We start from the raw sequence: 57,671 nt of genomic DNA on the forward strand, positions 1-57,671 counted from the left end.
TCGGCCACAAAGAAACGGGCAAAGCGCACGGCGGCGGCAAGCTTCAACCGCTTGGCGGCGTTATTAAGCCCAAATTATGTACATCCGCGGCCCGGGGTTACCTTTGTAGTTGGGCCTTTCGTTGGCAGTGCTTTTTTGCCAGCAAGCGGCCGGTACCCCCTCATTACCTCACCTAACACCCGTTTTTTCAGTGGATATTTTCGACCGGATTTCGGCCAACCGCGGCCCGCTGGGTTCGCATTCGCACTACGCCCACGGCTATTTTGCCTTTCCCAAGCTCGAAGGCCAGATTCAGCCCCGCATGCAGTTTCGGGGCAAAGAAGTGCTGACCTGGAGCCTGAACAACTACCTGGGCCTGGCCAACCACCCCGAAGTGCGGCAGGCCGACATCGACGGCGCCACCGAATACGGCATGGCCTACCCCATGGGCGCCCGCATCATGAGCGGCAACTCGACCCTGCACGAGCAGCTAGAAAACGAGCTGGCCGACTTCGTGCAAAAGCCCGGCGCGCTGCTCCTCAACTTCGGCTACCAGGGCGTGGTGAGCATCATCGACGCGCTGGTGAGCCGCCACGACGCCATCGTGTACGACGCCGAGTCGCACGCCTGCATCATCGACGGCGTGCGCCTGCACCAGGGCAAGCGCTTCGTGTTTTCGCACAACGACATGGCCAGCCTCGAAAAGCAGCTCGAGCGCGCCAAGCGCCTGACCGATGAAACCGGCGGCGGCATTCTCGTGATTACCGAGGGCATGTTCGGCATGTCGGGCAACTTGGGCAAGCTGCGCGAAATCGTGGAATTGAAGAAAAAATTCGACTTCCGCATCTTCGTCGACGATGCTCACGGTTTTGGCACGCTGGGCCCCACCGGGGCCGGCACGGCCGAACATTTGGGCTGCGTGGAGGGCGTGGACCTGATTTTTTACACCTTCGCCAAGAGCATGGCCAGCATCGGCGCGTTCGTGGCCGGGCAAGAAAGCGTGATTGAATATTTGCGATACAACATGCGTAGCCAGATTTTCGCCAAATCGCTGCCCATGCCGCTCGTAATCGGCGCCCTGAAGCGCCTGGAGTTGATTCGCACCCACCCCGAATACCGCGAAAAGCTCTGGACCATCGTGCGGGCCCTGCAGGGCGGGCTGAAGGAAAAAGGCTTCAACATCGGCACCACCGAATCGCCGGTGACGCCCGTGTTTCTGAACGGCGAAATCTCCGACGCCACGGCCCTAACCTTCGATTTACGCGAGAATCACGGCATTTTCTGCTCCATTGTGGTGTATCCGGTGGTGCCCAAGGGCGTGATTATGCTGCGCCTCATCCCCACGGCCATGCACACGCTCGACGACGTGCAGGAAACGATTGTGGCCTTCGAAGCCATGGCCGCCAAGCTCGACAAGGGCCTCTACAGCAAAGCGCCTTCAACGGCCCAAACGGCCTAGAATAGCTGTTGGCAAGCCCCCGCGCCGGCTTCCTGAGAGGGGAGCCGGCGCTTTCGTTTTTGGACATTTCTAAGCTAAGCACTTTAGCCCTACTTGCTGGAATCAGGGTTTTTTTTGGGAAAATCGGCCTCTAAAAGCCGGGGAGGCGGTTTTGAAAAAAAGTTGAAAAACTTGCTTGCATTTGAAATCCCTGTATATTAGGGCCGGCTTAACCGCTTAGAAAGCTCATTTTTCACCCCCAACCCCCAACCCCCAATGAACAATTTCAGCAAACTGAAAGACCTCGTGATGTCGCTCGAAGACGATTTCTCGAAATTCTACGACAAGCAGAACGCTGCCGCCGGCACCCGCGTGCGCAAAGGCATGCAGGAGCTGAAGACGATGGCGCAGGCGTTCCGCACCGAAGTGCAGAACACCAAAAACGCCAGCGCAGGGGCTGCCGCTCCGGCCGCCGGCGCCAAGAAAGCCGCTCCCGCCAAGAAGGCCGCTCCCGCTGCTGCCAAAGCTGCTCCGGCCAAGAAAGCCGCTGCCAAGAAGTAGTCGGAACCACGGCTTCGGCGGAGTTTTCGGATTTCGCGGATGCTGCGGACGATAAAAAGGCCCTGCCGTTTGGCAGGGCCTTTTTGTTTGGGCAATCGGGGGCCGGCGGGCGCGGGACGCCTTACGTCAGCTCGACCAGGAAGTAGTCTTTCTTGCCCTTTTTTATCACCAGGTATTTGCCGTGCAGCAGGGGCAGCTCGGCCACGGGCGTTTCGGGCGAGGTGAGCTTGGCGCCGTTGGCGCTGAGGCCGTTGGACTGCACCAGCTTCCGGGCTTCGCCCCGCGAGGATAGAATTTGCTTGTCGGTGGCGTCGCTCAAGAGCACGGCTACGGGCAGGGCGGCGGTGTCGGCGCGGGGCACGCGCAGGTGCGGCAGCCCCGCGAAGGCGTCGAGCAGGGTCGCTTCGCTCAGGCTGCCGAGGTCGCCGCCTTTGCCAAATAGCACTTCGGAGGCCGCCACGGCCGCTTCGAAGGCCGCTTCGGAGTGCACGCGGATGGTGACGTCTTTGGCCAGCGCCTTTTGCAGGGTTTTGAGGCCGGGGTTGAGGGCGTGCTGGGCTTCGAGGGCTTCGATTTCGGCCTGGGGCAGCAGCGTGAACACGCGAATGAGGCGCGGGGCGTCGGCGTCTTCGGCGCGCAGGAAAAACTGGTAGAACTGGTAGGGCGACGTCAGGGAGGGGTCGAGCCAGACGGTGCCGGTTTCGGACTTGCCGTACTTGGTGCCGTCGGCCTTGGTGATGAGCTGGCCGGTGAGGGCGTAAGCTTTGGCTTCGGTGCCCTCGGCGTTGGCGATGCGGCGGATGAGCTCGGTGCCCGTCGTGATGTTGCCCCACTGGTCGCTGGCGCCCATTTGCAGGGTGCAGCCCAGCGTTTTGTTGAGGTGCACGAAGTCGTAGCCCTGCAGCAGCTGGTAGCTGAATTCGGTGTAGCTGATGCCGCTGCTGTCGGCGTCCTCACCGCCACCGATGCGGCGCTTCACTGAGTCCTTGGCCATCATGTAGTTCACGGTGAGGTGCTTGCCCACTTCGCGCAAAAAGCCCAGAAAGCCGATGTCCTTGAACCAGTCGTAGTTGTTCACCACCAAGGCACCGGTGGGGCCTTCGGTGAAGTCCAGAAACTTCTCCAACTGGGCCCGGATGCCGGCCTGGTTGTGGCGCAGGGTGGCTTCGTCGAGCAGGTTGCGCTCGGCCGATTTGCCGCTGGGGTCGCCAATCATGCCGGTGGCGCCGCCCACCAGGGCCACGGGGCGGTGCCCGGCGCGCTGCAAATGCACCAGCAGCATGATGGTGGCCAGGTTGCCGATGTGCAGCGAAGCCGCCGTAGGGTCGAAGCCGATGTAGCCGGTGATGGGCGCGTGGGCAGCCAGGTGTTCGGCGGTGCCGGGCATGGCGTCGTGAAACATGCCGCGCCAGGTCAGTTCTTCTATCAGGGACATGGGGTCTTGGGGACTTGGGGACGTGGTTTTGGTTCGACTGAAAATGGCCGGGCCGCTAAACCACGCCGGTAATAAAGAAGGGCAAAGGTAGGGCGGGGGGTAGGCAAGGCCTAATTTTGCGGCGGGGCTGCCTCCAAGCCCCTAAGTCCCCCAAACCCCATGTCCCTGATAGAAGCCGACGCCCTTCTCAAGCAGCTGCACCAGCGGCAGTTTCAGCCCGTGTATTTTTTGCAGGGCGAGGAGCCGTACTACATCGACGTGGTGGCCGACCTGATTGAAAAAACGGCCCTGGCCGAGCACGAGCGCAGCTTCAACCAGGTGGTGGTGTACGGCAAGGACATCGACGTAACCGGGATTCTGGGGCAGGCCAAGCGCTTCCCGATGATGGCCGAGCGCAGCGTCGTCATCGTGAAAGAAGCCCAGACCGTGGCCGACCTGGAGCAGGAGCGGAGCTGGCCTTTTCTGGAGGCTTACCTCAAAAACCCGCTGCCGAGCACTGTGCTGGTGTTTTGCTACAAGCACAAGACGCTGGACAGCCGCAAGAAGCTCGGCAAGCTGCTCAGTGGCAAGGACACGCCGGCCGTGCTGATGACCAGCAAGAAGCTTTACGACAGCCAGGTGCCGCAGTGGCTCACGGCCAACGTGCGGGCGCGCGGCCTGCAAATCACGGGGCAGGCCACGGCCATGCTGGCCGAGTATATCGGCGCCGACCTGGGCCGGCTGGCCAACGAAGTGGACAAGCTGGTGCTCAACCTCAAGCCCAACCAACCGATTGACGAGGAGCTGGTGCAGCGCCTGGTGGGCATCAGCAAGGACTACAACATTTTTGAGCTGCAAAAAGCCCTGGTGCAGCGCGACGTGCTCAAGGCCAACCGCATTCTGGGCTATTTCGCGGCCAACCCCAAGGCCAACCCGCTCATCCCGAACCTGACCTTGCTGTTCAACTTTTTTACCAAGCTGCTGGTGCTGCACCAGGCCGGCGCCAACCCGCCCGACGGCGTGTACAAAAGCCTGGGCATCCTGAACAGCTTCGCCCAAAAGGAGTACCAGCAGGCCCTGCGCGCCTACCCCGTGGAGCGCGTAGTGGGCATCATCCACGACATCCGCCGGGCCGACGCGCAGAGCAAGGGCATCGAAAGCGGCTCGATGGACGACGCCGAGATTCTGCGGGAGCTGGTGTGGCTGATTTTGCACGCCGTGCCGGCCGGCGTGCTGGGGTAACGCCGCGGCCGTGGGCGCCGTAGAAGGGAGCGTCTCACCTCAAACCCGATTTCACTCATGAACAATACCCTTGGTGGCATGCTCACCGCCTTATTCGGCGGCCGCAAAAACGAAGACGGCACCCGCGCCGGTGGTTCGACCGGCGGCAGCCTGGTAAAAGGCGCCCTGCTGGCGGCCGGCGCCGCGTACCTCTACAAGCGCTACAAGAACGGTAATTTGAACATCCCCGGCACCACGCCTAAGTTCAAATAGGCGGATGGATTTGCAACTATAATAAGGCCCCGGTAGTGACTGCTGCCGGGGCCTTATTGCGCTGAGCAACGTGGAGCGGAGCTTCAGGTGGTAAAACGCTGGCTGGCCATTCAACGCCCGCGGTAGCTTGTCCGACGGTACCGGGACTCATCCGATGCCCCCGGTAGCTCGTCCAATGGGTCCGGAAGTCATGCGATGGCTCCGGTAGCGCATGCGATGGTTCCGGAAACGCATCCGCTGGCTCCGGAAACGCATCCGCTGGCTCCGGAGCTTCGTCCGATGCCTCCGGTGATGCGTCCGCTGGTGCTGGTAACTTCGCCTCCTCATCAGCCCCTGCACCCCATGCGCGCTCACATTCACTTCCACCACGGCATCCCCCAGAGCGTCAATAATTACCTGGCGATGGACGGCTTCCAGCAGATGGGCTGGGAAATTGTGCCTTATACCGATGATGCGCCGGTGCACGGTAACGCTCCGGATGAGGTAGTGGTGGGCCACATTGCCGCCGTGCGGGCCAGCCTGCGGGCCCTGGGCCGGCCCGTGCCCGCCGAGCTGGGCTACCCCGAGGTGCTGCGGCCGTTTCTGGGGCGGCGCCTGTGGCAAAGCACCATCAACGCCGTGGCGGCCGATGCCCGCCAGTGGCCGGTGTTCGTGAAACCCATCCACGAGGCCAAGAAATTTACCGGCGTGCTGGTGCGCGGCGTGCGCGACCTAGTGGGCTGCGGCGACCAGTACGAGGACACGCCCGTGTGGTGCGCCGAGCCGCTGCAATTCGTGACCGAATGGCGCTGCTTCGTGCGCTACGGCCGCATCCTGGACGCCCGGCCCTACAAAGGCGATTGGCGCGCCCACTTCGACCCGGCCGTGGTGGAGCAGGCGCTGGCGGCCTACCTGCCGGAAGCGCCCGCCGCTTTCTCGCTGGACATCGGCGTCACGGCCGCCGGCCAAACCGTGGTGGTGGAAGTGAATGACGGCCACTCCCTGGGTTCCTACGGCCTGATGCCGCTGGCCTACGCCAAATTTCTCTCGGCCCGCTGGGCCCAGATGACGGACAGCGAGGACTACTGCAATTTTTAGGCGCCGGGCGTGGCCGGGCCGCGCGCTACTACTGCGTGGGTGCCACGGGGTACTTCTCAAACAGGGCCGCCACGGCCGAGTCGATGCGTTTGGCGAGCTTGTCGGCGTTGGGGGTGAGGACGCTTTTGACCGAGCCTTGCCAGATGAGCTCCTGGCGGGCGGCGTCCACGACTTCGACCGTAGCCGTGCCTTCTTCGTAGTGGCCCACCACCACGTCCTGGCTCTGCCAGTGGTAGTTGCGCTGGCCCAGGTAGATGGGGGCGTCGCGCAGGGTGGTTTCGCGGGTTTGCACCTTGTCCTGCGTCATCACGCCGATGTTGACCAGCAAATCGGGCGACGCCGACAGCTGGTAGCCGCGCCGTTCCATTTCCCGGCCAATGGCTTGCTTGAGGGTTTCGATGCCGGTGCCGGGGCCCTGAAAAGCGGCCTCGTTGCGCGCCGTCACGTCCAGAAAATTGTAGGTTTTGTAGGCGCGAAAGTCGACGTTGGACTGCTGCTCGGTGTGCTGCACTTGTTCGGCCGCGCAGCCCGCGAGGGTGAGCAGGAGAAGGATGAGGAGGGATTTCATCAGCCAATGGAAACGGGTGGAAGGAATTTGGTATACGCTCCAGGCGGCTGAGCGGGTATGGCCGGGCTTACCGCGGCCGGGCGCTTGGCCCGCGCAACGGGCAATGAAACCCTGGTTTTCGGCGTTGGCTGGGCAACCTACGGGCTTTTATCGCTACTTTTGGCCAGTTCCCGGGCCCGGTGCGGCCCCTCCACGACAGGTATTTACATGAAGCTATTTCCCCGGCTGGCGCTGGCGGCGGCCCTGAGCGCGGCGGCCCCGCTCGCGGCCCAGGCCCAGCAAACCCAGGTTTTTGCGTCCGACGAACGGCACTTTCAGGAAGGGTTGGAGCTCTTTGACCGCGGCCAGTACGGCGCGGCCCAGGAGGCGTTTCGGCAGTACCTGGCCATTGAGCCGGTACACGCCAGCCAAACCGGCCCCGCCGCCGCCCGCGACCGCACCGCCGACGCCGAGTACTACGTGGCCGTGAGCGGCCTCTACCTCTCGCACCCCGACGCCGAAGGGCTGATTCTTGACTTTGCCGCCCAGCACCCGGCCCACCCGCGCGCCGCGTCGGCCTACTTCGAGCTGGGTAAGTTTTACTTCGACCAGAAAAACTACGAGTCGGCCATCCGCTACTTCACCAAAGTGGCCCCCGACAACCTGAGCAACGACCAGCGCGCCGAGTCCGACTTCAAGCTCGGCTACAGCTACTTTGAGCAGAAGGACTACGAAAAGGCGCGCCTGCTCTTCGACCGCAACAAGCAGGTGCAGAGCCAGTACAAGTACGCCAGCTCCTACTACGCCGGCTACCTGGCCTACCGCGCCGGCGACTACGCCGCCGCCCGCACCGACCTGGGCGTGGCCGAGCAAAACGACGCCTACAAGCCCGTGGTGCCGGCCGTGATGACCCAGATTTATTACCGCGAAGGCAACTACGACGGACTGATAAGCTACGCCACCAAGGCGCTGCAAAACACCCCGCCGCCCCAGAATTCCGACGAAATCCAGCTGCTGCTCGGCGACGCCTACTACCAAAAAGGTCAGTACAAAGAAGCGGCGGAGAATTTCGACAAGTACGCCAGCATTCACAAAGGCCGGATTGAGCCGGCGCTGGAGTACAAAATCGGGTTTGCCAACTACAAGATGGGGGACTACAAGGGCGCCATTGCCAGCCTGCGCAACGTGGCCGTGCGCCGCGACTCACTGGGCCAGAACGCGGCTTACCACCTGGGCCTGAGCTACATCCAGACCAACCAGAAGCCGCAGGCCGTGACGGCTTTTGAGGCCGCCCGGCAATCCACCTTCGACAAGGGCATTGCCGAAAACGCCACCCTCAAGCTGGGCCAGGCGCAGTACGAGCAAGGCAATTTGCCGGAAACCATTGCCGTGCTGCGCGATTTCCGCAAAAAATTCCCACGCTCGAAAAACCAGGCCACGGTGGACGACCTGCTGAGCAATAGCTTTTTGTCCTCCACCGACTACAACCAGGCCCTGACGTACCTGGAAAGCTTGGACGACCGCGGCGCCAAGCTCGACGCCACCTACCAGCGCGTGGCCTACTCACAGGCCGCTACGCTCTACAACAACAGCAACTACTCCGAGGCCCTGCCGCTGCTGGACAAGTCGTTGAAATACCCGTCGGACGATGCCCTGCGGGCGGCAGCCCAGGTGTTGCGCGGCGAGATTTTCAGCGTGGGCCAGCAGTACCCGGACGCCATCACGGCCTACGTGGCGGCGGCCCGCTCGGCCCGGCAGGGCGGCGTGACGCCCGAGGAGAAGGATTTTGAGCAGAAAGCCCGCTACGGCCTGGGCTACGCCTACTACAACACCAAGCAGTACGACCGCGCCCGGCCGCAGTTTCAGGCGTTTCTGAACGACGACGCGGCCAAACCTACTGACCCTAACTATTACGACGCCACGCTGCGCCTGGCCGACACGTATTACGTGTCGAAAAGCTACCAGCAGGCGCTGGATTTGTACGACAAGGTCATCAAGGCCAACGCCACGGACAAAGACTACGCCTATTACCAGAAAGGCCGCACGCTGGGCCTGATGGGCCGCCGCGACGAAGCCAACTCGACCCTGGCCGCGCTGCTGAAAAGCAACCCCAACTCGCGCTACGCTGAGGACGCGGTGTTTCAACAGGCCCAGCTCTCGTTTGAGGCCGGCGAGTACCAGCCGGCCGTGGACGGCTTTTCCAAGCTGATTGCCAACCGACCCAACAGCCCGCTGATGCCGCAGGCGTACCAAAAGCGCGGCGTGTCCTACGCCAACCTGCAGCAGCAGGAAAAAGCGGTGGCCGACTTCCAGAAGGTGCTCTCGGACTTTCCGCGCAGCGAGGCCGCTTCGCAGGCCATCTACAGCTTGCAGGAAAGCCTCACCGCTCTGGGCCGCACCGAGGAGTTTGACGCCGCGCTGGCTTCGTTCAAAATCCAGAACCCCGATAGCAAGGCCACGGAAAGCGTGGAGTTTGAAGCGGCGAAGTCGTTGTATCTGGCTGAGAAATACCAGCCCGCCATCCTGCGCCTGGAGTCGTACTTGAAGCAGTACCCGCAGTCGGCGCTGGGGCCGGACGCCCGGTTTTTCCTGGCCGATTCCTACGTGAAAACCGGCGACCGGCAGCAGGGCCTGGCCCGCCTGCGCGACGTGGTGAGTGAAGGCAAAAGCGAATTTGTGAACCGCGCCGTGGGCCGTCTGGCTGACCTCGAATACGAAAACAAGAACTACGCCGAGGCCGCCAAATACTACGAGCGCCTGCGCGGCGCCAGCACCAACCGCCGCGAAATAGCCAACGCCACGCTGGGCCAGATGCGCAGCCTTTACGAAGCCGGCGACTACCCTGGCACCCGCCGCGCGGCCGAAGACTTGCGCTCCCAGGCCGGCGCCACCGCCAACGCCACCAACGCGGCGCTGCTCTACTTGGGCAAAGCCAGCTACCGCGCCGAGAGCTACGACCAGGCGGCCACCGAGCTGGCCGCTGCCGTGGCCGCCGCCCCCAACGACGTGAACGGCGCCGAAGCCCAGTATTTCCTGGCCCAGACGCTCTTTAAGCAGAAGAAAAACGACGAAGCCATTGCCGCCGCGCTCAAGGTGAACACCAATTTCAGCAGCTACCAGCTGTGGCAGGGCCGCGCCTTTCTGCTCGTGGCCGATGTGTACGCGGCCGAGGGCGACAACTTCCAGGCCCGCGGCACACTGAATTCGCTCATCGACAACAACTTCCCAGTGGCCGAAGTGCTGAAAGCCGCCAAGCAGCGCCTCAAAACCCTCGGCGCCGACCAGGCCGAAGAGCCCGCCGAACCGACCAAAACCGCCCCCAAGGCCCCCGCTAAAACCCCGGCCAAGGCGCCAGCCAAAACCACCACCCCGGCCGGCAAGCCCGCCACTACGCCTGCCCCGGCCAAGGGCAAAACCACGGTGCCGCGCACCAACCTCACCGTTCCGGCCGACTCGGCCACCCAACGCTAAGTCAGCGTATTTTTCATTGAATAACCATTTGCTGATGAAGCGTTTGTCAACCCATCATACTTCGCCGAAAACACGCCGGGCGGCGGGTTGGGCCCTGGCCACGGTGCTGGTAATGGCCGCGGCCCCGGCCGCGCTGGCCCAGCCCACCAAGGGCAAAACCACGGGCAAGATTGAAGAAGCCGAGATTGAAATCGTGAAAGAGCGGGTGAACCAGCTGCCCGAAGCCACGCGCAACTTCAACAAAATTGCCCTCCCGGCGCCGCCCAAAACCGACCGCAAAGTCACCTACACTTTCCCGGATTTCCGCCTGCCCGCCGACCGGCTCAACCCCTCAGTGAAGGTGCTGACGATTCGGGCCGAAGAGCCCACGCCGCTCACCGGCAACCTCGTGAAGCTGGGCATCGGCAACTACGGCACGTTTTACGGCCGCGGCTACTTCCACAGCACCCGCAACACCGACCACGCCTATGGCCTCGACGTGCGCCACGTCAACTCCCTCAACGGGCCCGTGGACGGCAAAAACTCCGGTGTGGCCGAAACCAGCGCCCACCTCATGGGCGAACTGTATCGGGGCACGGCCGCCTTTGGCGCCAACCTGGACCTGGGCCGCGAGCGCTACAACTTCTACGGCTACGAAAAGGCGGCCAACGGCACGCCCGTGGCCACGCCCGAAAACGGCGACATCAAACAGGTATTCAACCGCTTCGGCGTGAAGGCCTACGCCCACAACCGCGACCCCGAACAGGTGCTGCAATACGACGCCAGCCTCGGCTACCAGTACTGGGGCGACGTTTTCTCGGCCAACGAAAACGACGTGCGGCTGAACGCCAAAGTCGGCTACGCGCTGGGCGAGTCGAGCCGCATCACCGTGAACGCCGACGCCTCCTTCATCTCAGAGAAAGACGTGCGGCCCGCCACGGCGCAAGTGCCCGCGCCTAACGAGCAGGTGTCGCGCTCCCGCACGTTCGTGCAAGCCACGCCGGCATACGAGTTCATGCGGAATAACATTGCTTTCTCGGTGGGCGCCACGGTGGGCTACTCCTCCGACACCGCCACCAGCGTCAGCAAGGGCGTGATTTACCCCGCCGTGCGCCTCGGCTACACCATCGAGCCCGAGAAATTCATGGTGTACGCGGGCCTGGGCGGTGCCCTGCAGCGCGTGACGCGCTACGACCTGACCACCGAAAACCCCTGGCTGAACCGCGGCCTCAACGTGGCCGACACCCACCGCGGGCCCACCATCTACGCCGGCTTCACGTCCACGCCGGCCCGCGGGCTGGAATTCAACGCCCGCGCCACCTACGCCCGCGACCGCAACCTGTACTTCTACGCCAACAACCCCGTCGACCCCACCAAATTCGATTTGGTGTACGACCAGAATGCCACCGGCGTCCTCAACATCCACGGCGAGCTGCTGTATAACGCGGCCGAGAAGTTTCGCCTCGGCACCCGGCTTGATTATAATAAGTACGCCCTCAAGAACCTGCCGCAGCCGTTCCACCGGCCCGAGTTTCAGGGCTCCGTGTTCGGCACCTACAACGTGTTCGAGAAGCTGATGCTGGGCGTGGAAGGCTACTTTTACTCCGCCAGCTACGGCCTCAGCTACCGGCCGGCCGTCACGCCCGGCGCCGTCCGGACGGCGGATTTTTACCGGGCCACCGACCCCATCATCGACCTAAACCTGCGGGCCGATTACCGCATTACGCCAAAAATATCCATCTTTGTGATGGGTAATAACCTGGCAAACCGCCAATACCAGCGCTATTACGGCTACCCCGTGAAAGGCATCAACGTCATTGGCGGCGCGAGCTACACCTTCTAAGTTAAGCGTTGAGAGTTAGGAATTGAGAGTTTGTTTGCGTTTAACGCAGTAAGCTTTAGAAACATAGCTCTTACCCTTTAACTCATAACTCTTAACTGATACAATGCACTTAGCCGACCACATCCGCCCCCTGCTCCGTGACCACGACTGCGTGATTATTCCGGATTTTGGGGGCCTCGTGGCCGATGCTTCTTCGGCCCGGGTGCAGCCCGGCCGCCAGGCCCTGAGCCCGCCCACCAAGCTGGTGGCCTTCAACCAGGCCCTGACCCGCAACGACGGCCTGCTCGTCGATGCCCTGAGCCAGCACCTGGGCCTGCCCATCGCGCAGGCCCGCGAAGCCGTGCGCGCCGCCGTGGCCGGCCTCCAGCGGGAACTCGACGAAACCAACCGCACCGAGCTGCCCGGCATCGGCATTTTCCGCCGCGCGGCCGGCCGCGGGCTGGCTTTTGAGTACACGGGCACCGACAATTTGCTGGCGTCCGCGTTTGGCTTGCCCGAACTGGTGGCCCGGCCCGTGCGGGCCGCCGAGGCGCGCAGCAAGCGGCCGCAGCCCGCCCTGCGCGGAGCGGCCGCGCGCCGCACCCGGCTGGCCCGGCTCGTGCCCGGCGGCATCATTGCCGTGGCCGCGGGTCTACTGCTGTTGGCCAATTTTCAGTTCCTGGCCAACCGCGGGCTGGTGTCGGCCCGCTGGCAGGCGCAACTGCCCCGGCTGGAGTGGGCCCGCCCCGCTACGCGCGCCGCGGCCGTGGCCGAGCCGCAACAGGCCACCCTCGGGCAGCGTACCTTCGGCAATAACTCCTTGGCGACTACCGAAGGCATGACCCCGCTGCCGCCGTCGGACGTCGCCGCGTCGGCGGCCCCGGAACTGGCGCCCCGCCCGGCCGCCCCAACTGCGCTCGCCCCCGCCGAAACTGTGGCAACTCCGGCGGCGCCGGCTCCTTCAACTGTGACGGCCGTGGCGGCTACAGACCCCGCCGCAGCCGCTGCCCCGGCGGTACCGGCCGCTGTAGTGACCAAGCCCAAGGCTCCGGCCGCGTCCTCGCCGGTTATAATTAAAAACCGCACGGGGCGTTATTTCGTCATTGCCGGCGCCTACGGCAGTCTGGCCAATGCCGAGAAGGGCCGCAAAGGGCTGGCCCGCAACCACCCCAATGCCCGCATCATCCTGCCGCCGTTTGGGAGCCGCTTGTTCCGCCTCACGGCCGGCGACTATTCCGACCTGGCGTCGGCTCAACGCGAAGCGCAGCGCTTGCGCGTGAGCACGCGCGCCGACTACTATCCTTTGAAATTTTAATTTCCCGCATGTCCGTTTTCTTCCTGCAAGTGGTGCCCGCCGCTGCCGATTCTGTTAACACCGCCGCCCCCATTGCCAGCACCAGCGTCCCGGTGCTCGACCTGCTGCTGCGCGGCGGCTGGATTATGATTCCGCTGGTGGGGCTGTCCATTCTTTCGGTCTACATCATCATCGAGCGTTACTTCACCATCCGGCGGGCCGCCGGCGACCCCGATTCCTTCATGAATGGCATCCGCTCGCTGATGGTGAAAGGCGACCTGGCCGGCGCCAAGCTGCTGTGCGCCCAAACGGCCTCGCCGCTGGCCCGCATGGTGGAGAAAGGCCTGCGCCGCATCGGCCTGCCGCTGAAGGAAATCGAAACCAGCGTGGAAAACGTGGGCAAGATTGAGATTGCGCGCCTCGAAAAGAACATCAGCATCCTGGGCATCATTGCCGGCATCGCGCCCATGATTGGCTTCGTGGGCACCATCATCGGGGTTATCAAGATTTTCTACTCCATTGCCGCCACCAAGGAGTTTGGCATTCCGCAGGTGGCCGACGGCCTGTACGTGAAGCTGGTGACCTCGGCCACGGGCCTCATCGTGGGCATCATCGCCCACGTGGGCTACCACTGGCTCAGCATCCTGGTCGAGCGCATGGTGTTCCGCATGGAAAACTCGGCCATCGAGTTCATGGACATTCTCCAGGACAATTAATTGATTTGCTGATTCTTTAATGTGCTGATGTGCTGAAACTAGGATTCGGCCTTCAGCACATTAATCTATCAATTCATTAGCACATCAACCAATGAATCTATCCCGTCGCCACCGCCTTACGTCGCACGTCGAGACCGGGGCCATGAACGACATCATGTTTTTCCTGATGTTGTTTTTCCTGATTGCCTCCACGCTGGTGAACCCCAACGTCATCAAGCTGCTGCTGCCCAACGCCAAATCGAGCAAGCAGGTAATGAAGCAGCCCATCACCATTTCGGTGGACGCGGCCGGGACTTATTACGTCAATAAAAAGCCGGTCAATCCCGCTTCGGTCGAAACCGAGCTGGTGGCCCTGGTGGGCACCGCGCCCACCGAGGAGCAACCCACCGTGGTGCTGCGCGTTGATAATTCGTTGAACGTTCAGAAGCTGGTTGACATTCTGGAAATCGGCAACCGCCTCAAGCTGAAAATGGTGATGGCCACCCAGGCGCAGCAGGCGGCCGGCAAATAATGGGCTGATTGACTAATTTGCTGATGAGTTGATGAAAGTTGGCACCGCGCTAGCTCTGAACGGCATCACCTGCCATTATGCATTTTTGGTTCGTTCTGCATCAGCATATTAACCCATAAATTAATCAGCACCTCAACAATGGCTATTGACTATCAGGAACCCCACCGCCGCGAAGGCCTGATTGGCACCCTGGTGGTTCACGGGGGGCTCTTGCTGCTGTTCATCTTCATGGTGTTCAAGGGCCCCGACCCGCCGCTGCAACCGCTGGGCGGCGGCGACGGCGTGGAGCTGAACTACGGCCTGGACGCCGCCGGCTCGGGCGATGTGCAAAGCATGGCCACCGCCAACAACTCGCCTAACCGCGAAGACAGCCGCCCGCCCGTGGCCAGCCCCGACCCGCAGCCCCGGCCCGCGGCGGCCGCCACGCCCGACCCCACGCCGCCGGCGCAGGAGAAAATCATCACCAGCGAGGCCGAGGAAAGCCCCGTGTCGGAGGCCCCTGTGGAAACCCCCGCGCCCCCCAAGGAAGAAGTGAAAGTGGCGCCCAAGCCCAAGCGGCAGGTGGCCGTGGTGTTCTCGCCCAAAGGCAGTGCCACCGGCGGCGGCAACGGCGTGAACGGCAGCAGCAACGCGCCCACCGGCAACAACAACGGCGACCGCCCCGGCACCGTGGGCGACCAGGGCGACCCCAACGGCTCGCTCGACGCCAAGGCGCTCTACGGCGCGCCCGGGCGCGGCGGCTCGGGCAGTAGCCCCGGCAGCGGGGGCCTCGAAATGGCCGGTTGGGCGTTTGAGGCGGTGCCGGATATTCCAAAAATAGATGACACGCCGGGCGTGGCCCGATTCAAAATCGTCATTGATGCGAATGGCGACCCTCAATCGGTGACCAAGGTTTCGGGCAGCATCTCGCCCGAACAAACCAATGCCGTGCGCAATGCCTTGATGAAAGCTTCTTTTCGCAATGTGAACGGGAAAGACGGCGGCGCAACGGGATTTTACAACTTTAGGTATTCTGTCCGTTAAGCGTCCCAATTGACGCAAAAGCCCCGCCGTCTGCAAAGCAGGCAGCGGGGCTTTTTGATTACTGCCAACCGGCAAAGCCGTTAATTTGCGTTTTTCCTGCTTGCTCCAACCTTCAACGCCGTGACGTATTCCGAAACGCTAACTTACCTCTACGAGCAGTTGCCCATGTTCCAACGGGTGGGAGCGGCCGGCTTCAAAAAAGGACTGGGCAACACCCTGGCGCTGGCGGAAGCGCTGGGCCACCCGGAGCGCAAGTTTCGTAGCGTGCACGTGGCCGGCACCAACGGCAAAGGCAGCAGCTCGCACCTGCTGGCGGCGGTGCTGCAGGCCGCCGGCTACAAAGTGGGCCTGTACACCTCGCCTCATTTGCGCGAATTCACGGAGCGCATCCGGGTGAACGGACAGGAACTGGCCCCGGAATACCTGGTGGAATGGGTGGCGCAACACCGGCCACTGTTCGAGCAAATTCAGCCCTCGTTCTTCGAGATGTGCGTGGCGCTGGCCTTCGACTACTTTGCTGAACAGCGCGTCGACATTGCCATCATCGAAGTCGGGCTGGGCGGCCGCTTCGATTCCACGAACATCATCACGCCGCTGGTGTCGCTCATCACCAACATCAGCTTCGACCACCAGGCCCTGCTGGGCAACACGCTGCCCGAAATCGCGGGCGAGAAAGCAGGCATCATCAAGCCCGGTGTGCCCGTGGTGGTGAGCCAGACGCAACCCGAAGTGGCGGCCGTGTTTGAGCGCGAAGCCGCGGCCAAGCTGGCCCATCTGGTGGTGGCCGACCAGGTGTACCACGCCACCTTCGCGGGCGAACCGGCCGAGGATACCGGCCTGCGCGCCCTCCACGTCACCCAGCACGGCCGGCCCTACCTGCCCAACGCCGAGCTGGGCCTGCCCGGCGACTACCAGCAGTTCAACCTGCCCGGCGTGCTGGCCACGCTCGACGAGCTGCGCGCCCTGGGCTTCCGCCTCACGGAGGCAGCGCTGCGCACGGGCCTGCGCCAGGTGACGCAGCTCACCGGGCTGCGCGGGCGCTGGAGTATCATCGGGCGGCGCCCGCTGGTGGTGTGCGACACGGGCCACAACCCGGCCGGGCTGCGCCTGGTGATGGCCCAACTGCAGCGCGTGCCGCACCGGGCCCTGCACCTGGTCATCGGCACGGTGAATGATAAGGACGTGGCCGAAATGCTGGCTCTGCTGCCCCGGGAGGCCACGTATTATTTTTGCGCGGCCCAGATTCCGCGGGCCTTGCCGGCGGCAGAGCTGGCACAGCAGGCGGCGGCGCTGGGGCTGGCCGGCGAGGCGTATGAGTCGGTGCCGATGGCTGTGGCCGCGGCCCGCCGGGCGGCCGGGCCCGACGACGTGGTCTTCATCGGGGGCAGCACCTTTGTGGTGGCCGAAGTGGCCGAGTTGTACGCCGCCTGATTGTCTTCTTTTCAATTTTACTTTCTTCGATTTGCCTCGCGTTAAGCTTCAGCGTTTTCACGACAACGCCACCCGTCCCGATATCATTGAGCCGGGCAAGCCCGAATACGAGCAGCTGGGCGGCCGCTGGCGCACCGATTTTTTCCGGGCGCCCCACCCGCTGACCCTGGAAGTGGGCTGTGGCAAAGGCGAGTACACCGTGGGCCTGGCCCAGCGCCACCCCGAACGCAATTTCTTGGGGCTCGACATTAAAGGGGAGCGCATTTGGCGGGGCAGCACCCGCGCCGCCGAGCTGGGCCTGACCAACGTGGGCTTCGTGCGCATGCGGGCCGAAGCGCTGGCCGCGCAGTTTGGCGCCGGCGAGCTGGCCGAAATCTGGATAACGTTTCCAGACCCGCGCCCGCGCGACCGCGACATCAAGCGCCGGCTTACCTCGCCGCGCTTCCTGGCGCTGTACGAGCAGTTGCTGGCGCCCGGCGGCCTGCTGCACCTGAAAACCGACAACGAAGGCCTGTTTGAGTACACGCTGGAAACGCTGGCCGTCCGGCCCGGCGCGCGGGTGGAGCGGTTTACGCGCGACCTGTACGCCGAAGCCGGGCCGGAATTTGCCGAAGCCCAGGCTATTCAAACCAACTTCGAAGGCAAGTACCGGGCCGTGGGCGTGCCCATCAAGTACGTGCAATTTCGCTTGAGCTAGTCGACTTCCAAGGCCTCAAACACGGCTTCCAGCTGGTCAAAATCGCGCAGGCCGGGCTTCACTTCGTCGCCCGACGGGAAAGTGAGCCCGGCCAGCGGCAGCTGCGTGGCGAGGTCGCGGGCCCGCCCTGGGTCGAGGCCGGGGCCCAGCCACAAGGGCCGCTGCTGGCCCAGGCGCTGCAAGGCTTGCGGGCTGATGGCGGTGTTGCCCAGCTCAATAACCCAGCCGATGGGCGAATCCGGCAGGAGGGAGGCCTGCAAGTCGGCTTCGGCAGACAGCTCCACGTACACCGGCGGCGCGATTTCGGCCAGTTCGGCCGCGGTGCGGGGGCGGCGGAGCAGCACGGCGTCGAGGGCGCAGTCGGCGGCCACGGCGTTGATTTCGGGCGCGCTGAGCTGGTCGAATTCCCCGATTAGCTCCACGCCGGCCACCCAGCCGGCCAGCTCTTTCACGGTGCGGGTGTCGAGGGCGCCGGGCAGGGCCGGGTCGAGCACGAAGGTGAGCTTGTCGGCGCCCATGCCGGCGCAGTAGCGCGCGTCAGACAAATTATTGATGCCGCGGATGAGCAGCGGAACGAGGTGAGGCACGGGAAACGGGGAGGAAGCTCGGCCGGTGGGAGCCGGTTGAGGGAGGTTGGGTGATGGGCTGCAAAAGTAGGGCCGCGCGGCCGGCCGCGCGGGGTGCCGGAGCCGCCGCCGGCCGTATCTTCGTGCCCATGACTTCACTTCGCCGCGCCCCGCTGCTGGCCCCGTCGTTTCTGGCCGCCGACCTGGCCAACCTGCAAGCCGAAACCGAGCGCCTAGCGGCCAGCGCCGCCGACTGGCTGCACTTCGACGTGATGGACGGCCGCTTTGTGCCCAACATTTCCTTCGGCCTGCCCGTGCTGCAAGCCGTGGCCCGCTACGCCAAGCAGCCCCTCGACGTGCACCTGATGATTGAGGAGCCTCAGCATTACCTTGCGCAATTTCGCGACGCCGGCGCGGCTGGCCTCACCGTGCACTACGAAGCCTGCACCCACCTGCACCGCGTGGTGCAGCAAATCAAGCAGCTGGGCTGCCGCGCCGGCGTGGCCCTGAACCCGCACACGCCCGTGGCCTTGCTCGAAGACATTGCCGCCGACCTCGACGTGGTGCTGGTGATGTCGGTGAACCCCGGCTTTGGCGGCCAGGCCTTCATTCCCAACACCCTGAAAAAAGTGGCCATGCTGAAGGAATTGCTGGTCGATTGCGGCTCCAGCGCCCTGATTGAGGTGGACGGCGGCGTGAACCTGGCCAACGCCGGGCCTCTGGTGGAAGCCGGGGCCGACGTGCTGGTGGCCGGCAACTTCGTGTTCAGCGCCCACGAGGGGCCGGTGGCCGCGCTGGCCGGCCTGCGCGAGCAACTCAACGCCCTGGAACTGCCGGTGGAGGCCGATGGGGCCCGCCGCAAGCAATAGGGTGCCGGGCCGTGCGTTTTACATTCATGCAATTACTTTTTACTGCCGACTTCCGCTCATGAGGGAATTTCGACGTGCCCGGCTGGCGCCGGTTTCGGCTTGTGGCGTTGTGGCGTTGGTGCTGGCGGGGGCTTCCGTTGCGGAGGCCCAAACGCCGGCGAGCGCGCCCGCAGCGGCGGCTACTTCCACCGTCGTTACCCTGACCGGAACCTTGCGCGACGCCAACGGCCAGCCGCTGGAATTGGCTTCGGTGGGAGTGGAGGGCCAGCCCGGCGGGGCCAACACCACGGCGGAAGGCAATTTTACCCTCCCGGTGCGCGTGCCGGCGGGCGGCAAGACGGTGGTGCTGGTGGTGCGGCGGCTGGGCTACCTGCCGTTGCGCCAGTCCCTGCGCCTGCCGGCGGATGCCGGCAAGCCCCTGGCGCTCACCATGCGGCTGGACACCAAAGCCCTGGGCGGCGTGAAAGTAACCGCGCGCTCCAACCAGTCCGACCCGCGCGAGCAGGTGAGCATCACGCAGCTCGACCCGCGCACGGCCAAGGACATTCCCTCGCCGTTCGGCGATTTCAACGCCATTCTCAAGACGCTGCCGGGCGTCGTGTCCAACAGCGAATTGAGCAGCACTTACAGCGTGCGCGGCGGCAACTACGACGAGAACTTGGTGTACCTCAACGGCTTCGAGATTTACCGGCCGTTTCTGGTGACGTCGGCGCAGCAGGAGGGCCTGAGCTTCATCAACCCCGACCTAGTGAAACAGGTCGAGTTCAGCAGCGGCGGCTGGCAGCCCAAGTACGGCGACAAGCTCTCGTCGGTGCTGAGCGTGGAGTACAAGACGCCGGAGAAGTTCGCCGCCTCGCTCACGGCCAGCCTGGTGGGCGGCGCGGCCCACGCCGAAGCCCGCTCGGCCAACGGCCGGGTGAGCTACCTGGCGGGCGTGCGCTACAAAAATGCCCAGTACGTGCTCAGCTCGCTGAAGCAGGCCCAGGGCGGCTACAACCCCACGTTTTACGACGCGCAGGCCTTCGTCAACATCGGCCTGGGCAAGAAGGATGACGTGCAGCGCACCACGCTGGGCCTGCTGGGCGTGGTGGCCCACAACGACTACCGCTTCTCGCCCGAAACCGGGGAGGCCACCTTTTCCACCGGACCCAACCAGCTTACGCGCGTGTTCATTGCCTACGACGGCCGCGAGCGCATGCAGTTCGACACCTACCAGACCGGGCTGAGTTTGAAGCACGACTTTTCCTCGCGCCTGCAAATGGAGCTGCTGGGGTCGGCGCTGCGCTCGCGCGAGTCGGAGCTGCGCGACGTGGAAGCCGCCTACTCGTTTGCGGCCATCAACCGCGACCCCACCTCGCCGGAGTTCAACGAGCCCGTGCGCCAGCGCGACATCGGCTCGCAGTTCAAGCACTCGCGCAATTTTCTCGACGCGCAGATTTTCACGGCCGAAACCCGCGGCCGCTGGGCCGCCGCGCCCAGCCACACCGTGCGCTGGGGCGCCAAAATCGGCCGCGAAAAAATCAGCGACGTGCTCGACGAGTACAGCTTTGCCGATTCGGCCGACTTTGTGCCCGACGCGCGCCGCCTCCGCCTGCGCTCCGACCTGAGCCTGCTCAGCACCCGCAGCCAGGGCTTCGTGCAGGACACCTGGAACCTGGACACGCTGCGCACCCTCACCTACGGTGCCCGCGTGCACTACTGGACCACCAACGGCCAGCTGGTGGTGAGCCCCCGCGTGCAGTTTTCCCAAATCAGCCGCCGGCACCCCAACCGCTCGTTCAAGGCGGCGGTGGGCGTGTACTACCAGCCGCCGTTTTACCGCGAGCTGCGCGACCAGACCACCATTCAGCAGGGCGTGCAGCAGGCCTACCTCAACCCCGAGCTGCGCGCTCAGAAGTCCTACCACTTCATTGTGGGCAAGGAAATCTCGTTCACGCAGTTTGGGCGGCCGTTCAAGTTCACCGGCGAGGCGTACTACAAGTACCTGACCGACGTGGTGCCCTACGACATCGACAACGTGCGGCTGCGCTACTTCGCCAAAAACAACGCCCGCGCCTACGCCGCCGGCTTCGACACCCGCCTGAGCGGCGAGTTTGTGCAAGGCGCCGAGTCGTGGTTCAGCCTGGGCGTGCTCACCACCCGCGAAAACGTGGACGGCGACTCGGCCAACGTGGTGGACGACAACGGCAAGAAAATCGGCCGCGAGCCCAAAGGCTACATCCGCCGGCCCCAGGACCAGCGCCTGAACCTGGGCATCTTTTTCCAGGACCATTTGCCCAACAACCCCTCCGTGCGCGGCTACGTGAACCTGGTGCTGGGCACGGGCCTGCCGTTCAGTCCGCCCAACGAGCCCGACCTGCGCGGCACCAACGCGCTGACCAATATGTACCGCCGCGTCGATTTGGGCTTCTCCAAAGTCATCGGCCTGAAAAACGTGGGCGCCCCCAAGGCGCACGTCTACAGCTTCGAAAGCCTGTGGCTGGGCCTGGAAATCCTCAACGTCTTCGCTGCCAACAACGTGGCCGGCTACAACTACCTGCAGGACGTGAACGGCGTCACGTATTCGGTGCCCAGCTACCTCTCGCAGCGCCTGGTGAACCTGAAGCTCGTGGCTCGTTTCTGATTATGGGGTTTGGCCGGTAATCAGGTATTGGCAACTTGATGACTTTCAGGGTCAGCAGGTGCAATAATGGGCAGTAATGGCGGTTTTGTTTGCCAGTTTGACAAATTGCTGTACCTTTGCAGTACAATGACTCCCCACGCCACCCCACGTCTCTGTGCCGCGCGGCCCGTAACGGGCGCAGTGGCTGCGGTTGGGGTTCACGGCCATCACCACCATCTGTGGGGGGCCGGGCTGCGCGCCGGGTGCTAGGCTTGCGCTAGCGCCGGCCGCCCGCGCCTCCGCCGCCGCGCACCGGGGCGAGTCCGCGCCGGGCTTTTTCTTCTTTTTCGGGACGTTCTGCATCCAAACCGGTTGTGCCGGAGTAGAACCGCTGCCGCGCCCTTCGCCGGCGCGGGCCCGCCACCCCTTCCTTCATGCTCCGTTTAGCCATTCAAAAGTCCGGTCGCCTGAGCGAGGATTCTCTCGCCCTCATTCGCGAATGCGGCATCAGTTTCGTCAGCAGCTCCTATAAGCTCAAGACCGAAGCCACCAATTTCCCGCTCGAAATCCTGTTTTTGCGCGACGACGACATCCCCGGCTACGTGCAGGACGGCGTGGCCGACCTCGGCATCGTGGGCCAGAACGTGCTGGTGGAAGCTGGCTTTCCCGGCCTCGAAGTCGAAGCCCTCGGCTTCAGCAAGTGCCGGCTGAGCCTGGCCGTGCCCCGCGCCGACGCCTACGCTTCCGTGGAAGCCCTGCAGGGCAAGAACATTGCGACGTCGTACCCCAACATCCTGGGCCGCTACCTGGCCGAGCAGGGCGTGCGGGCCAACCTGCACACCATCAGCGGCTCGGTGGAAATTGCGCCCAGCATCGGACTGGCCGAAGCCATTTGCGACATCGTAAGCAGCGGTTCCACCTTGCTCGGCAACGGCCTGCGCGAGGTCGAAACCGTGTTTCGGTCCGAAGCTGTGCTCATTGCCCAGCCCCACCTCACGCCCGGGCAAACCGATTTGCTGGAGCAGCTGCGCTTCCGCATGCAGGCCGTGCGCCGGGCCCGGCGCAGCAAATACATTTTGCTGAACGCCCCGCTTTCGGCTCTGGAGGAAGTGCGGCGCCTGCTGCCGGGCATCAAGTCGCCCACCGTGACGCCGCTGGCCGAGCCGGGCTGGGTGTCGGTGCAGTCGGTGGTGCAGGAAGACGAGTTCTGGCACATCACCAGCCAGCTTAAGGCCGTCGGGGCCGAGGGCATCCTGGTGTTGCCCATCGAAAAAATGATTGCCTAGTTGCCATGCAGGCTTATTCTTACCCCGACCCCAGCACCTGGGCCGCCCTCTCGCAACGCCCCGCCGCGGCCGAAGCCCCGCAAGTGGCCGCGCGGGTGCGCGCCATTTTCACGCAGGTGCAGCAGCAGGGCGATGCCGCCCTGCTAAGCCTGGCGGCCGAGCTGGACCGCGCCGAGTTGACGCACTTGCTCGTGTCGGAGGCCGAGTTTGCAGCCGCGGTCGCCCAGGTGCCGGCCAAGCTGCAAGCCGCCATTCAGCAAGCCAAAGCCAACATCGAAGCCTTCCACGCCGCCCAGCGCGAGCCCGAATTGCGCGTGGAAACCATGCCCGGCGTGGTGTGCTCGCGGCGGGCCGTGCCGCTGCAGCGGGTGGGGTTGTACGTGCCCGGCGGCACGGCGCCGCTGTTCAGCACCCTGCTGATGCTGGGCGTGCCCGCCCGGCTGGCCGGCTGCCCCGAGGTGGTGGTGTGCTCGCCGCCCCGGCCGGATGGCACCATCAGCCCGGTTATTCTGTACGTGGCGCAGCTGCTCGGCATTCGCACCGTGGTGAAAGCCGGGGGCGCGCAGGCCGTGGCGGCCCTGGCCCTGGGCACCGCCACGGTGCCGGCCGTGGACAAAATCTTTGGCCCCGGCAACCGCTACGTGACCGCCGCCAAGCAGCTGGCGGCGGCCGAGCACGGCGTGGCCATCGACATGCCGGCTGGCCCCTCCGAAGTGTTGGTGATTGCCGACGCCCACGCCAACCCGGCGTTTGTGGCGGCCGATTTGCTGTCGCAGGCCGAGCACGGCCCCGATTCCCAAGTGGTGCTGCTGACCAGCGTGGCCGGGGTCATCGAGCGGGTGCAGGCCGAAGTGAGCCGCCAGCTGGCCGGGCTGCCCCGGCAGGATGTGGCCGCCCAGGCCCTGGCCAACAGCCGGGCGCTGCTGCTGCCCGATGAGCCCGCCCTGCTGGCATTCTCCAATCAATACGCCCCCGAGCACCTCATTCTGGCCACCGACAACGCCGACGCGCTGGCCGCCCACGTCACCAACGCCGGCTCGGTATTTCTGGGCCACCTCACGCCCGAAGCGGCCGGCGACTACGCCTCCGGCACCAACCACACGCTGCCCACCAGCGGCTACGCCCGGCAGTACAGCGGCGTTTCGCTCGATTCGTTCGTGAAGAAAATCACCTTCCAGCGCATTTCGGCCGAAGGCCTGCGCGCGCTGGGTCCGGTGGTGGAAACCATGGCCGCCGCCGAAGGCCTGGCCGCGCACGCCCGGGCCGTTTCGCTGCGCCTGGCTGCCCTACCGAACCCGGCGGCCTCAAGCGGCGCTCCCGCCGAAGACGAGTACGCGGGTTTGATTCGGCCCAACGTGGCGCGCATGCAGCCGTATTCCTCGGCCCGCGACGAGTTTGAGGGAATGGCCCCGGTGATGCTCGACGCCAACGAAAACAGCCTGGGCTCGGTGGGCCCCGAAGATTTCAGCCGCTACCCCGACCCGCACCAGCGGGCCATCAAAGCTGAGCTGGCGCGTTTGAAAGGCTTGGCGCCGGACAATATTTTCCTGGGCAACGGCTCCGATGAAGCCATTGACCTGCTCGTGCGCCTCACCTGCACGCCGGGCCAGGATGCCATTGTGGTGTGCCCGCCCACCTACGGCATGTACGAGGTGGCCGCCAACCTCAACGACGTGCGGGTGGTGCGCCTGCCCCTGACCCCAGACTTCCAGATGCCGGAAACGGCCCCGCAAACCCTGGCCGCGTCCGGGGCCAAGCTGGTGTTCCTGTGCTCGCCCAACAACCCCACCGGCAACCTGCTGCACCGGGCCGCCATCGAGCGCATTCTGGAAACTTTCTCCGGCTTGGTAGTGGTCGACGAAGCGTACGCTGATTTTGCCGATGCACCCAGTTGGACCACCCGGCTGGCTGAATTCCCCCGGCTGGTGGTGCTGCAAACCTTTTCCAAGGCCTGGGGGCTGGCCGGGCTGCGGCTGGGAGTGGCGTACGCCGCGCCTGCCCTCGTCGCCTACCTCAATAAAATCAAGCCGCCCTACAACATCTCGGCCGCCACCCAGCGCCCGGCCCTGGCGGCCCTGGCCGCGGCGCCCAACCTGGCCGTTATGCGGGCCGAACTCCTCGGCGGACGGGCTTTCTTAACCGAACGCCTCCCGCAGCTGCCCATCGTCGGGCACGTTTTTCCTTCCGATGCCAATTTCCTGCTCGTTCGGTTCAATGCCGATGCCACGCGCATCTATGAGCAGCTGCGGGCCCGCGGCATCGTCGTCCGGAACCGCACCACGCAGCCTGGCTGCGCTGGCTGCCTCCGCCTGACGGTGGGCACCGCTTCCGAAAATGCCTTGTTGCTGCAAGCACTGACGGAAATAGGAGCGGACGCGCCCAACCCAACCGACGCGCAGTAAATCCATTCTCTGACTTTCCTTCAAATCCTCAACAACGTTGAAAAAGGCCCTCTTCATTGACCGTGACGGCACCATTCTCGTCGAGCCGCAGCCCAGCCAGCAGGTTGACAGCCTGGAAAAATTTGCCTTCCTGCCCGGTTGCATCAGTGCGTTGGCGCGCATCGCGCGCGAACTGCCGGAATACGAGTTGGTGCTGGTGACCAATCAGGACGGCCTCGGCACCGAAAGCTTCCATGAGGAAACGTTCTGGCCGCCGCACCGCCTGATGCAGGAAATTCTGGCGGGAGAGGGCGTCCGTTTTGCGGCCGAGCACATCGACCGCAGCTTTCCGCACGAGGGCCTGCCCACCCGCAAGCCCGGCACCGCTCTGCTGACCAACTACCTCGACCCGGCCAACGGCTACGACTTGCTGAACTCCTACGTCATCGGCGACCGGCTCACGGACGTGGAGCTGGCCGCCAACCTGGGCTGCCAAGCCATTCTGATAGGAGAGGAGTCCGACGCGCGCGCTGCACTCACCACCACTAGTTGGGAAACTATCTACCATTTTTTGCGCTATCCAGCCCGCGTCGCTGTGCTGGAGCGTAATACTAACGAAACCCAGATTGCTGTGCGCCTTAACCTGGACGGCCGAGGCCAGACCAACATCAAAACCGGCCTCGGCTTTTTCGACCACATGCTGGAACAGTTGGGCCGGCACAGTGGCGTGGATTTGTCTATAAGTGTAAACGGCGATTTGCACATTGACGAGCACCATACCATTGAAGACACAGCTTTGGCCCTGGGGTCGGCCTTCTCACAGGCGTTGGGCGATAAGCGGGGGTTGGCACGCTATGGCTTTTTGCTGCCCATGGACGAAGCGCTGGCCCAGGCGGCCATCGACTTTTCGGGCCGCCCCTGGCTGGTGTGGGATGCAGAATTTCGGCGGGAGTTGGTAGGGGATATGCCCACAGAGCTCTTCTTCCACTTTTTCAAATCATTTACGGACAACGCCAAGGCCACGCTCAACATATCCTGCCGCGGCGAGAATGAGCATCACAAGATAGAATCCATTTTCAAAGCCGTGGCTAAGGCCATCAAAATGGCGTTGCAACGGGATGAGTCAGGCGCCATTCCCAGCACGAAAGGAATTCTGTAGTACTTTTCACAATTGTGATAATTGGAGTTTATGAGCTCTGGGCTAAAACAAATGTGTTAATCTGATTGAAATGGAAATTGCAGTAGTGGATTACAAAGGCGGCAATGTCCAATCGGTGCTGTTTGCACTGGAGCGGCTGGGGGCAGTCGCTACCCTGACTTCTGACCCGGAAATTCTGCGTAAGGCAGATAAGGTGTTGTTTCCCGGCGAAGGCGAAGCCGCGTCGGCCATGGCGGCGCTACGGGCCGCTGGCCTCGACCAAGTCTTGCCCACGCTCACGCAGCCTTTTCTGGGCATTTGCCTGGGCATGCAGCTTCTGGGCGTACACAGCGAAGAAAACGATACGCCCATGCTAGGGCTGCTGCCCTTCCGGGTTAAACGCTTTGCGCCCGATGCGCAGCACAAAGTGCCCCACATGGGCTGGAACAACCTGCAAAGCCTTCAAGGCCCCTTATTCACGGGCTTGTCGGCGGCCGACCACGTGTACTTTGTGCACAGCTATTACGCCCCCGTGGGGCCGTATACCATCGCCGAAGCCGCGCACCCAGGGGCCTTCAGTGCGGCTGTGCAGCACCATAATTTTTACGGGGTTCAATTCCATACCGAGAAAAGCGGCGCTGCAGGAACGCGCATTCTGGCCAACTTTTTGGCGCTTTAACTCTTACCGTCTCTTTTCGATTTTCCCGTGGAAATAATTCCCGCCATTGATTTGCTGAACGGCCAGTGCGTGCGCCTAAGCGCGGGCGACTTTGCGCGCCAGACCGTGTACGACGCCGACCCCGTGGCCGTGGCCCAGCGCTTTGCCGACGCCGGCGTGCAGCGCCTGCACCTCGTTGACCTCGACGGCGCCCGCGCGGGTCACCCGGTGAACCTGGCCGTGCTTGAAGCCATTGCCCGCCGCACCTCGCTGCGCGTGGATGCCGGGGGGGGCATTCAGACCGAAGCTGCCCTGGAGCAGGTGCTGGCGGCCGGCGCGCAGCACGTCACGGCCGGGAGCCTGGCCGTGCGGGACCCCGCGACCGTGAAAGCGTGGCTGACCCGCTTTGGTGCCGACACTATTTTTCTCGGCGCCGACTTCAAAGACCAGCACATCATGATAAACGCCTGGGCCGACCAAAGCACGCTGACGCTGGCAGATTTTATCAGCGGCTACCTACAAGCCGGAGGTCACACCTTTATTTGCACCGACGTGAGCAAAGATGGCCTGTTGCAGGGACCCTCTTTTGCCCGCTACGCGCAGCTGGTACAGGAATTCCCCGGGGCGCGCTTCATCGCCAGCGGCGGCGTCACCACCGTCGAAGACCTGGAAAAGCTGGCCGGGGCCGGCTTGTACGGCGCCATTATTGGCAAAGCCTTGTACGAGGGCACCATCGCCCTGCCCGATTTGCGTCGGTTCTTATAATCACTCTTTGCTGACATGGTAAAAAAACGCCTGATTCCCTGCCTGGACGTCCGCGACGGGCGGACGGTGAAGGGCATCCAATTCGAAGGCCTGCGCGATGCCGGCGACCCCGTGGCGCTGGCCGCCCGCTACGCACGGGAAGGGGCCGACGAGTTGGTTTTTCTCGACATCACGGCCACCAACCAACGCCGCCAGCCCCTGACCGACCTTGTGCGCGACGTGGCCCGGGTGCTCGATATTCCCTTCACCGTGGGCGGCGGCATCAGCACGGTGGCCGATGTGGAAGCCTTGCTGTTGAGCGGGGCCGACAAAGTGTCCATCAATTCGGCGGCCTTGGCCCGGCCGGCGTTCGTGGCGGAACTGGCCCGGCGCTTCGGCTCCCAGTGCATCGTCGTGGCCGTTGATGCCCGCCTGGTGGGCGCGGAGTGGCAGGTAATGACACGCGCGGGCACCGTGGCCACCGGCCGCCAAGCCGTGGCGTGGTGCTGCGAAGCGGCCGACCTGGGGGCCGGCGAATTGCTGCTGACGTCCATGAGCCACGACGGCACCAAAGCCGGTTTCGCCCTTGACCTTACCCGCGCCGTGAGCGACGCGGTGCCCGTGCCCGTTATTGCTTCTGGCGGCGCTGGCCAGCCCGCCGATTTCACGGCTGTTTTCCAGGTCGGTGGCGCCGATGCCGCGCTGGCCGCCAGCATTTTTCATTTCAACGAGACCTCCTTGTCGGTGCTCAAGCACTACCTGCACCAAGCGGGCATACCCATTCGGCTGTAATCAGCCCCTTTCTTAACGCCATGAACAGCCCTTCTTCCGCTGCTCCCGCTCTGCGCTTTGACCCGGTAACCGGGCTGGCGCCTGCCATTATTCAGGACGCCGCAACCGGGCAGGTCCTCATGTTGGGCTACGTGAACGAGCTGGCGTGGGCACGCACGCAGCAGGAGGGCCGGGTAACGTTCTTTTCCCGTTCCAAAAACCGGCTTTGGACCAAAGGGGAAAGCAGCGGCAATTACCTGTCGGTGGTGAGCACCCACGTCGACTGCGACGCCGATACCGTCCTCATCCGGGCCGTGCCGGCCGGCCCTACTTGCCACCGGGGCACCACCAGCTGCTTCGAACAACCCCATCAACACGCTTCTCCCGCGGCCCCGGTGGGTTTTTTAGGCGCTCTGGAGCGCCTGATTACCGAGCGGCACCAATTTCCTGAGCGGGCCCCACAGTCCTACACCGTGTCTCTTTTCCAGAAGGGCATGGCTAAAATCGCCCAAAAAGTAGGAGAGGAGGCCGTGGAAACGGTCATTGACGCCGTGACGGGCCAACGCGAAACCTTAAAGGGCGAAGTGGCCGACCTGCTCTACCATCTGCTTGTGCTGATGGTCGGGGCCGGCGTTTCGATGGAAGACGTGGTGGCGGTGCTGGAGGAACGCCACCGCTTGCCCAACACCCGGCACCTGACCGAAGGCCAGTAGACGGCCATTGCCGGCGGTCGTCGAACTTCAACGACCGCCGGGGCCCATTTTATTTGGCTCTAAACTGGCGTCTAATCTTCTCCAGTAGCGCCATGGCAATGATGATGTCTTCCTCTTCCAAAATGGACAGCACGCTGTTCACGCCGGGCCCGCTCACTTGCAGTTGGTACTGCACGGGGGCTGCGTGGGCCGGCGTGGGGGGCATTGCAGCGTCGTTGAAGTGTGGCGTTGGTGGCTCAGCTTGGCGATGAGTTTCCTGGGTGTTTCCTTGCGCAGCCAAGTGCTCGTGGGGTTCTGTTTCGGGGCCCGCGCTGGTGGGTGTTTCCGGCGTGCTGGGTAACGGCGGCAACAGGCCGAATAAACTGGCGATGGCATCGGAAGCAGGTTGTGGCGCCGTCGTGGGAGCTACGTAGGCAGAAGCTTGGGCCGGGGGCGATTCCATGGCGGGAGTGGCGATGGGAGGCTCCGCGTCGGGCGATGGGCGGAATAGGTTCGCAGCAGGCGTTGGGCTCGCTAATTCTCGCCTGGTTGGTTGTGTCGCGGCCAACGCATCTATATCAGCCACGATGTTGCGTTCGTCGAGCAGTCCAACCATCCGGCAGCCTTCCACAAATGCCTTAGCCACTCCCTGGGCGTTTATTTCTTCGACGCCAAATTCCCGGATGAGCATTACGTCAAGCATCTGCACGGGCAATTCCCGTGAGCGAAACTTGCGGCACAGTTGCGTAAACAGTGGCGGAGTCAGGAAAGCCTCTCGGTGGAAGAGCAGTTCTTCTTTCTTGTCATAAGCGTGTTTTATGCGCTTAAATAAGGTCGTGGTGCTGAGCAGTTCTCGTTTGCTGGTCATGAGGCCAAACTTGACTGCCGAGCCAATAATGGCCTTAAATGACCCGCTGACTTTGCGGTTTAGTTTTCGGGCGGCCGTGTCGATGGCACATTTTCCGCCAGTGTCATCCACAATTTCTGCCAGTTCCCACGCGCCAGCGTATGATGTCCGGGGGTAGTCAATAAGCTTGGGCATTTTAGTTCAAAAGGTTGGGGTATGTACTTTCTTAGGCATACCGATAAAAAGCCGATTAGGATTCAAAGTAAAAAAAAGTTTAAAAAATAATAAGAATTTTGTGCCATTTTGGACTTTATTAGCTCATTGCTGTGTTGGGGTCGAGTGAATGCAACAGGATGCAGTCTAAAGTCTTTAATATGGTATATAAATTTAGCATGTATAATTTGTCTCTGCAAAATGTATTGAAATGCCAATTGGAAAGGTACTTCAGGTAGGAGCGGAGCCTGTAACTTAGATGGCTCAGCTTCCTAAGTTTCGGTTATACTAAACTGAAATTTTTCTGAACTCCACTTGAGAGTAGCAGGTACTAAATAGTATAAATTTTTAACTTAATTTATTGCTTTTTATTACTTGAAAATATTTTCGCCTGGGCAACTGCCCTGGGATTAAGCAAAACACCGCCCCAAGCCAGCTGATGATATTTTTTCCCATCTCCGGGCAATTATTGCCGGTGACCGGTATTTGCGGTAATTGTTCATAAGCGAGCAACAATACTGTAGCACACACGGACCATTGCCGTTGCTAAGCGTAACAACCGCTGTGTTGGCCGGAACTCTGTTTTCGGACACACAAATTGACCTAACGGTTTCTAGCTGGCTAGCGACTTCCGTGGCTGCTAACGCACCTTGGAAATGAAGCCCACCGCTGCCTAATTCCTAAAGCTAGCGCACCTGCCCGCTTTGAAAAGTCTTGTTTGGAGCAACAGCGCCAAGCCTTGAAAACAACCACCAAACAAGGACGAGAACTAGTCTTATAATTTATATTATGTTAAATAAAAAATATTATAATCCGGCACGGGCATGAAAAAGCCCATCCAAATACTGGATGGGCTCTCCTACTCAGATGAAGCTTTAGGGAACTTACTTCCTTAAAGATTGCAGCTTGGCATTCATTTTTTCCGCATCCGCATTACGCCCCACAGTAGTATAAGCTTTCTGCAGCGAACTCAACACCGCCACTTCATTTGGCGACACTTCAAGGGCTTTCTCAAAATACCCTATTGCTTGCTCCACAATTTTTTTGCCGTCGGCTTCCATCTTTTTGCCACCAGAATTCTGATAGGTCTTCAAATCCATTTTCCTGGATTTGTTCACCAATTCAATGCCGCGGTTAAAATCGTGCACTCCCAGGTTGTATTGCGCATCGAAGTTCTTTGGGTCCAGCTCAACCGCCTTGCGGTAGTCGGCCAACGCCAAGTCGGTTTTTTTCTGCTGGTCGTACAGCGAGCCCCGCACCGCGTACAGATTCGAATTACCCGGGTCGGAGGCAATCGATTTGGTAATCTTCTCCAAGGCGTCACCGCCTTTGCCGCTTGCCAGCGTCATGTTCAGGTCTTCGAGCATGAACGTTTTATTGGTTGGGTAAGCCGCCAACGCCTGCTTAAGCACCGCCGCAGCTTCGGCGTCGTTCTTTTCAGACCTGGCCATTTGGAGCAAACGCGAATACAACGTCACCGACTTGTAGTTCATGCCCAACAACTGGTTGTAACTGGCCTTTGCGCCCGCAAAATCCTGCTTGGCTTCGTAGGCATACGCCGAATACAGCACCGCCGTGGTGTCCTGCGGGTTCAGCTGCGACGCCAGTTTGTAGCTAGAAATAGCTTTGTCGTACTCCTTGGCGTTGTAGCTGTTCACCGCATCGTTGAAAGCAAAGCCGTACAGGCCCGACATTTTGGCCACGGCCTGCTTACCAAATTCCCCCGTTTTGGTGTCAAGCTCAACGGTCTTGGCATACGACTCGTAGGCTTTCTGCAGGCCCTCGCCCGGCTGCAGCTGCTTGGAGTAAATGGGGCTCTCCAGCATGCCCTGGTAGATTTCGCCCCGCGTGTACCAGGTTTTGGCTTTCCCGCTGGTCTTTTCGTTCACAATGGCTTTGTCGATGTCCGTTCGGGCTTTGTCGAGCAAGCCCGAGCGCTGATTGAGGATGGCATTGGTCACGGCTGAAGTCTGGGCCGAAACCACCGCCGGCAGCCCGGCAACCAGGGCCACGCCCGTGGCAAGAGTCAAAAAAGTCTTCTTCATAAAAGTTGGGAATGTGCTCGTGGAAAGCGGGAGCCGACATTTTAGGTTAAAAACACCACCCGCCGAGCGAAAAAAATGGAATGAGTGCGTGTGAAAATCCGAGGAAAGCTCAGCCGAAACGCATCTGGCCCTTCTTCGGTTCGCCAAAAATAAACGGGCCGGCCCAAATGGACCGCCCCGCTCCTCTTCCACGACTAGGCTTCGTCGTCGGACTCGTCCGAATCTTCGTCTTCGTCCGCCTCGTCATCGGCGTCTTCCTCTTCGCTCAACTCTTCGTCGAACTCATCGGCGTCTGCCAAGTCAGCAGCCGGCGCGGCGCCGGACGGAGCACCATCGGCAGCAATAGCGCCTTCGGCCAGGGACGCCAGCGTTAGGTTAGCGCTTTCGTCTTCCTTGTCTTCGGCTTCTACTTTGGCCACGGAGGAAATTTCGTCGTTGCCGCTAATCTTAATCAGCCGCACGCCCTGGGTAGCCCGGCCAATGGTGCGTAGGTCGCTCATCCGCAAGCGAATGGTGATGCCCGATTTATTGATAATCATCAAATCGTCGCCGTCGTTCACGTCCTTGATGGCCACCAGATTGCCGGTTTTCTCGGTAATCTTCATGGCCCGCACGCCCTTGCCACCGCGCTTGGTCACGCGGTATTCTTCCAGCTGGCTGCGTTTGCCAAAGCCGTTTTCGCTCACCACCAGCAGTTCCTGCGTGGGGTCGGCCACGCACACCATGCCCACCACGCGGTTGCCCGGCACGTCTTCGAGGCGAATGCCGCGCACGCCAGCGGCCGAGCGGCCCATGGAGCGGGCCTGGCTTTCGTTGAAGCGCACGGCGCGGCCGGTGCGCGAGGCCAGAATCACCTCCGCATTCGGGGCAAGCAGTTGCACGTCCAGAATCCGGTCGCCTTCGTTGATGGTGATGGCGTTGATGCCGGCCGTACGAGGCCGCGAATACGCCTCCAGCGGGGTTTTCTTCACGGTGCCCTGCTCGGTGCAGAACATCAGGTAGGTGTTTTCGAGGTAGTCCGGGTCTTTCAGGCCGCGCACGTTGAGCACGGAGCGCACCTTGTCTTCGCGTGGAATCTCGATGAGGTTCTGAATGGGCAGGCCTTTGGTGGCCTTCCCTCCTTCCGGCACTTCGTACACCTTGAGCCAGAACACGCGGCCCAACTCGGTGAAGAACAGCAGGTACTCGTGCGTAGTGGCCACGAATAAATGCTCCGTAAAGTCGTCCTTTTTCGAGAGCGCCCCGCGCGAGCCGGCTCCTCCCCGACCCTGAGCCCGGTATTCGTCCAAGTTGGTGCGCTTGATGTAGCCCTCGCGGCTGATGGTGATGACCATGGCCTCGTCGGCAATCATGTCCTCGGTCGAGAAATCGCCGCCCTGGTAGTTGATTTCCGTGCGGCGGGCATCGCCGTAGCGTTCCCGGATGTCTTCCAGCTCGGTTTTGATGATGCCGCGCTGCAGCACCTCCGATTCCAGCACCGACTTGAGGTAGTCGATGAGCTTCATCAACTCGTTGTACTCGGCCACGATTTTGTCGCGCTCCAAGCCGGTAAGGCGCTGCAGGCGCATGTCGAGGATGGCGCGGGCCTGCACTTCGCTCAGGGCAAAGCGCTCGATGAGCTGGCCACGGGCCACTTCGGGGTCGCGCGAGCCGCGGATGAGGGCAATGACCTCGTCGAGGTGGTCGAGCGCAATGAGCAGGCCTTCCAGGATGTGGGCGCGCTTCTGAGCTTCGGCCAGCTCGTACTTGGTGCGACGAATGATGATTTCGGCGCGGTGCTCGACAAAGTAGTGGATGAGCTGCTGCAGGTTCAGCGTCATGGGGCGGCCCTTCACAAGGCACACGTTGTTGACGCCGAAGGAGCTTTGCAGCTGCGTTTTCTTGAACAGGTTGTTCAGCACCACGCTGGCCATGGCGTCCTTCTTCAGGTCGAAGACGATGCGCATGCCGTCGCGGTCCGACTCGTCGCGCAGGTCGGAAATGCCTTCCAGCACCTTGTCGTTGACCAGCGCGGCGATTTTCTCAATCATCGCCGCCTTGTTCACCATGTAAGGAATCTCGGTGATGACGATTTGGTCCTTGCCGGTTTTACTGGTTTCAAAGGTGTGCTTGGCCCGCATCACGATGCGGCCGCGGCCGGTTTCGAACGCCTGCTTCACGCCCTCGTAGCCGTAGATGAGGCCGCCGGTGGGAAAGTCAGGCGCCGTGACGTACTGCATGAGCTCGGCCACCGTGATGTCGGGGTTGTCGAGGTAGGCAATGATGCCGTTCACGACTTCCGTCATGTTATGCGGGGCCATGTTGGTGGCCATGCCCACGGCAATGCCCGAGGTGCCGTTCACCAGCAGGTTCGGGAACTTGGCGGGCATCACGCTGGGCTCTTCCAGCGAGTCGTCGAAGTTGGGCTGAAAGTCGACCGTGTCCTTGTCGAGGTCGCCCAGCATTTCGTCGGACAGGCGCTTGAGGCGGGCTTCGGTGTAGCGCATGGCGGCCGGCGAGTCGCCGTCGACGGAGCCAAAGTTGCCCTGGCCGTCCACCAGCGGGTAGCGCAGGCTCCAGTCCTGGGCCATGCGCACCATGGTGTCGTACACGGAGCTGTCGCCGTGCGGGTGGTACTTGCCCAGCACCTCGCCCACGATGCGGGCCGATTTCTTATAGGATTTGTTGTATCCCACGCCCAGCTCGCTCATGCCGTAGAGCACGCGCCGGTGCACGGGCTTGAGGCCGTCGCGCACGTCGGGCAGGGCCCGGGAGATGATAACCGACATCGAATAGTCGATGTAGGCGCCCCGCATCTCGTCTTCGATGTTAATCGGGATGATTTTTTCGCCTTCCGCCATTGAGGTGGTTGATAGGCAGCTGAAAAAATGGCCTTAAAAAGGACTTTTTAGCCGCACGGTGAATGGTTCTTTATACGCACGCGAAGATACGACAAAAAGGCCACAACGGCAAGCGCTGTGGCCTTTTTTGGGGCATTGAGTAGGACTATTTCAACGTCTTGCTCTTGTCCTGCGGATTCTTCCCGCCCTTGGGGTTGTAGGTCTTGATTTTTTGCCCAATGGCCGGGTTCTGCATTTTCCAGAACGGCTGCCCGTGGTACTTCACACCGCTGTGCAGGTGCACCTTGCGGGTGTGGCACGACTCGATGGGGCACGTGCGGCAGCCCACGGCCAGCAGCAACAAACACGGAAATAAGCGGAACAGCAACTTCATAGCGCAAAGGTAGCGGTTGGGAAGGGCGAAGAACGAACGGCCCCGGCAAGGCCTCGCTCAGTCATTGCCCGCCCACTCGGCCAAAAACTGCGCCACAAAGGCCTCCATGTAGGCGTGGCGTTGGGCGGCCACCGCGCGGGCGGCGGGCGTGTGCATGCGCTCTTTCAGGTGCAGCAGCTTCTCGTAGAAGTGGTTGAGCGTGGGCGCCGTGTTTTGCTGGTAGCTGGCGAAGCTCTCGTGGGCCACCGGGGCCACGGCCTCGTCGTGCAGGGGGCGTCCTTTGTGGCCACCGTAGGCAAAGGCCCGGGCGATGCCGATGGCCCCGATGGCATCGAGCCGGTCGGCGTCCTGCACCAGGGCCGCTTCGATGGAGGACACCAGCGTGGCCACACCGAGGCCTTTGAAGGACACTTCCCGGATGATGGTTTCGACGCGGGCAATCAGGGTTTCGGCCGCGCCCTGGCTGCGCAGCCACTCGCGGGCCGCGCGCGGGCCGGCTTCGTAGTCGCCGCCGTGAAATTTCCAGTCGGCAATGTCGTGCAGCAGCGCAGCCAGCTCAGTCACTTCGGGGTCGGCTTCGGGCGAGGCCTGGGCCAGCCGGCGGGCCATGTGCCACACCCGGCGGATGTGCGCCCAATCGTGCCCACTGCCTTCGCCGGCAAACTTATTCTCAATAAATCGGGCCGTGTTTGCAATCAGTTCCACAGGAAAAAAGAATTGTAACGCGTAAATCAATAGCGGACTTTGTGCTTGACGCCTGCCAAACCACCAAGGCAAAAGTACAGGCCCCGACGTACCTCAGCCGCGGGCAAATGCCAACGGACGTTCCTTCTTGGCCCGGGCGGTCCGTAATTCGTGCTTTAAATCCCCATTTAATAGAATTGGCATATGCTTTCCCGCCTTCAGCACCTGCGTATCCTCGCCTTATTCATGCCCTTTGGCCTGCTGGCCCCGCCCCTGGCGGCCCAAACGCCCCAGGCCACGCCTGTGCCAGCCGACACCCTGCACAAATACCAGGACCCGGTCGGCAGCGTGCCGGCGAAAAAACCTTTTCTGAAGAGCAAGGTATTCCGGGCCGCCATTGTGCCGACGGTGCTCATCGGCTACGGCGCCAGCACCATCAACGGGCATGGCTTTTATAGCTCTTACGACGCGAAAAAGGACATTCGGCGCGTGTTTGGAGATTACCGCAACCACATCGACGACTACCTGCAATGGTCGCCTTACCTGGAGGTGGGCGGCGTGCTGCTGGCCGGTGTGGAATCGCGCGATGACCGGGTCAACTTGGCCCTCATTGTGCTGAAAAGCGAGGCCATCATGCTTTCCTCGGTCTACATCATCAAGACCCTGGCGGGCGTGGAACGGCCTGATGGGTCCGACAACCTCTCGTTTCCGTCGGGGCACACGGCGCAAGCGTTTCTGGCGGCCAGCATCGTGCACACCGAGTTCAGAGACAAAAGCCAGTGGTACGGCATCGGGGCCTACACGCTGGCCACCAGCGTGGCGGCTTTCCGCATGATTAACAACAAACACTGGGAGTCCGACGTGGTGGCCGGCGCCGGCGTGGGCATATTGTCGGCGCACGTGGCCTACCTGACCCACCGCAACCGCTGGGGCCGCCAGCCCATCAGGCGCGACGTGAGCGTGATGCCCCTCTGGAGCCCGGCGGGCGGCACCGGCATCAGCCTTACTTGGCGCCCCCACTAGAGGGGGCGGCCGGCACCAGACAGGCCAGCGCTAATCAATGGCCTTTTTTGGATTGCCTGTCACTGGCTAAGTAAAGGAGCCCCAGAGAAATACAATACCCCTGCTGCCTGGTGGGGACGAGGTTACTTGCCGTTACATCCTCCACCCGAGCCAGTCGGCCAGATACAAGCCGCCCGCCACGACAGCCACGCCCACCGCGACGACCGCTGTTGTCACGAGACCTATGCTCACCAACCAGACCCAGGCCGGCACCTTATCAATCCAGTCCTTGGCTCCAAAGAAACGCATGGAGCCAAGGTAGCACACCCATCCGCGTGGGAAGTGGCGGCGGAAGGTTTCACGGCCCAACCGATAAGCAGACCTGGCAACTCACGGTTTTCACAGCAAAGCGGACCTCTTCATTACCGCGATATGAGGTGCACTCATCCTTTGAGAAAGCAGCTACAGGCACACCACGAAAAACCCCCATGCAAACACGTGATTTGCATGGGGGTTAGATTACCTGGAGCCGCCTGTCGGACTCGAACCAACGACCCTCTGATTACAAGTCAGAAGCTCTACCAACTGAGCTAAGGCGGCAAAGTGGTGCCACAAAAGTACGCCCGGCCCAACACTTATGCCAGCGTGGCCCCGCCATTTCCCAGAAAAAAGTGGCCCGGCGCAATTTGCGCCGGGCCACTTTCTGCTTTTGTGCCTTAATCCCAGCCTTTAGCTGCGAATCATTTTCAGCTGCTTTTTAAGGGCTTCGATGCGCTTCTGGCCTTCGGCAATGCGGCCCTGATATTCTTCGCGCAGCTGGTTGGCATTTTTAGAGCGGGCAAAGAAGTCCAGATTGGTTTGCAGGGTGGCGTGGTCGTTTTCCAGCTCGTTGATTTCCTTGCGCAAGGCCATTTCCTTGCGGGTGAGTTGCTGATGCGCCTGCGGGCGGGCTTTGAGGCGGCCCACTTCCACCTGGAACAGCAGGTCGGTGCGGTCAGCGTAGCTCAGGCCGGGCACGTGGTCGAGGTACTTGCCCAACAGGGTGAGCAGTTGCTCTTCGCTGCGGTCCGAGGTGCCGTGGCCGGTCTGGTCTTCGGTGCCATCGAACTCGGCCACCCAGGCAGCCAAGATTTCCCGGAAGCCTTCCAGCGAGCCGGGGGCCTCGGGCGACAGGGCATTCACCTGCTCAGCAATTTTATCGAGGTGCGCCGTTTGCTCTACCGACGACTGCTGCACTTTTTCTTCGCGCTGGCGGGCTTCCTGCTTGGGGCGCTCAAACACGGCGTCGCAGGCGGCGCGGAAGCGGTGCCACAGCTTGTCGGCCAGTTTGTCGGGCACGCGGCCCACGTCCTTCCACTCCTTCTGCACCCGGATGATGGTCTGGCGGGCGGCGTCGTGGTCGGGGTTGTTCTGGGCTTCTTCGGCCTGGTCGATGAGAGCCTGCTTGGCTTTCACGTTCGCCGACTTCTCATTATCCAACGACTTGAAGAAGTCGTTTTTGCGGTTAAAGAACGCCTTGTAGGCGGCCCAGTACTGCTTGTTCAGGGCATCGGCCTGAGCGCGGGGCACCAGGCCCGCCGCTTCCCATTCAGCCTTTATTTCCTGCAACTCGTCGGTTTTGGAGCGCCACAGGTTCACGCGGTCGGTATCAAACGTAGCGAAGGGCAGCACGCGCTCCAGCAGGGCCTGCTTCACCACCAGATTGGCCTTCTCCACCGTCGAGCGCTGGTCCACGAACTCCTTGCGGCGCTGGTGCAGCACGTCGGAGGCGGCAATGAAACGCTGCCACAGCGGCTCGCGCTGGTCGTTCGGCACGGGCCCGATGTTCTTCCAGTCTTCGTGCAGCTTGGTGAGCTCGTCTAGGGCTTTGTTGATGCCGGGGGCCTGCGCCAGCGCCTCGGCCCGCTTAATCAGGGCTTCTTTGGCTTCGAGGTTGCGGCGGCGGTCCAGGTCCTTCATTTCGAGGAAGCGGCCCTGCTTGCTGTAATAAATATCGAGCAAGCCGTGGTAGGTATCCCAAATGGCCTGGCTGTCGGACTGCGGCACGGCGCCGGTGGCTTTCCACTCGGCTTGCAGGGCTTTGAGCTTGGCCGAGCTGTCTTTGGTTTCGGCCGCTTCTACCAGGCCGCGCAACTGGTCGAGCAGCGCACGCTTTTTCACCAGGTTATCGCCGCGGCTGGCGTCTTCGGCCTTGGCGTCTTTGGCGCGGTTTTCCCGGAATTCCTGCAAGGCTTTGTTCAACTCCTGCTGGCCCTCGGGCTGCTGGAAAGCAAAAGCTTCCGCGCCTTCGCCGCCTTCGGCAAACTTCTGGCGGGCGGCGCTGCGGGCCAGGCCCACGTTGGCTTCGTACTGCCGGGTGAGGTCCTGAATCTGCTTGCGGTTGCGGCCGGCGTCGGGCCGGCGGAGCAGGCCCACCAGGTAAGCGGCCTGAGCCGGCAGGTCAAGCGTTGTAAAATCAGGAGCCGGCGTTTCGGCTGCGTCCGACTCCGCTCCTTCCGAGCCGCCAGCCTCGCCGGTGGGCTCTTCGCCCGCGTCGATGGCGTCCACGTCGGCCGGGGCGGCGTTCAGGGGCGTTTCTTCGGAAGTGGGCAGGTGCGCCACGCCTTCGGGGGCCGACTCTAAATCGGCGGCGGTGTGCAGGGCCACGGTGGGCTGCTCGGGCGAAGTGCTTTCTACCGTGGCAGCTTCGCCCGTGCCGGACAAGCTGGTTTCCGGGTCGGCGATGGGGGCCGGGGCCACGCTCGCAATTTGCTCCTGCGCGGGCAGGGCTTCCGGCTCCGGCGTCACGGCCGGGGCTTCGGCCGAGCCGGCAGCCATTTCGGCGCCGTAGTGCGCCACGGCGCGGGCCTGCGGGGCCGACATGTCGTGGCCGTCCGTCGTCACCGCGTCGGCCACGTGCGTGGCGGTTTCCTGGGCGGCGCTGGCTTCAGGGGTGCCGGGTGCGGGGGCGCTGCCCGGGGCGGGTGCAGCCGGGGCTTCGGCAGGCGCCTCAGCCGTGCCGGCACCTTCGGGCTGGCCGGCGGGCACGGCGGGCGGGCCCTGGGCGGGCCGCTCCGACTGGGTTTCGCCCGGGGCCGCATCCGGGGCGCTAGGCTGGCCGGAGCGGCTCTGGATTTCGGCCAGGCGGCGTTGCAAAATCGTCATCCGGTCTTCAGCCGACGCATCGGCGCCGCCGGCTTGCGGGGCAGTGGGGTTTTCTTCAGCAGCCATAAAACTTCGTAAAAGCCAGCCCCACACCGGGGGCCAGAGTAGCGCGCAAAAAAAGGGTGGAATGAATCAAATCTTTAGCCCCGGAAGGCCATTAGTTCAAACGGGGGTCGACGGGATAGTTGGCCAGAACTTTGAACCGGCCGCCTTTTTCCCGCAGAATGTCCCGCCAGAAGGCATCAGATGCCAAAGTAAACACTTTCCCGGCGCTTGCGGGGTGCCGTATCCAACTCTGCCCCTGCATTTCGCCGGCCAGCTGCCCCGCCGACCACCCCGAATAGCCCGCAAACAGGCGCACGTCGTCGCCCGCCACCACGCCGCTGCTCAGCAAACCCAGCAGCAGTTCGAAGTCGCCGCCCCAGTACACGTCCTGCCCCAGGTCGATGGCGCCCGGCAGGTCGGCCCGCCGGTGCAGGTAGTGCAGGGTGTTGGGCTCGACCGGCCCGCCCACGTACAAGGGCAGCTCCGCAACCGTGCTGCCGAACTGCGGGGGCAGGTCGAGCACTTCGCCCAGCGTGAGTTGGGTGAGGCGGTTGAGCACCAGGCCGAAGGTGCCGTCCTCGGGCTCGTCGCGGCAGAGCAGCACCACGCTGCGTTCAAAGTTGGGGTCGCCAAGAAAAGGCTGGGAAATAAGCAGGGTTCCGGGACGCATAACGGGCTGATTTTAGGGAGGTGGGCGCGGCGTGAAGCCAGTGCGGCCGGGTAAACCGGCGCCGGCCGGCGCGCCTGCTTTTAAGACGGTTGTAACTTGCGGCGCCAGCGTCGTCCTGCCGCCGCCGTACGGGTTAAGTAAGACTGCCGCCGCGCCAAAAATGTTCCTTTTTGGCTTGTACGTAACCAACCGCCGAATGCTCCGCCTGGCGGGGCCCGCCCACTGTTTTGCCGAATGACTGATTCCCAACTGGCCGACCTTCGCCAAACCTACGCCCAGCGCACGCTCTCGGAAGCCGACGTGCTCCCCGACGCCGTGGCCCAGTTTCGGGTGTGGCTCGACGAAGCCCTGGCCGCCCGGCTCGACGAGCCCACCGCCCTGACCCTGAGCACCGTCGGCGCCAATGGGCAGCCGTCGTCGCGCGTGGTGCTGCTCAAAGGGCTGCCCGACAACGCGGGGTTCCTGTTTTACACCAACTACGACTCGCGCAAGGGCCAGGAGCTGGGCGCCCACCCGCTGGCCGCGCTCAACTTTTTCTGGCCCGGGCTGGAGCGGCAGGTGCGCGTGGAAGGGCGCGTCGAAAAGGCTCCGGAGGCGCTTTCTACCGAATACTTCCAGAGCCGGCCGCGCAGCAGCCAGGTGGGCGCCTGGGCTTCGCCCCAAAGCCAGGTAATCGGCAGCCGCGAAGAGTTGGAAGCGCGCGAAACGGCCATTGCCGAGCGGTTTGCCGCGCAGGACCCGCTGCCGCGCCCGCCGCACTGGGGGGGCTTTATTTTGCGGCCCGAGCGCATCGAGTTCTGGCAGGGCCGTCCCAGCCGCCTGCACGACCGCATTGTGTATGAGAAAGCCGGCCGAGACTGGCAGCGCAGCCGGCTGGCGTCGTGAGGTTTTATGTAACAATAAGCATTTAACCAGTTAATAATTGGCAATTGAGCTAACGTACCTGTTAAATGATAAATGTTAGTTGTTAAATGAATGATTGTTTACTGTTACACGACACGTTTTGGCTGAAATTCAACCCTTGCGCGGCTGGCGCTACAACCCGAGCCTGAGTGCCGACATCGACGCCTACGTTTCGCCTTTGTTCGACGTGGTGTCGCCCAAGCAGCGCGAGGCCCTGTACCAGAACCCGCTGAATTCGATTCACTTATCGGTGCCGCGCGGGGATGACGCAGCCGAAAGTGCGGCGCGGCGTCTGCGGGAATGGAAGGCCCGTGGGGTGCTGCGGCAGGACGAACTGCCGGGCATTTACGCCTACTACCAATACTTCCGGCTGCCGGGCAGCCCGCGCGAATATTGCCGGAAGGGCTTCATGTGCCACATCCGGGCCTACGACTGGGATGAGGACGTGGTGCTGCGCCACGAAAACACCCTGCCCGCCTCCGTGAACGACCGGGCCGAGCTGCTGGCCCGCACCCAGTTCCAAACCAGCGCCACGCACGGCCTGTACCGCGACGACGATTTTGAGCTGGAACAGTACCTGGACGAAGCCATGCGCGCGCCACTGTACGAAACCGTGGAGGACTACCAGGGCGCCCGCGACGTGCTGGCCGTGATTCAGGACGCGGCCATCGTCCGGCGGTTTCAGCAGGTACTCGCCCACCGGGAAGTCATCCTGGCCGACGGCCACCACCGCTACGAAGGCTCATTGGCCTACCGGCAGGCGCGGGAAGTGGCCGCTGGGGGCACAGCCACCGGCCACGAGCCGTGGAACTACCACCTCATGTACCTCACCAATTCGGCCGCCGACGACCTGCGCATTCTGCCTACGCACCGGCTGCTGCTCGACCTTCCAACGGGCGAAACCATGGCGGCGCTGCTGCCGAAGCTGGCGGAGTACTTCGTGGTGACGGCCAAGGAAGACGCCAACGACCTGCCCGAAATAATTGCCGGCAAGCCCTGGGCCTTCGGCCTCTACGCCAGCGGGCAGGCCTACAAGCTGCGCCTGCGGCCCGAGGTGCACGCCCGGCTGGACTGGCCCACCACGCCACAGGTGAAAGCCCTGGACCTGACGGTGCTGCACTTCTTTGTGCTTCAGCAGGTGCTGGGCGTCGTCGGGCCGGATGCGCAGCGGGCGTGGCCGGGCGTGGCCTACGTGCGCAACTTTGCCGAATGCCTGCAGCGCGTGGACCGCGGCGAGGCAGCGGCCGCTTTCATCGTGAACGAAGTGAGCATGGCCGAAGTGGAAGCCGTGTGTCATTCGGGCGCGGTGATGCCGCCCAAATCCACGTTTTTTTACCCCAAAACCATTGGCGGCTTCCTCTTCAGCAGCATTGCCGACGAAGAAGCCCGCAACGAATTCGTTCCTTTTTTCCACGCTTCTCCCCTGCCCTCGTGAACCTGATTTTAGCTTCCAACTCGCCCCGCCGGCGCCAGCTGCTAACGGACCTGGGCTTGGCTTACGAAGTCCGTCTGGTGGAAGTGGACGAGGACTTTCCGGCCCACCTGCGCCGGGCCGAGGTGGCCGAATACCTGGCCGCCCGCAAAGCCGCGGCCTACGTGGCCGGCCTGGCCCCCGACGAAGTGGTGCTGACGGCCGACACCATCGTGTGCCTCGACGAGGACGTGCTCAACAAGCCCGCCGACGTGGCCGAGGCCACGGCCATGCTCACCCGCCTGCAGGGACGGGCGCACGACGTGTTTACGGGGGTATGCCTGCGCTGCGGCGACGGCCGCGAAATCATTTTTTCGGACCAGACCACGGTGCATTTCCGGCCCCTCAACTCAGCCGAAATCGCCCACTACATTGCCACGGCCCGGCCCTTCGACAAGGCCGGGGCCTACGGCGCGCAGGACTGGATTGGCATGGTGGGCGTCACGCGCCTGGAGGGGTCGTACTTCAACGTGATGGGCCTGCCGGTGCACCGCGTGTGGGCCGAGCTGGAGGCGCTGGGCGCGTTGCCGGCATTGGGCCCCGGCCGTTCTTAACCGGGCTTCGGAATGCGCATCGTACTGCTAGTCGCGGCGCTGGGTGTGCTGGGCACCAGCGCCTTGCTCGTATTGATTTATGGGACGGCTGGCTATGCCGAGATTGCCGCCTTGCGCCAGGTGGCCTACTTTGAGTTTCATGTGGACGGGCCGGTTTATCTGGCGCTGGGAGTTACCCCGGCTGCTTATGCCCAGTTCCGCCTGGGCCTGCTGCTGGTGCTGGGCGGCAGTCTGGCCGGCACGGCATATTTGCTTGGTCGCAGGGCTTTTCGGCTGGAAGGCCGGCGACTTATTCGGGAGCTACGCGGCGCGGTGCTTGCCCTGCGGCGCACGGTGGCGGCCCGCTCAAGGGCGGAATTGGGACTGGCCGGGGGGCTGCTGCTCGCTTTGGGCGGGGTGCAGCTGGCGTGGCTGGGCATTGATTCGCTGAGCCCCGACGAGCTGGTTTCTTACGACGCGTTTGTGCACCAGGGACCGGTGGCCATCACCGGCTACTACCCCATCCCCAACAACCACATGCTCTACAACCTGCTGTGCTGGGGGCTAAAGCTGGCCTTGCCGGGCCAGGTGCAGGCCATCATGCGGCTGCCGTCGTTCCTGATTAGTACCCTAGGCACGGTCCTGAGCTACGCGCTGCTCACTTATTTCCGTTCTTTTCGGGTAGCCACGGTGGTCACGGCCTCGTTCGGATTCAGCGAAATAGCCGTTGGCTACGCCGCGGCCGGGCGGGGCTATTTTCTGCAGTTGGTGTGCCTGCAGTTCGCATTTTTTGCCGTGCTCACGCTGCTGACCCGGCCGCGCGGCCGGCGCCTGGCCTGGACGGTGTTCATTGGCAGCTGCAACGCGGGGCTTTATGCCGTCCCCACGTTTGCGGTGCCGGCACTGGCCCTGGGGCTGGTGTTGCTCGGGGCCGGGGCCACGTTCACCGGTCGGCGAAGGGCCTATTTTCTGGGGCAAGTGCTGGCGACAGGCTTAGCCATTGGGGGCCTTGCGGCGCTGCTGTACTGGCCGGTGGGCAGCATTTCGGGGTGGCCCCGGCTACTGGGCAACCGCTACGTGGCATCCCAATCCCTGGCTGATTTCCTGCTTTTCGGCAAAAATTACCTCTACGATACCGCGGGCCTGCTCTATGGCCAGCCCCGGGCGGCCCTGGTGCTGTGGGGCGCCGTGGTGCTGGGTGCGCCGGTGGTGCTGGCCCGGCCGGGGCAGCTTGCCGCCACCCGTTGGCTGGTAGCGGCAAGCTGGGCGCTGGTGGCAGTGCCGGCCGCTGTCATGGTGATGAAAAGGGTATTCATTCCCGCCCGGGCCCTGCTCTACACCACGTATTTCCTGTACCTGCTCGTGGCGCTGGCCATTGATTACGTCTGGCAGCGCTGGCCGCGGAAGTGGCCCGCCCGGGCTGCGGCGGGGGCCGTAGCGGCAGTGCTGGTGCTGAAGCTGCTGGCCCTGGGCGCGCAACTGCCCGTGTTGTGGCAAAGCCGCGCCCGCGCCGCCACAGCGGTGCAGGCCTACCAGTGGCTGCAGCGGCGGCCGGCTGGCCCGGTGTTCATCGGGGCGCCTTACTACGGGCTGCTGTTCTACCATTTCGGTCTGCTTGATAATCGGCCCTTGCCCATGCGGTACCGGCACCGCCCCGGAGAGTACTTTCGGTACGTGGTGATGCCGCAGGGCCAGCCGCTGCAGCCGTCGGAATGGGCACTAAATCCGGCATTACGGGTCCGGTATCAGGATGAGTTGGTCACCATTTACGGCAACGCCACCCACAAAACCGCGACCCGGAAGGCCATTCCTTAACCCATCCAAACCGGCGCTCTGTTTCCTTTCAACCATTTTGCGGGGTCGCACTTTTATTTCCGAAACGGCCCATTGCCATGTCCCCATTGCTTTTTTCTAATTCCGTGTCCGGCTCCGTACCAGAAGCTCAGGTGCCAAGTGCCGGCCGCGAAGCGCTTTCGCAGCCCGGCGGGCGCTTCTTTTTACTGGTCGGGCTGGGCTTGCTGGCGTTGTGTGCGGGCTACGCGGCGGCCATCCTGCACAGCACGCCGTGGGCCGAAGCGCGCGGGCTCGACGCCATTTTCCCCTTTTATGCCTGGCGCACCCGGCCCTTCACCGCCGGGGCGCTGGCGCGGGCCTGGCAGCTGCTAGGGGGCGCGGCCGCTGCGCTGGGCCTCCTGGCAGCAGGGCTGGCTGCCGGAGCCCCGGGGCGGCAAGAGCTTCGCGCGTTGGCCCGGCAAGGGCGAGCCATGAGGCACTCCTTGGCTCAAACGGCGGCTTCGCTCACGCCCCGGCAACGGCGCTTGGCCTGGTGGGGGTTCGCCGCACTCACGGTTTTGCGCGCGGGCCTCAGCCTGGCCTCGGTCACGCCTGAATACGACGACGCGGCTTCCTACACGCTGTTTGTCAGCCAGGGTTTGTTCGTCACGGCCAGCTACTACCCCATTCCCAACAACCACGTGCTGAGCAATGTCCTGAGCTGGCTCTTCTATCAGGTGAGCCCCAACTTCTGGTGGACCATGCGCCTGCCGGTGCTGCTGACAACTTCGGCGGCCACGGTGTTGTGGTTTGTGGGTTTCCTGCGCTGGCGGGTAAAATTCTGGCCGGCGGCGCTGGCGTTGCTGCTGTTCAGCATTTCCAAGCTGAGCATCTATCATTCCTCGGTGGGCCGCGGCTATTGGCTGCTGACGGCCCTGGCGGGGGTCATGTTTTTCGTAACGCTGGCGTTGGGTGAAAACACCCGGCACCCGCGCGCGGCCTGGGCCTTGTTCATCCTCAGCGGCGTGCTGGGGGCCTACACGGTGCCCACGTTTGCCGTCGTCATTGCTTCGGCCGGCGCGTGGCTGGCCTGGCAGTTTATCCGGCAAAAAGCCTATGCAAATTTGCTTCGGCTGCTGACGGCGGGGCTGCTGACCGTGGCGGCCACGCTGCTGCTGTACTCGCCGCTGCTGTTTGTGTCGGGCCCGGCCATCTTCTTTGGCAACGGCTTCGTGGCCCCGCGCCCACTTCCGGAATTTGTGGCCGGGCTGCCGGCCTACCTGTGGGAAAACGAAGGCTTTTTGGCGGGTCAGATTAAGGCCGGGGCTGTGCTCACCATCCTCGGCCTTGCGCTGGCGGCGGTGCTGTGGCGCCGGGCCCGCCGGGGCCAGTTGCCGGCGGCGCAGGCGGCGCCGTGGCTGGGGCTGGCCCCGGCGGCGCTGTGGTTTTGGGCCTTTCCCTACGCGGTGCTCATGGCTCAGCGCGTGTTTGCGCCCGGCCGCACGCTGCTCTACAAGGCTATCTTCTTCTTTGTGCTGCTCGCCATGGGGGTCGAATGGTTGCTGGAACGCCCAAAATTCCGTCAGTGGCGAGCCCTGCGGCCCGGGCTTGCCGTGGCGGCACTGGTTTGGACCGGCTATCAATTCGAGTCCTTGTGGCGCGACAACCGCATTCCCCACCAGCACAACGCCGATTACCACGCCGCTTTTGCCTGGCTGGCCCGCCAGCCGCGCGGCCCCGTGCTGGTGCCCGAGCCCACCCACAGCATTTTCCTGCGCCTGTACTTCCGCTCCGAGCTGCCGGCCCAGTCCTGGCAGTTGGACGGCCGCCCCGCGCCCGGCCGGGCTTACCCCTACGTGGTGGCCTTTCCCGACAAGCGCGGCTATTTTCAGCCGAAATTCACCTACGCCCCGGCCTACCGAAACCGCGAGGTCGAAATCTACCGGGTGCCGGTGTCAGGGCCGCCGCCCGCCGGCCTGCCGCCTTACTGGTACCTGAACGAAGACCTATAACGGCTGAGCGCTGCCGCCTGATGATGCCCGCTTGGCCCCGTTTTTTTGCCCTGCTGCTTTCCGCCTTACTGGCTTGCTGCGCCGGCTACGCGGCGGCGGTGCTGTACTCCACCGAGTTGGCCGGAATACGGGCGGTGTACCATATTTTTCCGTTCAACAACTGGCACCTTAGCGCGTCTACCACCGCCCTATTGCCGATGGTCCGGCAAGGGCTGGCGGCTGGTTCGCTACTGCTGGCGGGGCTATTTGGTGCTCTGGCGTGGCCGGCGGCAGGCCGTCGCGACGTGGTTGGCTTGCGACTGGAAATCAGCGCTGCTACAACCGGCTTGCTCCGGGGCTGGCGTGAGTTACGCAACCGGCAAAAGGGCCTGGCAACTGCTTTGCTGACCTTGCTGACCATAGTACGGGTGTATTTCAGCTTCGCCAATCCGGAGTACGACGACGCCGTGTCGTACGAGCTATTTGTGAGCAAGGGGCTGGTGGCCACCAGCGCCTATTACCCCCTCCCCAATAACCACGTCCTCTCGAACACCGTCAGCATGCTGTTTTACCAGGTTAGCCCTGGTTTTTGGTGGAGCATGCGGCTGCCGGTGCTGCTGCAGAGCACAGCGGCCACGGTGCTACTGTTTGTGGGTCTGGTGCGCCGCACCCGCTTTCGGGTAGCACTGGTGGCCGTGGGCCTGTTCTGCGGGCTGCAGCTTAGCTTGTACCACGCGGGCGTGGGCCGGGGCTACTGGCTGTTTATTCTGCTGGCCGTGGTGGGGTTTTTCAGCACGCTGGAGTTGGGCCGCCCGGGGGGCCGGCACCGGGCCGCCTGGCTGGGGTTGGTGCTGGCTGGCGTGCTGGGCACCTACACCGTGCCTCCGTTTCTGTACGTGCTGGCCTCGGCGTACTCCTGGCTGGGACTGCGCCTGCTGCGTCGGCGCGCCTGGGCCGAAGCAGGGCCGCTGGTTGTCGCTGGCCTCGGCACCGTGGCCGGCACCGCGCTGCTGTACGCTCCGCTCATGCTGATTTCGGGCGGGAAGGCGTTGGTGGCGACTAACAACGTGGGCCCAATGGGACTAGACGCATTCTGGGCAGGCCTGCCAGGCTATCTGTGGCACACCGAAGGCTTTCTGGCCGGCCAGCGCACCTTGGGCGCCCTGCTAACCCTGCCCGTATTGGCCCTGCTGGCCTGGCTGTGGCGCCACCACCAAACCAACCAACCGGACGAAGACCGGGCGCACGAATTGCGGCAGGTGGGCGGGCCCGCGCTGTGGTTCATGCTGCTGCCCTACGCGGTTATCCTCGTGCAGCGGGTGTTTCCGCCCGAGCGCGTGATGCTCTACAAGGCGGCGTTTTTCTTCCTGCTCACGGGCCTGGTCGTGGACTGGGCCCTGGCCCGCTGGTCGGCCAAGGAACTGCCCTGGCTGCGGCCGGCGCTGGTTGCCCTGGCCGTTCTGTTTGGCACCTACGAAACCTACAGCGTGGTGCGCGTCAATCCGGTGGCGCGCAGCAACGACGCCGCTTATCGCGCCGGCCTGCACTGGCTGGCCGCCCAGCCGCCGGGCGCCGTGCTGGCGCCCGAAGTAACCCACAACCTGTTCCTGCGCTTTTACGCCCACACCGAGGTCCGCGAGCGGGCCTGGCACATCGACCACGACCAGCGGCCCGGCATCCGTTACGCTTACGTGGTGGCTTTTCCCGGTAAGCGCGGCTTTTTCCAACCCCTGTTCCCCTTTCCGCCCGCCTTTCAAAACGCCGAGCTGGAAATCTACCGGGTGCCGGCCACCTACCCGCTCGATTCCAAGTCCTGGCGGCACAACTGAGTCCGGGCAAAGTTGACTGCCCGGCTAGTGCCCGCGCGCCAGCAGGGCAATGCCCGCCACTATCAACACCAGGCCGCCGGCCTGGGGCAGCGTTAGGGTTTCGCGCAGCAGCGCCAGCCCCAGCAGCGCCGTGAGCAGCACCGAGCCGCCCACAATCACGGGCGTGCCCACCGACGACGGCACCCCGCGCTGAAATACCACAAACGTCAGAATTTCGGCCAGCCCCACGCCCAGGCCCGCCACCGCCGCCAGCCCCAGGCCCTTGCCCGTGACGGCCAGCGGCTGGCCCTGCAGCTTCAGTTTCAGCAGCCACGCGGCGCCGAGGGCAGCAGCCACCAACTGCAGCACCACCGCGCCCACGGCCGGCGGCAGGTAGTCAGAAGCCAGTTTAATGAAAAAGTTGTAGAGCGCCAGACACAGGGCCGTGAGCAGGGCGAGTGGAAGCCAATTCATGGGCAGCGCGTGGAGCGTCTTTGTTAATTATCAGAATTTCAAAGCATTATTTATCTGTATCCCAACTGTAATACCGACGAGGATGCCCCTGCGTTTTGTAATGCTTTTGCACCAGATGTTGCAGGCCGTAACCGTATACCAGAAACGTAAGGAAAAGAAAGAAGCCAGGTAGCAGCACCCGCCACGGTGTATTGCTGGTAAGCGAAGCCCGAAGGCAAATGATGGCTAACCCTAGCCAAAGTACTAGCGCAGCACAAGCCATAACCGGAGCCAAACCAGTTATCAGGCTGACGTGAGTGCCCAGCAAGGCCAACAACAGCGCCACCCCAATTGCCGCGCCGGCCAAAAACACCCTCACCGCAGCTTCTCCTTCAAAATCTCCAGTTCCACGGCCGGCGAAATCCGCTCGTACAGGATGTTATACGCCGCTTCGGTGATGGGCATGTTCACTTTCAGCTTCTTGTTGAGCTCGTGAATGGACTTCACGGCGTAGTAGCCCTCGGCCACCATGTTCATTTCGAGCTGGGCCGATTTCACGGAGTAGCCGCGGCCCACCATGCTGCCAAACGTGCGGTTGCGCGAAAACTGCGAATACGCCGTCACCAGCAAATCGCCGAGGTAAGCCGAGGCCGACAAATCGCGCGGCTGCGGGTTGATGGCCTGCAAAAAGCGCCGGATTTCCTGCACCGCGTTGCTCACCAGCACCGCCAGGAAGTTGTCGCCGTAGCCCAGGCCGTGCGCAATGCCGCCGGTGAGGGCGATGATGTTTTTCATCACGGCGCAGTACTCGATGCCGTCGAGGTCGGCGGCCGGGTGGGCGCTCACGAAGCGGTTGCGCAGCAGCTCGCAAAACTCCAGCGCCAGGCCCGCATCAGGCGAGCCGATGGTGAGGTAGCTCTGCTTTTCCAGGGCCACTTCCTCGGCGTGGCAGGGCCCGGCGATGACGCCCAGCTGGTGCCGGCCCAGCCGAAACCGCTCGGCCACGTAATCGGTCACGAGCTGGTTTTTGCCCGGAATCATGCCCTTGATGGCCGACACCACGCGCTTGTGCTTCAGCGCGTCGCGGTCCAGCTTGTCCAGCACCGGCTGCACGAAGGCGGCGGGCACGGCCAGCACCAGCCAGTCGGCCTCTTCGATGGCGTCTTCCAGGTCGGTGGTGGGGTACACGCGGTTCAGGTCGAACTGCACGGCCGAGAGGTAGCGCGGGTTGTGGCGGGTGCGCAGCAGGTGCTGCACGTCGTCCTTCGAGCGCAGCCACCAGTCGAGCCGGGCGCCGTTTTCGCTCAGGATTTTGGTCAGCGCAGTGGCCCAGGAGCCGCCGCCGAGCATGGCAATTTTTTCCAAGTGGGTGGGAGTTGAAGATAGTATTAGGAAAGCCAGAACGTCAGGCAGAGCGAAAGCGAAACATCTTGCCCGCACCAGTAATTAGATTACTTCCGCAGTAAAGATGCTTCGCTTTCGCTCTGCCTGACGTTCTGGGCGGCCAGTCAGCCAGTCGGACCCGGCTTATTTGCCCTCGTCCGCGTCTTCTTTCAGGGCTTCTTTGTTGAGGCTTTTTTCGTCTTTGATGTCCACTGCGGCTTTGTCCTTTAGGGTTTTGGCCACGGCGCGGAAAGGGCCGCTCACCACCTGGTCGCCGGCTTTCACGCCGCTCAAAATCTCGATGTTCTGGAAGTCGCTGATGCCCGTTTTCACCGGCGTCAGCACCGCTTTCCCGTCGCGCACCACGAACACCACTTCCTGAATCTCCGCTTTCGGCGGCGCTTTTTCGTCGGCCGTCACGGCCGCGGCGCGGCCGCGGTCGGCATCCTTCGCCTCGTTCTTGAGGGCCGCGGAATCGGAGCGGGTGGTCACGGCGGCCAGCGGCACGCTCAGCACGCCCCCCTTGCGGTCGGTGATGATGTCGACTGAGGCCGTCATGCCCGGGCGGAACGGCACGATGGTCTGGCCCCGCACGGTGCGCACCAGGTGCTTGTAGCTTTCGGGCAGCAGGCGAATGCGCACCTCAAACTCGGTCACGGCTTCGGCCGTCAGGGCGTCCTTGGCAGTGTTGGCAATGTTGGTCACGAGGCCGCGGAACTTCTCGTCCTTGCTGCTGTAGGCGTCCACTTCCACTTCCACCGAGTCGCCGATGCTCACGTTGTTCACGTCGTTCTCGTTCACGTTCACGCGCACCTCCATGTTGTTGAGGTTGGCAATGCGCATGATTTCGGTGCCCGTCATCTGAACCGTGCCCAGCACCCGCTCGCCTTTCTTCACATTCAGCTTGCTCACCGTGCCGCTCACGGGGGCGTAAATAGTGGTTTTGTCCAGGTTTTTGCGGGCCTCTTCCAGCGAGGCCGACGCCGCGTTGACGGTGCTTTGCGACGCCCGGATTTGCTGGCGGGCGCTGTTGATTTCCTCCTGTGAGGCGTTGTAGGCGGCCTGGCTGGCTTCGTAGTCAGACTGCGAAATCACTTTTTGCTTGTACAGCGAGGCGTTGCGGCGGTAGGTCAGCTCTGTTTGCTTGGCCGAAGCCAGCAGTTGCTGCAGGCGGGCCTGAGCCTGGGCCACGTTGGCGCGCTGGGTGCCCACCTGGGCGCTTTGCATGGCCACCTGGGCCTGGTAGTTATCGGGCCGGATGCGCAGCAGCAATTGTCCTTTGCGCACGGAGTCGCCCTCCTGCACGTACAGTTCGGTGATTTCGCCCGACACGTCCGGCGAGATTTTCACTTCGGTTTCGGGCTGCACCTTGCCCGAGGCGCTGACCTTCTCCACAATGGTGGCGGGCCCGGCCTTCGACACCAGCACTTCCACGCCGGTGGTCTTGCCCACCAGGCCTTTTTTCTTCGCCACGGAGTAGCCCACTAGCAGCAGCACCACCACACCCAGCAGAATGTACAGTAAACGGTTGTTTTTCATGAAAGCGTAATCAGTTCAGTGTAGGTATTTAAATTGCAGAAAGGTGAGGCGCGCCGGGGCCGCCGCGCAGGCGGCCCGGTCCGTTCTTACAGCGCCAGCGGCTTGCCCTGATAAAAATCGAGCACCTTGCGCCGGAAAATGAAGCTGTACTTGGCCTGAATGCGGTTGGACTCGGCAAAATTCAGGTTGTTTTTGGCAATGTTGAACTCCGTACCGTTCAGCAGGCCGTTGTTGAAGCGGATTTCCGAATTGCGCTGCGTGAGGGTGAGCGCGGCCACCTGGCGCTTGGCGGCGGCGTACTGCAACTGCGCGGCGCGGGCGTCGGCGTAGGCCTGCTCGATGCTCTGGCGCAGGGTGAGGCGGGCCTGCTCGGCGCGCACCACCTGCGCCTGCTCGTTGATGATGGCCCGCTGCACGCCGGTGCGCACCTGCAAGCCGTTGAGAATCGGAATGTTGAGCTGGAACTGCACCTGCTGGCCCAGGTTCTGGTTCAACTGGTCCCAAAAGCCCTGCGGCAGGTTGACGATGTTGCGCTGGTAAGTGGTCACGCTAAGCGGAACCTGCACGCCGCCGTTGTCCACAAAAAACGTGGTGCGCCGCGCCGTCGAGTCATTGCCAATCGACGTGACCGTGCGCACCGACGAGTAGCCCGAAAACACCTGCCCCGTCAGGGCCAGGCGCGGGTAGTAGCCGCCGCGGGCCAGGTCGGTGCCCCGGCGGGCGCTTTGCACCCGCAGCTCCGCCGCCCGAATCTCGGGCAGGGTGCTGGCCGCCGTTTGGTAGGTGGCGTTCAAATCCAGCGCCAGGGTGCTTTCTTCGTCGGGGTCGGGCAATTGGGGCACGGCAATGGCAAAGCCGCCCGCGTTGGCCGGGTCGATGTTCATGAGCTGCAGCAGCGACAGCCGCGCCAGGTCGGCCTGGTTCTGGGCTGTCACCACGTTCAGCTCGTCGGTGGCCAGCTGCGACTGGCCGTCGAGCAAGGTGCTTTCGGGAATGCTGCCGGCCTTCAGCAGAATCCTGGTGCGGGCAATCTGCTCCTGGTCGCTGGCCACGCGGGTTTGGTTGGCGCGCACCAGCTCCTGGGCCAGCACCAGCTGCAAAAACGCCGACGCCACGTTCAGGCTCAGGTCGTTGCGGGCTTTTTCGATGTCGGCCAGGCTGGCTTTGTAGTCCAGGTCATTACGTTTGATGGTATTGCGCAGCTGAAAGCCCTGAAACAGGGTGAGTTGCGCAACGCCCGCGAAGTTGTTGGCCCGCACGGTATTGCTCTGGAACTCATAGGTGAGCGGGTTCACGCTCGTGCCGTATTGCCACGACTGCGAGCCGCTCAGGTTGGCCGAGGGCAGCAGGGCGGCGCGGCTTTGGCGCAGCACCTGTTGGTTGTTTTGGGCCTGGAGCTCGCTCAGGCGCACGTTCAGGTTGTGGGCCAGGGCGTAGTCCACGGCGCTTTGCAGCGTCCAGGGGCCGGTGGGCAGGGCCTGGGCCGTGCCGCTGGGCGCGGCCGCGGGCGGCGAGCCTGGCACGGCCGGGGTTTGGGCCTGCGCGGCCGGCGCCAGCGCCAGCGCCAAGCCGGCCAGTAGTAGCCGTCGCTTCAGGGAAGCGGAAGTAGTCCGTTGTTTCATCTTGCAGAAAAGTAGTGTCTCGGGAATGGCGGTAGCAGTAAACAGTGACGTAATCGGCAATTCGCAATTTTTATTACTCAGCCGTCCTATTCCAGCGTGGGAATGTAGGTGATGCGCTGCACCCAGCTCAGCTGCCGCAGGTAGGCCAGGGTGATTTCCTTGATGGGGCTGTCCATCTCGATGAACTGCCGGGCCGCGTCGTTGCGCCCCTTGCGGCTCACAAACATGGTGGCGATGTTGCACTGGTCGTGGGCTATGACCGAGGCAATGAAGGCAATGGAGCCGGGCACGTCGTTGGCATCAATGATGAGGGTGTGCAGGGCGCCCGAAAAATCGGCCGGAAAGCCGTCCACCTCCACAATGCGGATGACTCCGCCCCCGCGGCTCTGCCCCACCACTTCCACCCGGTGGCCGGTGGCGCCGTCCAGCAGGTTCAGCTTGATGGTGTTGGGGTGCATGGTGGAGGCATTGCCCACGCTCTGAAACGTGTAGCGCAGGCCGGCCGCCGCGGCATGGTCGAAGGCGGTGCGAATCCGGGTGTCGTCAGGCGCGTAGCCCAGCAGGCCCGCCACAATGGCGCGGTCGGAACCGTGGCCCTCGTAGGTGCGGGCAAAGGAATTGTAGAACGTGATGACGGCCTCGGTGGGCACAGCGCCCAAAATGCGGATGGCCGCGCGCGCAATGCGCACCACGCCAGCCGTGTGCGACGAGCTGGGCCCAATCATCACGGGCCCAATCATATCAAAAATGCTGGATTTCTCGGCCATGGGCAGGTACCGTGCTCAACGGTTGCGCGGTTAAAAGTAGCGGATTGGCCCCAAATCTACCGCCGCGCCGCCCAGTTGGATGCTCTGGGGCGAATGTTTCGGCCAAAACAACGCCCGCGGAGGCCGCCAAACCCACACCGGTGCAGAATGTTCGGCAAGCCGCTTAAATTGGCGGCTTGTAACCTCAGTATTTTAACGATATTTGTCCTGCCTCCACCCAGGCGTTTCCCCTCCCACCTTACCCCTCTTCCTTATGTCCGACCTTCCCACCCCGGACGAATTTTCCCCGGCCGTGCTGGCCCAGCTTCGACGGCTGCAGGATAAATACGTCCCCGACGGCCAAGACTTGGCCGCATACCTTGAAGGCCTCTACCACGCCAAATACATCAACTACTGGGATTATATCGAGCTAGACACCTTACTCTCCCTCCAGCGCCCGCTCACCAACCTGCCCGATGAGCGGATTTTTATCATGTACCACCAGATTTCGGAGCTCTATTTCAAGCTCTGCCTCTGTGAGTACGAGCAGATTGGCGACCTGAAAACGCCCACGCTCGGCGAAGTGGTGCTGCGCCTGGGCCGCATCAACCGCTACTTCGACAACCTCATCGACTCGTTCGACGTGATGGTGGACGGCATGGACAAGCAGCAGTTTCTCGACTTCCGCATGGCCCTCATGCCGGCGTCGGGCTTTCAGAGCGTGCAATACCGCATGATTGAGATTGCCAGCACCGCGCTCGAAAACCTCACCGACCAAGTGAAGCGCCAGACCCTGGGCGAGGCCTCGGCCCACGATTTCGACCAGCTGCTGGGCTGCATCTATTGGAAAGCCGGCGCCACCATCGAAGCCAGCGGCGCCAAGGCCCTCACCCTCATCGAGTTTGAGCGCAAGTACACCGCCGACCTCGTGCGCCACGCCGAAGCCTACCACGACCGCAACGTGTGGGCTGTGGTGCAGCGCCTGCCCGCCGAAGACCGCCAGCACCCCCGCCTGCTGCGCGCCATGCGCCAGCTCGACGTGAGCGTAAACGTGAACTGGCCGCTCATGCACTTCAAATCGGCGGTGCGCTACCTGCACCGCAACCCCACCGACGTGGCCGCCACCGGCGGCACCAATTGGCGCAACTATCTGCCGCCCAAGTTCCAGCGCCGCATTTTCTATCCGCAGCTCTGGAGCGCGCAGGAGTTGGAAGACTGGGGCAAGGGCTGGGTCGAAAGCGTGCTCGAAGAGGGCGTCGGCGTTTAGGCAACTGTCCGAGGATTCAAGCCAGCATACCTGCTAACCCGACCCGCGAAATAGCATAAAGAACGAACACGAACGAGGCCGGTTTCCGTAAGGAACACCGGCCTCATTCATTTCCCCGCTCATGACTCCCGAAGAACAAAAAATCATCGACGCCTCACTCGACCAGGCCCGCCGCCTGCACGACAACCTGCGCGGCATCTGGGACGGCGACACCCTGGCCACCTTTTACTACAGCGTGATTTCGGGCACCATTGCCCGCAACGGGCCGGAAGTGGCCAAAGCTCTCGGCGCCATGCTCACCGAAGTCTACACCAACACCGCCAAGTCGCACGTCGACCTCGGCAAGCTGGCCAACGGCTTCGCGAACGGCAAAACGGAAACCGAAAAACCGGACTAATCTGTTGCAAACCCTTGGACGGGCGAGCCACAAAAGCCCGCCGAAACCTAATCGACCATGCGGCCTTTTTCGGCCTGGGTTTCGCTCATGCGCCAGTATACCAGCAGCGAAATCAGCGCGCAGGCCGTCACGTACCAGTAAAACCACTCCTCCACCCCGCGCTGCTTGGCAAACAAGGCCACGTACTCGGCCGTGCCGCCAAAAATGGCCACGGTGAGCGCAAACGGCAGGCCCACGCCCAGGGCCCGGATTTCGGTGGGGAAAAGCTCGGCCTTCACCACGGCGCTGATGGACGTGTAGCCGCTCACCACGAACAGCGCCGCGATAAGCAGTCCGGCCGCCGCCCAGGCGTCGTGGGTATTGGCCAGCAAGCGCAGCAGCGGCACGGTGCCCAGCGTAGCCCCAATGCCGAACATGAGCAGCACCGGCCGGCGGCCCACCCGGTCGGAAATGGCGCCCAGCAAGGGCTGAAACAGCAGCGCCACCGCCATCACGCCGAAGGAAATCAGCGTGGCTTCCTCTTTTTCAAAACCGGAAGTGTTAACGAGAAACTTTTGGGCGTAGGTGGTATAGGTATAAAACGCCAGAGTGCCGCCCAGCGTCAGCCCCACCACCGTGAGCACCGCCAGCGGGTGCTGCAGCAGCACCCGCATTTGGGAAGGCCGCGCCGTGCCATCCGCATTGGCTGCTACTTGGGCCTGGGTTTGCTGGTGCTGCTCAAAGGCACTGGTTTCGCTCATGTGGGTGCGCAGGTACAGCGC

General features: G+C 63.0%; 47 protein-coding genes, 1 tRNA gene and 1 pseudogene (1 of these 49 only partly in view). 31 read left to right on the forward strand and 18 right to left on the reverse strand.

The window, feature by feature from the left end; all coding sequences use genetic code 11:
* Nucleotides 1–190: 190 nt before the first annotated feature.
* Nucleotides 191–1,438, forward strand: coding sequence for an aminotransferase class I/II-fold pyridoxal phosphate-dependent enzyme (locus tag I2H31_RS04275; protein WP_196291778.1), 1,248 nt, complete (start codon nt 191–193; stop codon nt 1,436–1,438).
* Between the two features lie 255 nt (nt 1,439–1,693).
* Nucleotides 1,694–1,867: pseudogene (locus I2H31_RS25590) on the forward strand (histone H1); the annotation flags it as partial.
* 232 nt (nt 1,868–2,099) lie between these two features.
* Here I2H31_RS25590 and tyrS read toward each other — a convergent pair.
* Nucleotides 2,100–3,413: a tyrosine--tRNA ligase gene (tyrS, locus tag I2H31_RS04285; protein ID WP_196291780.1), complete on the reverse strand. Its 1,314-nt coding sequence runs from the start codon at nt 3,411–3,413 to the stop codon at nt 2,100–2,102.
* 159 nt (nt 3,414–3,572) lie between these two features.
* Between tyrS and holA the strand changes: the two genes are divergently transcribed.
* The 3 genes from holA to I2H31_RS04300 all read left to right on the forward strand — a co-directional run bounded on the left by holA (nt 3,573) and on the right by I2H31_RS04300 (nt 5,963).
* Complete coding sequence (gene holA, locus I2H31_RS04290; protein ID WP_196291781.1) at nt 3,573–4,634, forward strand: DNA polymerase III subunit delta; 1,062 nt, start codon at nt 3,573–3,575, stop codon at nt 4,632–4,634.
* 57 nt (nt 4,635–4,691) lie between these two features.
* A complete protein-coding gene (locus I2H31_RS04295; RefSeq protein ID WP_196291782.1) occupies nt 4,692–4,886 on the forward strand; it encodes a hypothetical protein in 195 nt (64 codons plus the stop codon).
* Nucleotides 4,887–5,228: 342 nt separating this feature from the next.
* Nucleotides 5,229–5,963: an ATP-grasp domain-containing protein gene (locus I2H31_RS04300; protein WP_196291783.1), complete on the forward strand. Its 735-nt coding sequence runs from the start codon at nt 5,229–5,231 to the stop codon at nt 5,961–5,963.
* Nucleotides 5,964–5,991: 28 nt separating this feature from the next.
* Here the strand turns inward: I2H31_RS04300 and I2H31_RS04305 are convergent, their stop codons facing one another.
* Nucleotides 5,992–6,531, reverse strand: a complete 540-nt coding sequence (locus tag I2H31_RS04305) for a DUF4136 domain-containing protein (protein WP_196291784.1) — start codon at nt 6,529–6,531, stop codon at nt 5,992–5,994.
* 207 nt (nt 6,532–6,738) lie between these two features.
* On the opposite strand from I2H31_RS04305, the gene I2H31_RS04310 reads away from it, so the two are divergent.
* From I2H31_RS04310 to trmB, 8 genes are all read left to right on the forward strand, one after another.
* Entirely contained in the window at nt 6,739–9,981 is a 3,243-nt protein-coding gene (locus I2H31_RS04310; RefSeq protein ID WP_196291785.1) for a tetratricopeptide repeat protein, read from the forward strand.
* Nucleotides 9,982–10,015: 34 nt separating this feature from the next.
* On the forward strand, nt 10,016–11,803 hold the full coding sequence (locus tag I2H31_RS04315; protein WP_196291786.1) for a TonB-dependent receptor: 1,788 nt from the start codon (nt 10,016–10,018) through the stop codon (nt 11,801–11,803).
* A gap of 103 nt (nt 11,804–11,906) precedes the next feature.
* Nucleotides 11,907–13,097, forward strand: a complete 1,191-nt coding sequence (locus tag I2H31_RS04320; RefSeq protein WP_196291787.1) for an HU domain-containing protein — start codon at nt 11,907–11,909, stop codon at nt 13,095–13,097.
* A gap of 8 nt (nt 13,098–13,105) precedes the next feature.
* The gene (locus I2H31_RS04325) at nt 13,106–13,792 is read left to right on the forward strand and encodes a MotA/TolQ/ExbB proton channel family protein (RefSeq protein ID WP_196291788.1); all 687 of its coding nucleotides are present in this window, start codon (nt 13,106–13,108) and stop codon (nt 13,790–13,792) included.
* 91 nt (nt 13,793–13,883) lie between these two features.
* Nucleotides 13,884–14,303, forward strand: coding sequence for an ExbD/TolR family protein (locus tag I2H31_RS04330; RefSeq protein WP_196291789.1), 420 nt, complete (start codon nt 13,884–13,886; stop codon nt 14,301–14,303).
* 138 nt (nt 14,304–14,441) lie between these two features.
* A complete protein-coding gene (locus I2H31_RS04335) occupies nt 14,442–15,326 on the forward strand; it encodes a hypothetical protein (protein ID WP_196291790.1) in 885 nt (294 codons plus the stop codon).
* 120 nt (nt 15,327–15,446) lie between these two features.
* Nucleotides 15,447–16,757, forward strand: a complete 1,311-nt coding sequence (locus tag I2H31_RS04340) for a bifunctional folylpolyglutamate synthase/dihydrofolate synthase (RefSeq protein WP_317192175.1) — start codon at nt 15,447–15,449, stop codon at nt 16,755–16,757.
* A 31-nt stretch (nt 16,758–16,788) separates the two neighbouring features.
* Nucleotides 16,789–17,454, forward strand: a complete 666-nt coding sequence (gene trmB / locus I2H31_RS04345; RefSeq protein WP_196291791.1) for a tRNA (guanosine(46)-N7)-methyltransferase TrmB — start codon at nt 16,789–16,791, stop codon at nt 17,452–17,454.
* Here trmB and I2H31_RS04350 read toward each other — a convergent pair.
* Nucleotides 17,451–18,041 (reverse strand): beta/alpha barrel domain-containing protein, encoded by a 591-nt coding sequence (locus tag I2H31_RS04350; protein WP_196291792.1) that lies wholly within the window; start codon nt 18,039–18,041, stop codon nt 17,451–17,453. The two genes, trmB and I2H31_RS04350, sit on opposite strands and share 4 nt — an antisense overlap.
* 128 nt (nt 18,042–18,169) lie before the next feature.
* Between I2H31_RS04350 and rpe the strand changes: the two genes are divergently transcribed.
* From rpe to hisIE, 9 genes are all read left to right on the forward strand, one after another.
* A complete protein-coding gene (gene rpe / locus I2H31_RS04355) occupies nt 18,170–18,889 on the forward strand; it encodes a ribulose-phosphate 3-epimerase (RefSeq protein WP_196291793.1) in 720 nt (239 codons plus the stop codon).
* 58 nt (nt 18,890–18,947) lie between these two features.
* Nucleotides 18,948–21,512: a TonB-dependent receptor gene (locus tag I2H31_RS04360; RefSeq protein WP_196291794.1), complete on the forward strand. Its 2,565-nt coding sequence runs from the start codon at nt 18,948–18,950 to the stop codon at nt 21,510–21,512.
* A 413-nt stretch (nt 21,513–21,925) separates the two neighbouring features.
* Nucleotides 21,926–22,777 carry an ATP phosphoribosyltransferase gene (gene hisG / locus I2H31_RS04365; RefSeq protein ID WP_196291795.1) on the forward strand — a complete coding sequence of 284 codons (852 nt, stop codon included), beginning with the start codon at nt 21,926–21,928 and terminating at the stop codon, nt 22,775–22,777.
* A 5-nt stretch (nt 22,778–22,782) separates the two neighbouring features.
* A complete protein-coding gene (gene hisD, locus I2H31_RS25595) occupies nt 22,783–25,179 on the forward strand; it encodes a histidinol dehydrogenase (RefSeq protein WP_317192176.1) in 2,397 nt (798 codons plus the stop codon).
* Between the two features lie 37 nt (nt 25,180–25,216).
* Complete coding sequence (hisB, locus tag I2H31_RS04375; RefSeq protein WP_196291796.1) at nt 25,217–26,317, forward strand: bifunctional histidinol-phosphatase/imidazoleglycerol-phosphate dehydratase HisB; 1,101 nt, start codon at nt 25,217–25,219, stop codon at nt 26,315–26,317.
* Between the two features lie 70 nt (nt 26,318–26,387).
* Nucleotides 26,388–26,975 carry an imidazole glycerol phosphate synthase subunit HisH gene (gene hisH, locus I2H31_RS04380; RefSeq protein ID WP_196291797.1) on the forward strand — a complete coding sequence of 196 codons (588 nt, stop codon included), beginning with the start codon at nt 26,388–26,390 and terminating at the stop codon, nt 26,973–26,975.
* 27 nt (nt 26,976–27,002) lie between these two features.
* The gene (gene hisA, locus I2H31_RS04385; protein ID WP_196291798.1) at nt 27,003–27,719 is read left to right on the forward strand and encodes a 1-(5-phosphoribosyl)-5-[(5-phosphoribosylamino)methylideneamino]imidazole-4-carboxamide isomerase; all 717 of its coding nucleotides are present in this window, start codon (nt 27,003–27,005) and stop codon (nt 27,717–27,719) included.
* Nucleotides 27,720–27,734: 15 nt separating this feature from the next.
* Nucleotides 27,735–28,490 (forward strand): imidazole glycerol phosphate synthase subunit HisF, encoded by a 756-nt coding sequence (gene hisF, locus I2H31_RS04390; protein ID WP_196291799.1) that lies wholly within the window; start codon nt 27,735–27,737, stop codon nt 28,488–28,490.
* Between the two features lie 20 nt (nt 28,491–28,510).
* Nucleotides 28,511–29,182: a bifunctional phosphoribosyl-AMP cyclohydrolase/phosphoribosyl-ATP diphosphatase HisIE gene (hisIE, locus tag I2H31_RS04395; RefSeq protein ID WP_196291800.1), complete on the forward strand. Its 672-nt coding sequence runs from the start codon at nt 28,511–28,513 to the stop codon at nt 29,180–29,182.
* 49 nt (nt 29,183–29,231) lie between these two features.
* Here the strand turns inward: hisIE and I2H31_RS04400 are convergent, their stop codons facing one another.
* The 5 genes from I2H31_RS04400 to I2H31_RS04420 all read right to left on the reverse strand — a co-directional run bounded on the left by I2H31_RS04400 (nt 29,232) and on the right by I2H31_RS04420 (nt 36,184).
* Complete coding sequence (locus tag I2H31_RS04400; RefSeq protein ID WP_196291801.1) at nt 29,232–30,203, reverse strand: hypothetical protein; 972 nt, start codon at nt 30,201–30,203, stop codon at nt 29,232–29,234.
* Between the two features lie 902 nt (nt 30,204–31,105).
* A complete protein-coding gene (locus I2H31_RS25600; RefSeq protein WP_196291802.1) occupies nt 31,106–32,458 on the reverse strand; it encodes a tetratricopeptide repeat protein in 1,353 nt (450 codons plus the stop codon).
* A gap of 2 nt (nt 32,459–32,460) precedes the next feature.
* The gene (gene gyrA / locus I2H31_RS04410) at nt 32,461–35,106 is read right to left on the reverse strand and encodes a DNA gyrase subunit A (RefSeq protein ID WP_196291803.1); all 2,646 of its coding nucleotides are present in this window, start codon (nt 35,104–35,106) and stop codon (nt 32,461–32,463) included.
* Between the two features lie 145 nt (nt 35,107–35,251).
* On the reverse strand, nt 35,252–35,479 hold the full coding sequence (locus tag I2H31_RS04415; protein WP_196291804.1) for a hypothetical protein: 228 nt from the start codon (nt 35,477–35,479) through the stop codon (nt 35,252–35,254).
* Nucleotides 35,480–35,536: 57 nt separating this feature from the next.
* Nucleotides 35,537–36,184 (reverse strand): HD domain-containing protein, encoded by a 648-nt coding sequence (locus I2H31_RS04420; protein WP_317192177.1) that lies wholly within the window; start codon nt 36,182–36,184, stop codon nt 35,537–35,539.
* Nucleotides 36,185–36,367: 183 nt separating this feature from the next.
* Here I2H31_RS04420 and I2H31_RS04425 point away from each other — a divergent pair, with 183 nt between their 5' ends.
* Nucleotides 36,368–37,186 carry a phosphatase PAP2 family protein gene (locus I2H31_RS04425; protein WP_196291805.1) on the forward strand — a complete coding sequence of 273 codons (819 nt, stop codon included), beginning with the start codon at nt 36,368–36,370 and terminating at the stop codon, nt 37,184–37,186.
* 132 nt (nt 37,187–37,318) lie between these two features.
* Here the strand turns inward: I2H31_RS04425 and I2H31_RS04430 are convergent, their stop codons facing one another.
* The 4 genes from I2H31_RS04430 to I2H31_RS04445 all read right to left on the reverse strand — a co-directional run bounded on the left by I2H31_RS04430 (nt 37,319) and on the right by I2H31_RS04445 (nt 41,024).
* Entirely contained in the window at nt 37,319–37,474 is a 156-nt protein-coding gene (locus tag I2H31_RS04430) for a hypothetical protein (protein ID WP_196291806.1), read from the reverse strand.
* A 215-nt stretch (nt 37,475–37,689) separates the two neighbouring features.
* Nucleotides 37,690–37,765, reverse strand: a tRNA-Thr gene (locus I2H31_RS04435).
* Nucleotides 37,766–37,894: 129 nt separating this feature from the next.
* Nucleotides 37,895–40,375, reverse strand: a complete 2,481-nt coding sequence (locus I2H31_RS04440) for a DUF349 domain-containing protein (protein ID WP_196291807.1) — start codon at nt 40,373–40,375, stop codon at nt 37,895–37,897.
* 91 nt (nt 40,376–40,466) lie between these two features.
* Nucleotides 40,467–41,024, reverse strand: a complete 558-nt coding sequence (locus tag I2H31_RS04445; RefSeq protein WP_196291808.1) for a YqgE/AlgH family protein — start codon at nt 41,022–41,024, stop codon at nt 40,467–40,469.
* Nucleotides 41,025–41,258: 234 nt separating this feature from the next.
* Here I2H31_RS04445 and pdxH point away from each other — a divergent pair, with 234 nt between their 5' ends.
* The 6 genes from pdxH to I2H31_RS04475 all read left to right on the forward strand — a co-directional run bounded on the left by pdxH (nt 41,259) and on the right by I2H31_RS04475 (nt 49,524).
* A complete protein-coding gene (gene pdxH / locus I2H31_RS04450; protein ID WP_196291809.1) occupies nt 41,259–41,909 on the forward strand; it encodes a pyridoxamine 5'-phosphate oxidase in 651 nt (216 codons plus the stop codon).
* A 118-nt stretch (nt 41,910–42,027) separates the two neighbouring features.
* Complete coding sequence (locus tag I2H31_RS04455) at nt 42,028–43,362, forward strand: DUF1015 domain-containing protein (RefSeq protein WP_196291810.1); 1,335 nt, start codon at nt 42,028–42,030, stop codon at nt 43,360–43,362.
* Nucleotides 43,359–43,952, forward strand: coding sequence for a Maf family protein (locus I2H31_RS04460; protein ID WP_196291811.1), 594 nt, complete (start codon nt 43,359–43,361; stop codon nt 43,950–43,952). The genes I2H31_RS04455 and I2H31_RS04460 overlap by 4 nt, the downstream gene beginning before the upstream one ends.
* Before the next feature lie 12 nt (nt 43,953–43,964).
* Nucleotides 43,965–45,746 carry a hypothetical protein gene (locus tag I2H31_RS04465; protein WP_196291812.1) on the forward strand — a complete coding sequence of 594 codons (1,782 nt, stop codon included), beginning with the start codon at nt 43,965–43,967 and terminating at the stop codon, nt 45,744–45,746.
* A 104-nt stretch (nt 45,747–45,850) separates the two neighbouring features.
* Nucleotides 45,851–47,716 (forward strand): hypothetical protein, encoded by a 1,866-nt coding sequence (locus tag I2H31_RS04470; RefSeq protein WP_196291813.1) that lies wholly within the window; start codon nt 45,851–45,853, stop codon nt 47,714–47,716.
* 20 nt (nt 47,717–47,736) lie between these two features.
* On the forward strand, nt 47,737–49,524 hold the full coding sequence (locus tag I2H31_RS04475) for a hypothetical protein (protein ID WP_196291814.1): 1,788 nt from the start codon (nt 47,737–47,739) through the stop codon (nt 49,522–49,524).
* A 24-nt stretch (nt 49,525–49,548) separates the two neighbouring features.
* Here the strand turns inward: I2H31_RS04475 and I2H31_RS04480 are convergent, their stop codons facing one another.
* The 5 genes from I2H31_RS04480 to sdaAB all read right to left on the reverse strand — a co-directional run bounded on the left by I2H31_RS04480 (nt 49,549) and on the right by sdaAB (nt 55,267).
* Nucleotides 49,549–49,977 (reverse strand): EamA family transporter, encoded by a 429-nt coding sequence (locus I2H31_RS04480; protein ID WP_196291815.1) that lies wholly within the window; start codon nt 49,975–49,977, stop codon nt 49,549–49,551.
* A gap of 354 nt (nt 49,978–50,331) precedes the next feature.
* Complete coding sequence (locus I2H31_RS04485; protein WP_230687473.1) at nt 50,332–51,321, reverse strand: NAD(P)H-dependent glycerol-3-phosphate dehydrogenase; 990 nt, start codon at nt 51,319–51,321, stop codon at nt 50,332–50,334.
* Nucleotides 51,322–51,483: 162 nt separating this feature from the next.
* Nucleotides 51,484–52,878: an efflux RND transporter periplasmic adaptor subunit gene (locus I2H31_RS04490; RefSeq protein ID WP_196291816.1), complete on the reverse strand. Its 1,395-nt coding sequence runs from the start codon at nt 52,876–52,878 to the stop codon at nt 51,484–51,486.
* Between the two features lie 86 nt (nt 52,879–52,964).
* Nucleotides 52,965–54,500, reverse strand: coding sequence for a TolC family protein (locus tag I2H31_RS04495; RefSeq protein WP_196291817.1), 1,536 nt, complete (start codon nt 54,498–54,500; stop codon nt 52,965–52,967).
* Nucleotides 54,501–54,586: 86 nt separating this feature from the next.
* Nucleotides 54,587–55,267, reverse strand: a complete 681-nt coding sequence (gene sdaAB / locus I2H31_RS04500) for an L-serine ammonia-lyase, iron-sulfur-dependent subunit beta (RefSeq protein ID WP_196291818.1) — start codon at nt 55,265–55,267, stop codon at nt 54,587–54,589.
* Between the two features lie 253 nt (nt 55,268–55,520).
* Here sdaAB and I2H31_RS04505 point away from each other — a divergent pair, with 253 nt between their 5' ends.
* A complete protein-coding gene (locus I2H31_RS04505; protein WP_196291819.1) occupies nt 55,521–56,513 on the forward strand; it encodes a tryptophan 2,3-dioxygenase family protein in 993 nt (330 codons plus the stop codon).
* 121 nt (nt 56,514–56,634) lie between these two features.
* Nucleotides 56,635–56,910 (forward strand): hypothetical protein, encoded by a 276-nt coding sequence (locus I2H31_RS04510; protein WP_196291820.1) that lies wholly within the window; start codon nt 56,635–56,637, stop codon nt 56,908–56,910.
* Nucleotides 56,911–56,957: 47 nt separating this feature from the next.
* On the opposite strand, the gene I2H31_RS04515 is transcribed toward I2H31_RS04510, so the two are convergent.
* A protein-coding gene (locus I2H31_RS04515) for an MFS transporter (protein ID WP_196291821.1) crosses the window boundary here: on the reverse strand, nt 56,958–57,671 show its 3' portion. The gene runs 606 nt beyond the window's last position; only the last 714 of its 1,320 coding nucleotides appear in the window; its start codon lies off the right edge, out of view — the gene reads right to left on this strand; it ends in the stop codon at nt 56,958–56,960.

Source organism: Hymenobacter ruricola, assembly GCF_015694525.1.
Taxonomy (GTDB): Bacteria; Bacteroidota; Bacteroidia; order Cytophagales; family Hymenobacteraceae; genus Hymenobacter; species Hymenobacter ruricola.

Coding starts and splice junctions, on each gene's coding strand:
- I2H31_RS04400 (WP_196291801.1), bottom strand. CDS start 30,203: ATGCCCAAGCTTATTGACTACCCCCGGACATCATACGCTGGCGCGTGG.
- I2H31_RS04440 (WP_196291807.1), bottom strand. CDS start 40,375: ATGGCTGCTGAAGAAAACCCCACTGCCCCGCAAGCCGGCGGCGCCGAT.
- I2H31_RS04510 (WP_196291820.1), top strand. CDS start 56,635: ATGACTCCCGAAGAACAAAAAATCATCGACGCCTCACTCGACCAGGCC.
- hisF (WP_196291799.1), top strand. CDS start 27,735: ATGGTAAAAAAACGCCTGATTCCCTGCCTGGACGTCCGCGACGGGCGG.
- I2H31_RS04475 (WP_196291814.1), top strand. CDS start 47,737: ATGATGCCCGCTTGGCCCCGTTTTTTTGCCCTGCTGCTTTCCGCCTTA.
- I2H31_RS04305 (WP_196291784.1), bottom strand. CDS start 6,531: ATGAAATCCCTCCTCATCCTTCTCCTGCTCACCCTCGCGGGCTGCGCG.
- I2H31_RS04415 (WP_196291804.1), bottom strand. CDS start 35,479: ATGAAGTTGCTGTTCCGCTTATTTCCGTGTTTGTTGCTGCTGGCCGTG.
- gyrA (WP_196291803.1), bottom strand. CDS start 35,106: ATGGCGGAAGGCGAAAAAATCATCCCGATTAACATCGAAGACGAGATG.
- I2H31_RS04315 (WP_196291786.1), top strand. CDS start 10,016: ATGAAGCGTTTGTCAACCCATCATACTTCGCCGAAAACACGCCGGGCG.
- tyrS (WP_196291780.1), bottom strand. CDS start 3,413: ATGTCCCTGATAGAAGAACTGACCTGGCGCGGCATGTTTCACGACGCC.
- I2H31_RS04310 (WP_196291785.1), top strand. CDS start 6,739: ATGAAGCTATTTCCCCGGCTGGCGCTGGCGGCGGCCCTGAGCGCGGCG.
- I2H31_RS04300 (WP_196291783.1), top strand. CDS start 5,229: ATGCGCGCTCACATTCACTTCCACCACGGCATCCCCCAGAGCGTCAAT.
- I2H31_RS04430 (WP_196291806.1), bottom strand. CDS start 37,474: ATGCGTTTCTTTGGAGCCAAGGACTGGATTGATAAGGTGCCGGCCTGG.
- hisIE (WP_196291800.1), top strand. CDS start 28,511: ATGAACAGCCCTTCTTCCGCTGCTCCCGCTCTGCGCTTTGACCCGGTA.
- I2H31_RS04425 (WP_196291805.1), top strand. CDS start 36,368: ATGCTTTCCCGCCTTCAGCACCTGCGTATCCTCGCCTTATTCATGCCC.
- hisD (WP_317192176.1), top strand. CDS start 22,783: ATGCAGGCTTATTCTTACCCCGACCCCAGCACCTGGGCCGCCCTCTCG.
- I2H31_RS04320 (WP_196291787.1), top strand. CDS start 11,907: ATGCACTTAGCCGACCACATCCGCCCCCTGCTCCGTGACCACGACTGC.
- I2H31_RS04335 (WP_196291790.1), top strand. CDS start 14,442: ATGGCTATTGACTATCAGGAACCCCACCGCCGCGAAGGCCTGATTGGC.
- hisG (WP_196291795.1), top strand. CDS start 21,926: ATGCTCCGTTTAGCCATTCAAAAGTCCGGTCGCCTGAGCGAGGATTCT.
- I2H31_RS04295 (WP_196291782.1), top strand. CDS start 4,692: ATGAACAATACCCTTGGTGGCATGCTCACCGCCTTATTCGGCGGCCGC.
- I2H31_RS04465 (WP_196291812.1), top strand. CDS start 43,965: ATGCGCATCGTACTGCTAGTCGCGGCGCTGGGTGTGCTGGGCACCAGC.
- I2H31_RS04325 (WP_196291788.1), top strand. CDS start 13,106: ATGTCCGTTTTCTTCCTGCAAGTGGTGCCCGCCGCTGCCGATTCTGTT.
- pdxH (WP_196291809.1), top strand. CDS start 41,259: ATGACTGATTCCCAACTGGCCGACCTTCGCCAAACCTACGCCCAGCGC.
- I2H31_RS04360 (WP_196291794.1), top strand. CDS start 18,948: ATGAGGGAATTTCGACGTGCCCGGCTGGCGCCGGTTTCGGCTTGTGGC.
- I2H31_RS04490 (WP_196291816.1), bottom strand. CDS start 52,878: ATGAAAAACAACCGTTTACTGTACATTCTGCTGGGTGTGGTGGTGCTG.
- I2H31_RS04330 (WP_196291789.1), top strand. CDS start 13,884: ATGAATCTATCCCGTCGCCACCGCCTTACGTCGCACGTCGAGACCGGG.
- I2H31_RS04505 (WP_196291819.1), top strand. CDS start 55,521: ATGTCCGACCTTCCCACCCCGGACGAATTTTCCCCGGCCGTGCTGGCC.
- holA (WP_196291781.1), top strand. CDS start 3,573: ATGTCCCTGATAGAAGCCGACGCCCTTCTCAAGCAGCTGCACCAGCGG.
- hisH (WP_196291797.1), top strand. CDS start 26,388: ATGGAAATTGCAGTAGTGGATTACAAAGGCGGCAATGTCCAATCGGTG.
- sdaAB (WP_196291818.1), bottom strand. CDS start 55,267: ATGGCCGAGAAATCCAGCATTTTTGATATGATTGGGCCCGTGATGATT.
- I2H31_RS04480 (WP_196291815.1), bottom strand. CDS start 49,977: ATGAATTGGCTTCCACTCGCCCTGCTCACGGCCCTGTGTCTGGCGCTC.
- I2H31_RS04445 (WP_196291808.1), bottom strand. CDS start 41,024: ATGCGTCCCGGAACCCTGCTTATTTCCCAGCCTTTTCTTGGCGACCCC.
- I2H31_RS04495 (WP_196291817.1), bottom strand. CDS start 54,500: ATGAAACAACGGACTACTTCCGCTTCCCTGAAGCGACGGCTACTACTG.
- rpe (WP_196291793.1), top strand. CDS start 18,170: ATGACTTCACTTCGCCGCGCCCCGCTGCTGGCCCCGTCGTTTCTGGCC.